Origin of the sequence: Dyella silvatica, assembly GCF_026283955.1 — a bacterium.
GTDB classification, from domain to species: Bacteria; Pseudomonadota; Gammaproteobacteria; order Xanthomonadales; family Rhodanobacteraceae; genus Dyella_C; species Dyella_C silvatica.
Genome location: NZ_JAPDPE010000005.1, coordinates 1 through 57,671, shown reverse-complemented (window position 1 = coordinate 57,671; position 57,671 = coordinate 1). Strand labels below are relative to the sequence as shown.

At 60.1% G+C, this 57,671-nt stretch carries 33 protein-coding genes, 2 tRNA genes and 3 pseudogenes (1 of these 38 running past the window's edge); 22 read left to right on the top strand and 16 right to left on the bottom strand.

Annotated features, from left to right (window positions below):
- Positions 1-179: the beginning of an excinuclease ABC subunit UvrA gene (gene uvrA / locus OUZ52_RS01960; protein ID WP_266156623.1), read on the bottom strand. 2,767 nt of this gene lie to the left of the window's left edge; the window shows 179 of its 2,946 coding nt (coding positions 1-179); it begins with the start codon at positions 177-179; its stop codon lies off the left edge, out of view.
- A 207-nt stretch (positions 180-386) separates the two neighbouring features.
- On the opposite strand from uvrA, the gene OUZ52_RS01955 reads away from it, so the two are divergent.
- From OUZ52_RS01955 to cgtA, 4 genes are all read left to right on the top strand, one after another.
- Positions 387-914: a DUF2059 domain-containing protein gene (locus OUZ52_RS01955; protein WP_266156622.1), complete on the top strand. Its 528-nt coding sequence runs from the start codon at positions 387-389 to the stop codon at positions 912-914.
- A gap of 156 nt (positions 915-1,070) precedes the next feature.
- Positions 1,071-1,385 (top strand): 50S ribosomal protein L21, encoded by a 315-nt coding sequence (gene rplU, locus OUZ52_RS01950; RefSeq protein WP_266156621.1) that lies wholly within the window; start codon positions 1,071-1,073, stop codon positions 1,383-1,385.
- Positions 1,386-1,404: 19 nt separating this feature from the next.
- Positions 1,405-1,662, top strand: coding sequence for a 50S ribosomal protein L27 (rpmA, locus tag OUZ52_RS01945; RefSeq protein WP_266156620.1), 258 nt, complete (start codon positions 1,405-1,407; stop codon positions 1,660-1,662).
- Between the two features lie 175 nt (positions 1,663-1,837).
- Complete coding sequence (gene cgtA, locus OUZ52_RS01940; RefSeq protein ID WP_266156619.1) at positions 1,838-2,917, top strand: Obg family GTPase CgtA; 1,080 nt, start codon at positions 1,838-1,840, stop codon at positions 2,915-2,917.
- 84 nt (positions 2,918-3,001) lie between these two features.
- Here the strand turns inward: cgtA and OUZ52_RS01935 are convergent, their stop codons facing one another.
- The 3 genes and pseudogenes from OUZ52_RS01935 to rpsT all read right to left on the bottom strand — a co-directional run bounded on the left by OUZ52_RS01935 (position 3,002) and on the right by rpsT (position 7,300).
- Positions 3,002-5,986: a TonB-dependent receptor gene (locus OUZ52_RS01935; RefSeq protein WP_266156618.1), complete on the bottom strand. Its 2,985-nt coding sequence runs from the start codon at positions 5,984-5,986 to the stop codon at positions 3,002-3,004.
- A gap of 449 nt (positions 5,987-6,435) precedes the next feature.
- Positions 6,436-6,540 (bottom strand): annotated as a pseudogene (locus OUZ52_RS01930) (family 20 glycosylhydrolase); the annotation flags it as partial.
- A gap of 496 nt (positions 6,541-7,036) precedes the next feature.
- Complete coding sequence (rpsT, locus tag OUZ52_RS01925) at positions 7,037-7,300, bottom strand: 30S ribosomal protein S20 (protein ID WP_266156617.1); 264 nt, start codon at positions 7,298-7,300, stop codon at positions 7,037-7,039.
- Between the two features lie 265 nt (positions 7,301-7,565).
- Between rpsT and murJ the strand changes: the two genes are divergently transcribed.
- The 5 genes and pseudogenes from murJ to ispH all read left to right on the top strand — a co-directional run bounded on the left by murJ (position 7,566) and on the right by ispH (position 14,787).
- Complete coding sequence (gene murJ / locus OUZ52_RS01920) at positions 7,566-9,173, top strand: murein biosynthesis integral membrane protein MurJ (protein WP_266156616.1); 1,608 nt, start codon at positions 7,566-7,568, stop codon at positions 9,171-9,173.
- 76 nt (positions 9,174-9,249) lie between these two features.
- Entirely contained in the window at positions 9,250-10,203 is a 954-nt protein-coding gene (locus tag OUZ52_RS01915; RefSeq protein WP_266156615.1) for a bifunctional riboflavin kinase/FAD synthetase, read from the top strand.
- Between the two features lie 86 nt (positions 10,204-10,289).
- Positions 10,290-13,175 carry an isoleucine--tRNA ligase gene (gene ileS, locus OUZ52_RS01910; RefSeq protein ID WP_266156614.1) on the top strand — a complete coding sequence of 962 codons (2,886 nt, stop codon included), beginning with the start codon at positions 10,290-10,292 and terminating at the stop codon, positions 13,173-13,175.
- Positions 13,176-13,320: 145 nt separating this feature from the next.
- Entirely contained in the window at positions 13,321-13,821 is a 501-nt protein-coding gene (gene lspA, locus OUZ52_RS01905) for a signal peptidase II (RefSeq protein WP_266156648.1), read from the top strand.
- Positions 13,822-13,898: 77 nt separating this feature from the next.
- Positions 13,899-14,787: pseudogene (gene ispH, locus OUZ52_RS01900) on the top strand (4-hydroxy-3-methylbut-2-enyl diphosphate reductase).
- Between the two features lie 363 nt (positions 14,788-15,150).
- Here ispH and OUZ52_RS01895 read toward each other — a convergent pair.
- Positions 15,151-15,226 (bottom strand) — tRNA-Thr (locus OUZ52_RS01895).
- A gap of 578 nt (positions 15,227-15,804) precedes the next feature.
- Between OUZ52_RS01895 and pilV the strand changes: the two genes are divergently transcribed.
- The 6 genes from pilV to OUZ52_RS01860 are packed head-to-tail and all read left to right on the top strand — an operon-like array spanning position 15,805 to position 23,041.
- Positions 15,805-16,335: a type IV pilus modification protein PilV gene (pilV, locus tag OUZ52_RS01890; RefSeq protein ID WP_266156613.1), complete on the top strand. Its 531-nt coding sequence runs from the start codon at positions 15,805-15,807 to the stop codon at positions 16,333-16,335.
- Entirely contained in the window at positions 16,332-17,630 is a 1,299-nt protein-coding gene (locus OUZ52_RS01885; protein ID WP_266156612.1) for a PilW family protein, read from the top strand. Before pilV ends, OUZ52_RS01885 begins: the two co-directional genes overlap by 4 nt.
- A 57-nt stretch (positions 17,631-17,687) precedes the next feature.
- Positions 17,688-18,290 (top strand): pilus assembly PilX family protein, encoded by a 603-nt coding sequence (locus OUZ52_RS01880; protein WP_266156611.1) that lies wholly within the window; start codon positions 17,688-17,690, stop codon positions 18,288-18,290.
- Positions 18,291-18,301: 11 nt separating this feature from the next.
- Positions 18,302-22,030: a pilus assembly protein gene (locus OUZ52_RS01875; protein WP_266156610.1), complete on the top strand. Its 3,729-nt coding sequence runs from the start codon at positions 18,302-18,304 to the stop codon at positions 22,028-22,030.
- 13 nt (positions 22,031-22,043) lie between these two features.
- Complete coding sequence (locus OUZ52_RS01865; RefSeq protein ID WP_323135307.1) at positions 22,044-22,442, top strand: type IV pilin protein; 399 nt, start codon at positions 22,044-22,046, stop codon at positions 22,440-22,442.
- Between the two features lie 5 nt (positions 22,443-22,447).
- A complete protein-coding gene (locus OUZ52_RS01860; protein ID WP_266156609.1) occupies positions 22,448-23,041 on the top strand; it encodes a GspH/FimT family pseudopilin in 594 nt (197 codons plus the stop codon).
- A gap of 66 nt (positions 23,042-23,107) precedes the next feature.
- Here the strand turns inward: OUZ52_RS01860 and recD are convergent, their stop codons facing one another.
- The 3 genes from recD to recC are packed head-to-tail and all read right to left on the bottom strand — an operon-like array spanning position 23,108 to position 32,272.
- Positions 23,108-25,042: an exodeoxyribonuclease V subunit alpha gene (gene recD, locus OUZ52_RS01855; protein WP_266156608.1), complete on the bottom strand. Its 1,935-nt coding sequence runs from the start codon at positions 25,040-25,042 to the stop codon at positions 23,108-23,110.
- Positions 25,032-28,739, bottom strand: coding sequence for an exodeoxyribonuclease V subunit beta (gene recB / locus OUZ52_RS01850; protein WP_266156607.1), 3,708 nt, complete (start codon positions 28,737-28,739; stop codon positions 25,032-25,034). The genes recD and recB overlap by 11 nt, the downstream gene beginning before the upstream one ends.
- Positions 28,736-32,272: an exodeoxyribonuclease V subunit gamma gene (gene recC, locus OUZ52_RS01845; RefSeq protein ID WP_266156606.1), complete on the bottom strand. Its 3,537-nt coding sequence runs from the start codon at positions 32,270-32,272 to the stop codon at positions 28,736-28,738. The genes recB and recC overlap by 4 nt, the downstream gene beginning before the upstream one ends.
- A 501-nt stretch (positions 32,273-32,773) precedes the next feature.
- Between recC and OUZ52_RS01840 the strand changes: the two genes are divergently transcribed.
- The 4 genes from OUZ52_RS01840 to OUZ52_RS01825 all read left to right on the top strand — a co-directional run bounded on the left by OUZ52_RS01840 (position 32,774) and on the right by OUZ52_RS01825 (position 39,990).
- Positions 32,774-33,247, top strand: a complete 474-nt coding sequence (locus OUZ52_RS01840) for a DUF3574 domain-containing protein (protein WP_266156605.1) — start codon at positions 32,774-32,776, stop codon at positions 33,245-33,247.
- 118 nt (positions 33,248-33,365) lie between these two features.
- Complete coding sequence (locus tag OUZ52_RS01835) at positions 33,366-34,952, top strand: SulP family inorganic anion transporter (RefSeq protein ID WP_266156604.1); 1,587 nt, start codon at positions 33,366-33,368, stop codon at positions 34,950-34,952.
- A gap of 285 nt (positions 34,953-35,237) precedes the next feature.
- Positions 35,238-35,663: an outer membrane protein assembly factor BamE gene (locus OUZ52_RS01830; RefSeq protein WP_266156603.1), complete on the top strand. Its 426-nt coding sequence runs from the start codon at positions 35,238-35,240 to the stop codon at positions 35,661-35,663.
- A gap of 1,210 nt (positions 35,664-36,873) precedes the next feature.
- Positions 36,874-39,990 (top strand): TonB-dependent receptor, encoded by a 3,117-nt coding sequence (locus OUZ52_RS01825; protein WP_266156602.1) that lies wholly within the window; start codon positions 36,874-36,876, stop codon positions 39,988-39,990.
- A 204-nt stretch (positions 39,991-40,194) separates the two neighbouring features.
- Here the strand turns inward: OUZ52_RS01825 and OUZ52_RS01820 are convergent, their stop codons facing one another.
- Together OUZ52_RS01820 and OUZ52_RS01815 are read right to left on the bottom strand one after the other, a co-directional pair.
- The gene (locus OUZ52_RS01820; RefSeq protein WP_266156601.1) at positions 40,195-41,739 is read right to left on the bottom strand and encodes a tetratricopeptide repeat-containing sulfotransferase family protein; all 1,545 of its coding nucleotides are present in this window, start codon (positions 41,737-41,739) and stop codon (positions 40,195-40,197) included.
- A 1,117-nt stretch (positions 41,740-42,856) separates the two neighbouring features.
- Positions 42,857-42,931: transfer RNA gene (locus tag OUZ52_RS01815), tRNA-Val, on the bottom strand.
- Between the two features lie 121 nt (positions 42,932-43,052).
- Between OUZ52_RS01815 and OUZ52_RS01810 the strand changes: the two genes are divergently transcribed.
- Positions 43,053-43,409 carry a lipid-A-disaccharide synthase N-terminal domain-containing protein gene (locus OUZ52_RS01810; protein ID WP_266156600.1) on the top strand — a complete coding sequence of 119 codons (357 nt, stop codon included), beginning with the start codon at positions 43,053-43,055 and terminating at the stop codon, positions 43,407-43,409.
- 61 nt (positions 43,410-43,470) lie between these two features.
- Here the strand turns inward: OUZ52_RS01810 and metH are convergent, their stop codons facing one another.
- From metH to OUZ52_RS01795, 3 genes are all read right to left on the bottom strand, one after another.
- A complete protein-coding gene (gene metH / locus OUZ52_RS01805) occupies positions 43,471-46,161 on the bottom strand; it encodes a methionine synthase (RefSeq protein ID WP_266156599.1) in 2,691 nt (896 codons plus the stop codon).
- 174 nt (positions 46,162-46,335) lie between these two features.
- A complete protein-coding gene (locus OUZ52_RS01800; RefSeq protein ID WP_266156598.1) occupies positions 46,336-47,415 on the bottom strand; it encodes a homocysteine S-methyltransferase family protein in 1,080 nt (359 codons plus the stop codon).
- Between the two features lie 10 nt (positions 47,416-47,425).
- The gene (locus tag OUZ52_RS01795) at positions 47,426-48,352 is read right to left on the bottom strand and encodes an ArsR/SmtB family transcription factor (protein WP_266156597.1); all 927 of its coding nucleotides are present in this window, start codon (positions 48,350-48,352) and stop codon (positions 47,426-47,428) included.
- 165 nt (positions 48,353-48,517) lie between these two features.
- Between OUZ52_RS01795 and OUZ52_RS01790 the strand changes: the two genes are divergently transcribed.
- Entirely contained in the window at positions 48,518-49,678 is a 1,161-nt protein-coding gene (locus tag OUZ52_RS01790) for an acyl-CoA dehydrogenase family protein (RefSeq protein ID WP_266156595.1), read from the top strand.
- Positions 49,679-49,736: 58 nt separating this feature from the next.
- On the opposite strand, the gene OUZ52_RS01785 is transcribed toward OUZ52_RS01790, so the two are convergent.
- The 3 genes from OUZ52_RS01785 to OUZ52_RS01775 all read right to left on the bottom strand — a co-directional run bounded on the left by OUZ52_RS01785 (position 49,737) and on the right by OUZ52_RS01775 (position 55,307).
- Positions 49,737-50,480, bottom strand: a complete 744-nt coding sequence (locus OUZ52_RS01785; RefSeq protein WP_266156594.1) for a MipA/OmpV family protein — start codon at positions 50,478-50,480, stop codon at positions 49,737-49,739.
- Positions 50,481-50,814: 334 nt separating this feature from the next.
- A complete protein-coding gene (locus OUZ52_RS01780) occupies positions 50,815-54,045 on the bottom strand; it encodes an efflux RND transporter permease subunit (RefSeq protein ID WP_266156592.1) in 3,231 nt (1,076 codons plus the stop codon).
- Positions 54,046-54,059: 14 nt separating this feature from the next.
- Entirely contained in the window at positions 54,060-55,307 is a 1,248-nt protein-coding gene (locus tag OUZ52_RS01775; RefSeq protein ID WP_266156591.1) for an efflux RND transporter periplasmic adaptor subunit, read from the bottom strand.
- Positions 55,308-56,071: 764 nt separating this feature from the next.
- Here OUZ52_RS01775 and OUZ52_RS01770 point away from each other — a divergent pair.
- Positions 56,072-57,671: pseudogene (locus tag OUZ52_RS01770) on the top strand (NAD-glutamate dehydrogenase domain-containing protein); the annotation flags it as partial.

Below are 57,671 nucleotides of genomic sequence, written 5' to 3'. Positions count from 1 at the left end.
TAGGCCGAAAGCGACTCGACGTAACGCCGCTGCCCTTCAGCATAAATAGTGTCGAAAGCCAATGACGACTTGCCAGAGCCCGACAGACCTGTAATGACGATCAGCCGGTCGCGAGGCAGGTCCAGATCGATATTTTTGAGGTTATGCGTGCGAGCGCCGCGAATGCGGATGGTGTCCATAGCGCCTGGGGACGGGGGGAAAAGTGAACTATACCAAACTAGACAGGTTACTTATTGCCCTCGTCGCCATGGATCGGGAAAGTTTTTGCCTGGGTCCATAGATGCTTTGATCTACTTCAACGTCTACGCCGAATAGGTCAGGGCATTCCCAAGTTATGGCCTAATAGCTCTCGCGGCCGCTTAGGCTGAAGTAACTGAAGGATAGTTATGACCATCCGCACATGGGCAAAGTACGGCGCCGGTCTGATGTTGGCCGTGTCTACGGGGCAGGCGCTGGCGGCACAACCTAGCGAGGAGCAGGTTCGCCAGCTAATGGACGTGGTCGGCATCGGCAAGATGCTGGGCCAGATGAACGGCCAGATGGCCAATATGATGCAGCAGACCTTGCCCTGCGTGCCCAGCAGTTACTGGCAGGGTTTTCTCGACGCCAACGGCACCCAGCAGTTGATCGGCCGCATGATTCCCATTTATCAGCGCAATTTCACCGCTGAGGATGTGGACGGATTGCTGAAGTTTTACCGTTCGCCGCTGGGCCAGAAGGTCATCGCCAAGATGCCCGAGACCATGGCCGAGGGGCTGCAAATCGGCAATCAGTGGGGCCAGGAGCGGGGCAAGGCGATGATTCAGCAACTGCAGCAGAACGGCACGCTGGGCGCCGATGGCCGTTGCCCGGCCAGTCCAGCGCCAGCCGATACCCAGTTGAAACCCGCGGCGCCGGCCAAGGGCAAGCATTAAGCTGCTGTTTCGTCGGGAGATCTGGCCAGGCTGGTGGTTTGCGGTAGTTGGTCAGGATTTGACCAGCTGCCGGGTGGGTCGCTATACTCCCGCGTTCGTTTTGGCCTGATGGGCTGAGCGAACCCCAAGAGAATAACGACAGAAGGGATATTCCCAATGAGCTATGCAGTCATTAAAACCGGCGGCAAGCAGTACCGCGTACAGCAGGGCGATGTCCTGCGCGTGGAGCTGCTCGAAGTCGAAGAAGGCGCCAACGTGAAGTTTGACCAGGTGTTGCTGGTCGGTTCCGGTGAGTCGATCACCGTGGGCGCACCCGTTGTAGCCGGTGCCACCGTCAGCGCCACTGTGCGCAAGCACGGCCGCGCCGATAAAATCCGCATCATCAAGTTCCGTCGCCGCAAGCACCACAAAAAGCAGCAGGGACATCGTCAGCACTTCACCGAAGTCGAGATCACAGGCATCAACGCCTGAGTAACTGGAGCAAACAGTCATGGCACATAAAAAAGGCGTAGGTTCCAGCCGCAACGGTCGCGATTCCAACCCGAAATACCTGGGCGTGAAGATTTACGGCGGCCAGGCTATCGAAGCCGGCAACATCATCGTGCGTCAGCGCGGCACCCAGTTCCATCCGGGTCCGGGCGTTGGCCTGGGTCGTGATCACACCTTGTTCGCGTTGGTCGACGGTACCGTCGAATTCAAGCGTCGCGGTGAGAAGAACCGTCGGTTCGTCAGCGTCGTCAAGGCTTAAGCCTGGTCGATGTTGTATCGAAGGCCCCGCTTCGGCGGGGCTTTTCGTTTGTTCGGAGCGGTGTGCTGCGTCGGTCGCTGAGCCCGGGTAAAACCCGCGCCCGCACTCCCGTACCATATCCGGGCTTATTGCCCTCCGATTTGCTATTCCCGATTCACTATGCCTGGCCTAAACCATGAAATTTGTCGATGAAGCCATCATCAAGGTACTCGCCGGCGACGGCGGTAACGGTTGCATCAGCTTCCGGCGCGAAAAATTTATCCCGTTCGGCGGTCCCGATGGTGGCGACGGCGGCGGTGGCGGCTCGGTATGGCTGATTGCCGACGAAGGCCTCAACACGCTGATCGATTTCCGTCACCAGCGCAGCTTCAAGGCGCAGCGCGGCCAGAACGGCATGGGCAGCCAGATGTACGGCAAGGGCGGCGATGACACGGTCATCCGGGTGCCGGTCGGCACGGTGGTGACCAATGTCGATACCGACGAGACCATCGGCGACCTCACCGTGCACGGTCAGCGCTTGCTGGTGGCGCTGGGCGGCAAGGGTGGGCTGGGCAATATCCACTTCAAGAGCTCGGTCAACCGAGCCCCGCGTAAGTCCACACCGGGTACGCCGGGCGAGGTGCGCGAGCTGCAGCTGGAGTTGAAATTGCTGGCCGACGTTGGCCTGCTGGGTTTCCCCAATGCGGGCAAATCGACTTTTATCCGTGCGGTATCGGCAGCGACTCCGCGGGTTGCCGATTATCCGTTCACTACGTTGCATCCGAATCTCGGCGTGGTCAGCCTGGGCACCGACCAGAGCTTTGTGATTGCCGATATCCCGGGCTTGATCGAAGGCGCTGCCGATGGGGCCGGGCTGGGCATCCAGTTTCTGCGCCACCTGGCTCGTACCAGCCTGTTGCTGCATCTGGTCGATGTGGCTCCCCTGGATGGTGCGGATGTGCCCGAGCAAGTGCGCGCCATTGAGCAAGAGCTGTCGAAGTTCGACGCCGAGCTGCTCGATCGCCCCCGCTGGCTGGTATTGAACAAGGCCGACGTATTGCCCGAGGAAGAACGCCAGGCGGTGGCCGAAGATATCGTCAAGCGCCTGGGTTGGACGCAGCCGTGGTTCCTCGTCTCGGCGATTGCCCGCGAGAACACCATGGAGGTTTGCCAGCAGGTGCAGCGCTTCTTCCAGGCGCAGCGCGCCGAGCATATCGGTCGCACCGAAATGCATCCGGGCGATGTGCGCATGCGTGGCGAAGACGGGCCCGCTTAAGCGCCGTCTTGATAGCCCTTTGAGGGGCTTTATCGATATGCAGCCCCTCCTCTGCGCGTCAGAGGAGGGGCTTTTGTTTTTCGATCAGTTGTACTGCCAGCGGAATACCAGCATCGACGAACGCGGTGCCTGGAACAGGCTGGGCGTCATATACGTGGGCGATGGGTTGGGGTCGCCGACATTGGCGTTATAGACCTGGTTTTTCTGGAGCACCGCGTTGCGATTAAACGCATTGGTTACCTTCAGATCCAGGCTGAAAGCGTTGTTGGCAAGCTTCCAGTCGTAGCCGACATCCAGGTCTAGCTGATCCCAGAAACTGGTCTTGCCGGCATGACCACGCGAGATCAACTGATTGCCGCAGTAGTAGCTGTCCTGCGAGTTACCGGCTGCGGGCAGACGGCCATCGTTGGGATAGGGATAGTTGCTATAGCAGCTGAGTGGGACGCCGGATGACGCAGTAAACATGCCGCCCAGGCGCAGGCCATACGAGAAGCGGTAGTAGCCGTTGATCTTGAGCGTGTTCTTGGCATCCGATTGCAAATTGCCGCCCGCGCCGTCGAGGAAGGCAGGTGCCTCCCAGCTCTGGTCATAGCCGTTGCTGAAGACATTGCTGTTTTGCGAGCCGGTGGCGTTGACCGCGCCAGTGGTGTTGCCGAACAAGTGGCGCCAGGTATACGAGACATCGAGGAACCAGGGCTCTTCGGCGGTGGCTGGATGATCGAGCGTAAAGGTCAGCTGGTAGGTTTTGCGCTCCGGGTGGGGCATGCCGAGATAGCTATTGGGAATGACGACCCGCTGTAAGGCACCACCTGGACCTGCCGGCAAGGTCAGGTCCAGAGACTTGCCCGGGTTGTAGAGAAAGCCCAGTCCGTCGCCTGGAATCTGATAGCTATAGCCATGGGCGGTCAGATAGTTATTCACCATCGTGGTGCCGTTCCAATATTCCATCAGATTGCGCAGCTTGCTCACGTAGAACGTGGCGCCGGCGGTCCAGCTGTTATTGAACTGCTGCAGGGCGTAGATCGACAGGCTGTCTTGGTAGCTGGGTTTGATGTTGTGCGAAACCTGGCCGTTGACGGTCGGTGGGATGTTGCCGACGACACCGGTCGGCGAGCCGGTTTGCTGCAGGTTTTGCGGGATATAGCCATTGTTGGCGCAATTCGCGCTGGCGCAGTTGTAGGTGTAGTAGTACGTCTGCGAGATATATGCCGCACCGGCCAAATCGTTGTAGTTGACGCCTAGCCCTTCCGCATAACGGCCCAGCGTGGCGCCGACCTTCAAGCTGCTATCGCCGTGCACGTCCCACGACACGCCAAAGCGCGGCGAGTTATAGGGCAGATGCAAATAGGTCTGGCCGGTGTCCAGCTTGGAGACATAGGTATCGTGCCGCAGGCCGGCGTACAGCAAGACGTTATTACTGACTTGCCAGGTGTCGTCGAGATAAAAACTCTTGTTGATATTGCGATCGGCGTCGTTCTGGTACGAAATGGCAGAGCTCACATAGGGCGTGCCGTTGGCTAGTACGCTGCCATTGGGTAGCGCGCAGCTGGCCTGGTCCGGCGGGCAGTGGTTGATGTTGTAAGCCCAGGCACCGTGAGGATTGGTCGCGGTGAGAATGGTTGCTACGTAGTTGTAGTGGTCAAGGCCAAAGCTCAGATGATGTTGCTCGACCGGATACCAGTCGAAGTCCAGCCGATAACCTTTTTTGTCGTAGACGAACGGCGAGTTGATCGTGGCGGGGCCGGTGCCGCCCGGTGGCACGACGATCTTCTGCGTGGCCGGATCGAAGTACGAGACCGAGGGCAGGCTGCCGCCTTGATCGTCGCTCAGGCTATGGGTGTAGTAACGCGTGCGCAGATAGCCGTACATCGCCGACACGCTTAGTGTGTCGGTGATTTTTCCGGTGTAGTTGAGCACGCTCAGCCATTCATTGTTGATGCCATGGCTGTAGTTGTACGGCGAGGTACTGGCGCTGCCCGGGTTGTAGGGCTCATTGACCGCGTACTGCGTGTGGCGGCTGTTGTCGTTTTCACGATAAAGCAGCCAGTCCACGGTTTGGTCCTTGTTGATATTCCAGGTCAGGTTGATCAACCCGCCATGCGAGGGGTTTTGATTGAAGATGTCTTTGGTGGTGCCGCTGTTCTGGTCGTAGGTGGTTTGGCGCGAGCCGCCTTTATTGGTGAACAAGGCGTAATAAAACAGCTTGTCCTGCAGAATCGGGCCGGAAGACCAGAGGTTGTTGGTGAGCTGGCTTTCGGTGTGCGTGGCCGAGCCGAAGATGTTGTACTTGGTCGCATCCGCGCTATTGCGCACATTGGGCGTATTCGGATTCAGCAGCGAAGAGGTCGGCGGCGTGAAATAAAGGCTGCCGCCCATCTTGAAGATATTGCTGCCCTGCTTGATCGTGCCCGAGGTAACGCCACCGGTGGTGCTACCGTATTGCACGCCATAGCCAGTGCTCTTGATTTGAATGGTGCTGATGGCCTCGTCCGGTACGCCGGTGGGCTGCAGCATGTTCGAGCCGTTGGTGGTGTCGAACTGGTTGACGTAATAGCGGTTTTCGTCGGGCGCGGCACCGTTGAACTGCACATAGCCACCCGAATAACCCTGTGCACTGCCCAGCTTGCCCGCGGCGCTTACATTCGATTGCAGGGTGGCGATGCCTTCGAGATTGCGTGCCGAGACGGGCAGGTTGTTGACGTCGCTGAGATTCCAGATCTGGGTGTTTTCCACGCTGCTGACGTCAATCGTATTCACCGATGTCGTCGTGCCGCTGACCGAAATCACGTCCAGGTTCTTGGCGTTGATCTCAGCTTCGGGAGTGTTCTTGGCCGTGGCTGCAAAAACCACTGGCGACGCCGCACCGGCGCGCACGCTGAGTGCTTGCTCATCGGCCGGATTGCCATTTTTTATCAGCTGCACGGTATAGGTGCCCGGGGCCAGGTTGCCGACGTTGTAGTAACCGGTCTTGTCGGGGGTCAGCGTGTTCTCATAGCCGGTGGCTGGGTTTTTCACCACCACGGTAACGCCTTGCACGTCCTTTAACTTTCCGTAGATGCCGCCAGTCATGGACTGCGCCCAAAGTGGGGAGGTGCACAGCAAGGAAAGCAGCACCAGGCTGATTCGGGTTTGACGGAATCTGCTTCGGCCTGATCGGCTATCGATGGATATGTTCGGCTTGGTGGTGTGTGTACGCATGGACCTTTCCGGCATTAAAAAGAGAAAAGATGAGAGCTTTGTTGTTGGAATATTGAGCGTTGGCCTGATGAATTCAGGCTTGTTTTTCTTGTTGTGCTGGCGTTGCATGGAGCGTGGTGTCGACGCACGAGAATCTCGTCGGCTAAGGTCCGGCTCTGGTGGTTATCGAAGGCTCCATAGCGCTGAGCCCATACCTGGATGAGGCGTGTGGCGATGGGGTGCTCGGCGTTGAATGTCACGCGATAAATGGGCGATGCGTTGTCCATGGCTGCGGGCTTCACCTCACTGGCGTATCGGCTGCCATCCGCCGCGTTGCGCTAAGCGCCCACCTCCGTGAGTTTGGGGTATCGCTTGATCTCGATGCGCCAGCCTTGATCCTCGGTGAGGTGCCGGCGAAAGGTGTTGAGCTTGTACTGCGTCAGCGTGATGCCGCTTTGCGCGCGAATGGCGGCGCGCAGAAAATCGGCAATCTCCTGGGTGCTCTGGTCGAGCACAAAGTGCCCTGGCTGTGGCTCAAGCTGCTGAGGGCGGGAAGTCATTGAAATTTGGGCATGCCCTGGGGCAACCGCCAGTAGCGCAAGTGCGCCTGGCAGCAATCGAAAATTTTTCAAAAACACCACCTCCCCGTGATGCCGGTGACGATATGGAACGATCTAATTAGATCGTTCCATATCCGTCAGCGCATCTTGCTAAGCAGCACGTAAGATGTTGCGGCGGCGGTATTTGCGGTGCGCCTTGGGCGAGCGGGCATCGTCACGCAGAGATGGCTCGGTTGCCTGGGTGCTGGGGCAGGGCGAGCGGTGCTAGCCGGTATGCCCAGGCAAACGCTGAGTCATCGACGGGCGGGTTGGCTTGCTTCAAAAAGCAGAAAAGCCGGCAAAGGCCGGCTTTTCTGTCAACCCGAATCGCGTAACAGCTGGCTTATGCCAGCTCGCGGATCTTCGCGTTGAGGCGGCTCTTATGGCGAGCGGCCTTGTTCTTGTGGATCAGGCCGCGGGCGGCGTAACGATCCATGATCGGCTGAGCGGCGGCAAAGGCTTCGACAGCAGCGGCCTTGTCCTTGACCTCAATGGCTTTGACGACCTTCTTGAGGGCGGTGCGCACCATGGAGCGGGCGCTTACGTTGCGCAGGCGGCGCTGCTCAGACTGGCGCGCACGCTTCTTCGCGGACTTAATGTTGGCCAAGGTAGAACTCCGAAATCGCTAGGGTTGGAAAAAGGCGGTGATTATGCGGCTAATGCGCCGTTGCGTCAACAGCTTAGCCGCGAATCGCAGGATCTGGGCTGGACGTCACGCAAGTATACGCTGCATGGGTGAATGCCGCTCTGTTGCCATATCGGCGCTGTCATATAGCCTTTACCGGCTGTCAAACTGGCTTACCTGCGCGAGCCGGTGCCAGTGGCGCCGTTTTCGCCGATCCCCGATTTTCAACCCTTATCCGGCATAAAGCATGAAGTCCCCCAGCATGTTCCGAGGGCTGCTTTCGTTTAGCAGCATGACCATGATTTCGCGCGTACTCGGTCTGGTCCGGGATATGTCGATCAACGCCGCCTTTGGCGCGAATGCGGCAACTGACGCATTTTGGGTGGCCTTTCGCATTCCCAATTTCATGCGCCGGTTGTTTGCCGAGGGCTCGTTTTCCACGGCCTTCGTGCCGGTGTTCACCGAGGTCAAGGAAACCCGTAGCCACGCCGAGCTGAAGAATTTGATGTCGCGTGTGTCAGGCACGCTGGGTGGCGTGTTGCTGTTGATTACCGCACTCGGGCTGATTTTCGCTCCGCAGGTCACCACCTTGTTTTCGCCGGGCGCGATCGATGCGCCGGAGAAATTCGATCTCACCGTGAACTTGCTACGGCTGACCTTTCCGTTTTTGCTGTTCGTTTCATTGACCGCGCTATCCGGTGGCGCGCTCAATAGCTTTCACCGTTTCGGCTTGCCCGCGCTGACGCCGGTCATTCTCAATCTCTGCATGATCGGCGGCGCCTTGTGGCTGGCGCCGCGACTGCATACGCCGATCATGGCGATGGGTTGGGCGATTCTGGTGGCGGGCATCTTGCAACTGTTGTTTCAGTTACCCGCGCTGCGCCAGCTCGATCTGCTGACCTTGCCGCGCTGGGGGTGGGGTCAGCCGGAAGTGCGCCGGATCATGAAGCTGATGGTGCCTACCCTGTTCGGCTCCTCGGTGGCGCAAATCAATCTCTTGCTGGACACGGTGATCGCCTCGCTGCTGATCGCCGGTTCGCAAAGCTGGCTGTCGCAGGCGGATCGTTTTCTGGAGTTACCGCTGGGGGTGTTCGGCGTGGCCTTGGGCACGGTGATTCTGCCCTCGCTATCGCGCCACCATGTGGCCACCGACCGTGCCGGCTTCTCGATGGCGTTGGATTGGGGCTTGCGTACCACGTTGCTGATTGCGGTACCGGCGATGTTCGGGCTGATGATTTTGGCCCAGCCGTTGGTCGCGACACTGTTTCAGCATGGCCAGTTCACGGCGCTGGATACCCGCATGGCCACGCTGTCGATTTCAGCACTGAGCTTCGGTTTGCCGGCGTTCGCCCTGGTCAAGGTGGTACTGCCCGCGTTCTACGCGCGACAAGACACCCGCACCCCGGTGCGCGCCGGCGTGGTTTCGCTGATTACCAACATGCTTTTGAACGTCATCTTTCTGGCCTTGTTGTTCTGGCTGTGGGCCCCGGCGGAGGTCAAGCAAGGCTCGTGGCTGCACGGCCTGTCGCAGGTCTATGGCCTGCACATGGCATTGGGCATGGCGAGCGCCTTGGCCAGCTATATCAACCTGGGCCTGCTCTGGCGGTGGCTGAAGCAGGCGGGCGTGTATCAGCGTCAGCCGGGCTGGGCCAGGCACATGCTGCGGCTGGCGTTGGCCTGCGCCGCGATGATTGCGGTCTTGTTGCTGGGCCTTTGGTGCTGGCCGGATTGGACCGATGTACCCAAATGGACCCGCGTCTGGCGCTTGGGCGTGCTGGTGGCGGCCGGCGGCGGCGCTTATCTGGCGACCCTGTTCGCCACCGGCTTTCGTCTACGCGAATTGCGCGGGGTTTGATGATCGCCTCGCGCAAGCTTGCTTCGAGCGAGATCTGGGCCGCTAAGAACGGCGATCCAGCCGTTATACTCGCGCGATGATGAGACTTTCCAGGGATGTCGCGGGCCCCCGTGTGGCCCCCGGCGGTAGCGTAGTGGCCATTGGTGCCTTCGATGGCCTGCATCGCGGGCACCAGGCGCTGTTGGCGCAGGTGCGCGAGCGGGCGCAGGTGCTCGGCTGTACACCGATCGTGGTCAGCTTCGAGCCATTGCCTCGCGCTTATTTTTCCAAAGAGCCGGTGCCGCGCTTGTCCAGCGTGCGCGAAAAGCTTTTGGGCTTTGCGGCGGCCGGCATGGAGCACACCTTGCTGCTTCGTTTCAATGCCGCATTGACGGCGATGCCGGCCGAGGCTTTTGTGCGGCAGGTGTTAGGCGAGCGATTGGCGGCGCGCGAGGTATGGGTCGGCGGTGATTTCCGCTTTGGCCACAAGCGCGGTGGCGATGTGGCCTTGTTGGAGCAGATGGGCCAGGCCCTGGGTTTCAGTGCGCGGACCATGCCGCCGGTGCTGCTCGATGGCGCCCGTGTCTCGGCGACCCGTGTGCGTCTGCTGCTGGCCGCTGGCGAATTCACCGGCGCCGCGCCGTTGCTGGGGCGGCCCTTTGTGATGGAGGGCAAGGTGGAATACGGCAATCAACTGGGTCGTACGCTGGGTTATCCCACGGCCAATATTCATTTACGCGATCGCGTGAGTCCGGTGCATGGCATTTTTGCGGTGCGCGTCGGCCTGGGCGAATGCGAATGCAGTTGGCCAGGCGTGGCCAGCCTGGGTGTGCGGCCGACCGTAAACGAGGTCAGCGAGCCGCTGCTCGAAGTGCATTTGTTCGACTTCGACGGCGATCTCTACGGCCAGCGCATGGCGGTAGAGTTTGTCGCCAAACTGCGTGACGAACAGAAGTTTGATGGACTGGATGCGCTCACCGAGCAAATGCATCGCGACGAGCGCATGGCGCGTGAGTTGCTAGGCATGAATCCACGTCTGCTCAATGCGTAAGCCCGTGGTACCCGGGCCTGCACTATCTAACCAAGGCAGACGGCCTCGTGCCGCCTGTTGACGAATAACTCGATGGCACTCAAGCAATGACCCAGGATTACAAGAGCACCCTCAATCTGCCGCAGACGGAGTTTCCGATGCGCGGCGACCTGCCCAAGCGTGAGCCCGATTGGCTGGCCGAGTGGGAGCGCGTTGGGCGCTATGCGCAGATTCAGGCCAAGACCGCGGGTCGGCCGATGTTCTTGCTGCATGACGGCCCGCCGTATGCCAACGGGGTGATTCACCTGGGTCATGCGATCAACAAAATCCTCAAGGACGTCGTAGTCAAGTCCAAGCTGCTGGCCGGCTTTCATTCGCCGTATGTGCCGGGCTGGGATTGCCATGGCATGCCGATCGAGATCCAGATCGAAAAGCAGTTCGGCAAAGGCTTGTCCGCCAGCGACGTGCAGAGCAAGGCGCGTGCCTACGCTACGGCGCAGATCGAGAAGCAGAAAGAAGACTTTAAGCGCCTGGGTGTCTTGGGGGAGTGGGATCGTCCCTATCTCACCATGAACTACGCGAACGAAGCGGGCGAAATCCGCGCGCTCGCCGAGATCCTGCGCAAGGGCTATATCTACCGCGGCCTCAAGCCGGTCAACTGGTGCTTCGACTGCGGCTCGGCGCTGGCCGAGGCCGAGGTGGAGTACGAGGACAAGACCGATATCGCGATCGACGTCGGCTTCGCCTTCGACGATCCGGCGGCCGTTGCCAAGGCGTTTGGCCTGGCCGAGCTGCCCAAGCCGAATGGCCAGATCGTGATCTGGACCACCACTCCGTGGACGATTCCCGCCAACCAGGCGCTGAACCTGCACCCGGAGTTCAGCTACAGCCTGGTCGATAGCGCCCGCGGTTTGCTAATCCTCGCTACTGAGCGCGTCGAGGAGTGCTTGAAGACGTATGGCGCCGAAGGCCATATCGTGGCGTCGGTGCCCGGCGAAGCCCTGGGCGAGTTGCGTTTCCGCCATCCCTTGTATGCGGTGGACCCAGGCTATGCGCGTACCGCGCCGGTGTATTTCGGCGACTACGTGACGCTGGATACCGGTACCGGTGTGGTGCATTCGTCGCCGGCCTATGGCGTGGAGGATTTTCTTTCCTGCAAAGCGCATGGCATGAACGATGCCGACATCATCAACCCGGTGATGGGCAATGGCGTCTATGCGACCTCGCTGCCATTGTTCGGCGGTCAATTCATTTGGAAGGCCAATCCGAAAATCGTCGAGGCGCTGGAGCAGGCCGGCTCGCTGCTGCATCAGAACAAGTACACGCACAGCTATATGCATTGCTGGCGGCATAAAACGCCGATCATCTATCGCGCGACCTCGCAGTGGTTTGCCGGTATGGACATCGTGCCGGTGGGCGGCGGCAAGACCTTGCGCGAGTCGGCGCTGGCCGGCATCGAAGCCACTCAGTTCTTTCCTGCCTGGGGCAAGCAGCGCCTGCACAGCATGATTGCCGAGCGCCCCGATTGGACGCTGTCGCGCCAACGCCAGTGGGGCGTGCCGATGGCCTTCTTCGTGCATCGCGAAACCGGTGCGCTGCATCCGCGTGCCGCCGAGCTGCTTGACCAGGTGGCTGATCGAGTGGAACAGGGTGGCATCGAGGCGTGGCAAAGCCTGGATCCGCGCGAGCTGCTCGGTGACGAAGCCGAGCAGTACGAAAAAAATCGCGACACCCTCGACGTATGGTTCGACTCCGGCACCACGCATTGGCATGTCTTGCGCGGTTCGCACGCCGATGTGTTGCGCTTCCCGGCCGATCTTTATCTCGAAGGTTCGGACCAGCACCGCGGCTGGTTCCACTCCTCGCTATTGACCGCTTGCATGCTCGACGGCCAGCCGCCGTACAAGCAGTTGCTTACCCATGGCTTCACGGTGGATGCGCAAGGCCGCAAGATGTCCAAGTCACTGGGCAACGGTATCGAGCCGCAGGACATCATGAATCGCATGGGCGCGGATATTCTGCGGCTATGGGTGGCCTCCACCGACTACCGCAACGAGATGTCGTTGTCGGAGGAAATTCTCAAGCGCGTGGCCGATACCTATCGGCGTATCCGCAATACCGCGCGCTTTCTGCTCAGCAATCTCGATGGCTTCGACCCTGCAAAGCACCTGCTTAGCGTGGAAGAAAGCTTGCCGCTCGATCAATGGGCGGTGCAGCAGGCCTATGACGTGCAGGCCGTGGTCAAGGCCGCCTATGAGCGCTACGACTTCCCCGAAATCGTCCAGCGCGTGCAGAACTACTGCACCAATGAACTGGGCGCGCAATACCTCGACATCACCAAGGATCGCCTCTACACCATGCCGACCGACAGCATCGGCCGACGCAGCGCGCAGAGTGCGATGTATCACATCCTCGAGGCGCTGGTGCGGTGGCTGGCACCGGTGCTGAGCTTTACCGCAGAAGAAATCTGGCAGCACATGCCAGGGCAGCGCGATGAGAGCGTACTGTTCGAAACCTGGTACGAAGGCTTGGTTGCAACCCAGGGTTCACCCGAGCAACGACGTTATTGGTCCGATCTGCTGACTATTCGCGATGCCGCCTCTCGCGTGCTCGAAGGCATGCGCAAGGCTGGCAAGATGGGGGCGGCGCTCGAAGCCAACGTGACGATTCACGCCGAACCATCGCTGGTTGAACGTTACGCGCCAGCGGCGGCGGAGCTGCGCTTCTTCTTCATCACCTCCGAGCTGCGTCTGGTGGAGGAAACCGGAGCCGTTGCCCCGCTGGTCGGCCTGGATGGTGTCAGTGAGCTGGTGCCCGCCGACAAATTGAACGGCAAGAATGCCTGGGTGGTCGCTGAAGTGAGTGAAGCCACCAAGTGCGTGCGCTGCTGGCATCGTCGCGATGACGTCGGCAGCCATGCCGGGCATCCCGAGCTGTGCGGCCGCTGCATCAGCAATGTGGACGGGGCGGGCGAAGCCCGGCAATGGTTCTAGCCGTCTAAAGCCCCTCCCCCTGCTCGTAGGGGGAGGTTGGGAGGGGGTGACGCCCTTGCGATAACCTCAAGCAAGAGCCTACCCACACCCCAGCCCTCCCTATAAACAGGGGGAGGGAGTTATGAATTCAACACAGAGTTTTGCAATGACCATCAAACCCAACGCCTTGCCCTGGCTATTGTTGTCCGCCGTAGTCATCGTGCTCGACCAGCTCAGCAAGTTCTGGGCGTTGGATGCATTGCAGCCAGCGGGGCTGGCGCATCCGGTGATTCCCGGCTGGCTGAACTGGACACTGGCTTTCAATACTGGCGCCGCCTTCAGTTTTCTCGCCGATAGTGCGGGCTGGCAGCGTTGGTTCTTTGTCTTGCTCGCCCTGGTGATCGGTGTCGTGCTGGTGGTGTGGCTGGCCCGCACTCCGCGGCGCGACTGGCGCACCGCCTTGCCGCTGTCCATGGTGGTGGGGGGCGCGGTGGGCAATGTGATCGATCGCCTGCATGCGGGCAAAGTCACTGATTTCATCCACGTGCATTACTACGATGCATGGAGCTACCCGGTTTTCAATCTGGCCGATTGCGCTATCAGCCTGGGTGCCGTGATGCTTATTGTGTTTGGCTTTTTCGCGGGTAAATCGACACCCAAGGCCTGAACGCGCCGGCATAACGTTCGTTTAAACGGCTCATGCGATAATTGCCGCGTTTTAAAGCTATCCAGCCCGGAGCCTTAGTGGACATCCTGCTCGCCAATCCCCGCGGATTTTGCGCCGGCGTAGATCGCGCCATCGCCATTGTCGAGCGCGCGCTCGAATCCTACGGTGCACCCATTTACGTGCGGCACGAAGTGGTGCACAACCGTTACGTCGTGGACAAATTGCGCGCCGACGGCGCTGTTTTCGTCGAAGAGTTGGATGAAGTCCCCGATGGCGCCACGGTTATTTTCAGCGCGCACGGCGTTTCCAAGGCAGTGCGTGAGGAGGCCGACAAACGTCAGCTCAATGTTTTCGATGCGACCTGCCCATTGGTCACCAAGGTGCATATGGAAGTGGCCAGGCTGGGCCGTATCGGTCGTAGCGTGGTATTGATCGGTCATGCCGGCCACCCCGAAGTCGAAGGCACCATGGGGCAGTGGAATGCATGAGCTGTCTTACGTCACCCAGACCACGCTGTCGGTCGATGACACCAAGGCCATCATCGCGGCGTTGCGCGACAAGTTTTCGGATATCGAAGGTCCGCGCAAAGACGACATCTGCTACGCCACGCAAAACCGCCAGGATGCCGTGCGCCGCCTGGCCGACGCTGTCGATCTGATGCTGGTGGTGGGGTCGGTCAACAGCTCCAACTCCAATCGCTTGCGTGAGTTGGGCGAGAAGCAGGGCGTGCCTGCTTACCTGATCGATGGCGCCGAGCATATCGAGCGCAGCTGGCTCGATGGCGTGACCCGTATCGGCCTGACCGCCGGCGCCTCTGCCCCCGAAAAGCTGGTACGTGACGTTATCGCCCGCCTGCAGTCCTGGGGCGCAGGCGACGTGCGCGAGCTGGATGGCGAGCCCGAGAACATTACCTTTGCGCTGCCCAAAGAGCTGCGCATCGTCGGTGGCTCAATGACTAATTTGTAGCCTTTGCGAAGCCCTGCAAACCTTTAAAGGCCCGCATCGTTGCGGGCTTTTGCCTATCTGCCGCTATGGGGTAGCAGAAGCCCCAAGAAGAAGGGCATGCGTCGCGCTAACCGGTAGATAGGGTAAGCCTGGGGTCGATTCAGGTGGGGGCGATTGATCATTTTCTCCGCGCAAAGATCTTGGCGGTGAGTACATGTCAATGCAGCTTCAGCTTCAGCTTATGGCGAAAGCCTCGATCAGCGTCTTTGCTATCTGGCTCGCGAATGCCTGGACACATGCGCATCCAGTGGGCACAAAAAACCCCGCCATTACGCGGGGTTGAATGTGTTCCTGGACATCCATGGATGCCTTTGGAACGGCATCTGGTGCCGGAAAGAGGAATCGAACCTCCGACCTACGCATTACGAATGCGCCGCTCTACCAACTGAGCTATTCCGGCGAAAGAGCCGAGGATTCTACGGTGCGATATGTCAGTGTGCAAGCTTGCGGGGCAAGCTCCTGGCCTTGTTAGGGGCGGCGAGTGAGCGGTCGAATTGCCAGGCAGGGTGAAGGGCTGCTGTAGGGGTTTGCAGCGTCGGGTGAGAAAGTTGACCGGATGCAGGGGAGGCGCGCGCTGGGAGAAATGGCAAAGCGTTAGCAGAGCCGGGGTCATGGCTACGAACCCATCGAGGTGTCTGGGGGCGTCGATTTCAGCCTGTCCTCTTACACCGGGCCGGAGATATCTCGGTAGCGATGGATTCTGTGACTGGGGTCAGTGGTGCGGTCAATGAGCTTTCCTGATGCATGTGCGGCATAGGCATGGCGAAGGCCGGACCCGGTCGTTGATGAAATCAGGCCTGCCTCCCTCCTTAAGCACGAAACAGCGAGCCTGGCGGCAAGCGCCATGTGACCCGCCGCAAGCTTTCCGCGCCCCCGAATACCGGTTATCGGGCAAATCCTACCGCTCATCACGCAAGATCTTGCCGTAAGAAGATACGAAAATAGAGTGCATGTACGGGTTTGCCCGAGGGGGATTCCATGCATGTCTTGTCGCGCCAGCGCGGCGTCTCGCTGATCGAGGTGCTGATGGCTGTGCTGATCTTCAGTATTGGCTTGATCGGATTGGCCGGGTTGCTGGTCATGGCCACACGCTCCAATCAGGCGGGCTATCTGCGCACTCAAGTGACGTTTCTCGCCAGCAATATGGCCGATCGCATGCGCTCCAACCCGGTGGGCCTGTGGAACGGCAACTACAACTCCACCGCTTATCCGACCACCGCCAAACAAAGCTGCGACATCAACGTGGCCTGCACAGCGCAGCAAGTCGCCGTACGCGATCAGTACTTGTGGAGCAGCATGCTGACCACCTCGCTGCCTGAAGCCACAGCGTCGATCCAGTGCAGCGATAAAAGCGCCGCTGGTTTTACGCCCTCGGCAGACCAAATCGGCATGCGTCCGCCTTATGGCGGCAACTGCGAAATGAAGATCAGTTGGAGTGAGCGCAGAGCGGGCGATAAAGAGCAACGCGATGCGAAACCGCAAACCTTTGTATGGGCGTTTCAGCCATGACGCGTTATCGCACGGCATCTTCGCGTCACGCAGGCGTGACCCTGGTCGAGTTGATGGTGGCGATGGTGCTTGGCCTGCTGGTGGCGGGCGGCATCGTCACGGTGTTTTTGTCGACCTCCAGCAGTAACCGTGTGCAAAACCAGATGGCGCGGTTGCAGGAAGAGGGGCGCTACGCCATCACTCGCCTTAGCGGGGATTTGCGCATGGCCAATGCGCAGTACTGCACCAGCACCGGGGGTGTGACCAGCAACGCGGGTGAGGTTTACTTGTCGCCGTTGCGCGCACCTACCGTACAGGCCTCAGGCCTGATCGATGCGCTGAGCGATGTCACCACGCCCTGGGGCAGCGGCTCGTATCCGCCCAAGCCGGCGACGGCTTATGACCTGCCTTCGTTCTTGTCGATGCGCGGCTATGACTGCGATAAAAACAAAAGCTGCAAGCCGGTCAATCCACCGATGCTGCCGGCCATCGGCACCACGGTCGGCAGTCGGGTCGTCGGCTCCAGCGTACTTACGCTGCGCTATATGGACTCATCCAGTGGCTGGGCGCTGGGCGGTAGCAGCAAGGTGACAGGGCGCGCCGATGGCACGGTGGACTTCATCAGCATCGTGCCCGGCCCGGGCGAGCCGAAGATCGCGGAGTACTACAAGCAAGGCGATCTGATGATGCTGGCCGATTGCTCCAACGCGCAGATATTCGCGGTGAGCCTGGATGGCAACGCGTTCAGTCCGTCGGGTAGGAACGAAAACCTGGCTGCTCCGATCGCTCAGCAGCCGTTGTCTGCGCCGAAGTTGTTCAACTTCAGCCGTGACTACAACACGGTCACCTACTATCTGAAAGTGGTCGATGGCGGCAACGGACAGACGACTGGCGCCCTGATGCGTCGGCTCAATGGCGGCAACGATAGCGAAGTAGTTCGCGGCGTCGAGCGCTTGGATTTTCTCTACGGCGTGGAAGATGCCAGCGGCAGCACCCGCTATCTCACCGCTAACGAAGTCGATACCGGTGCTATCCCATGCCCGCCGTCGACGCCGAGAAAATTGGGCAGCGATTACGGTTGCCTGTGGCGCGCCGTGAAAAATATCGAAGTCCACGTCTTGATGGCAGGGCAGCAGCCGGTTCGCAGCCTGACGGCCAGCGAGACCCATTATGTCTACAGCATCGATGGCGACAAGGCCCCGGCATCGCCGACGGCAAGCACACGTGGCGTGCAGCCCAAGGATCAAGGCTTCGACAACCTCATGCTGCGGCGCGAATTCAGCGTGCTGGTCTCGGTGCGCAACTACAACCCATGAACCACCTGGCTGCCCGCGCCAGGCGACTGTGCGCAAGGCCACGAAACGGAGCAACTCATGTCGATCTCAGGCAACCATCCATCGAGAGGGCAGATGCCGCGTGCGCAACGTGGTGTCGTGCTGGTGGTGGCGCTGGTGTTTCTTTTATTGCTGACGATGTTGGCAATCAGCGCCACCGGGAGGTCTTTATTGCAGGAGCGCATGGCCGGCGGCTTGCGCAATGCACAGATGGCCGAGATGGCGGCCGAGACCGCATTGCGTGGCGCCGAATGGCGCTTGTGGAAGGCGGGCAATAACGCATCCGTCAACTGCGGCAGCACCGTGATCACCGACTGTTATGTCTATGACGCCGCCAGGCCGATCGCCAGCGTCGAGAAATTTCGCAACAGCGCCGGTTGGGAGGTCGGCGGCGCCACCGAATACAAAGGGCACGACGGCGGCTACGACTACACCACGCTAAGCGGCAGCGGGATGACCGCCGATGAAAAAAAGCTCGCCGTGCTGGCGAAGAACCCGCACTACATCATTGAAGACATGGGGCCCGAATTACCGCCTGGCGTAGGCAAACCGCATGAATCAGGCGTTACCGCGCGAGCCACGGGTGGCAACTTGAATACGGTGCGCGTGCTGGAAAGCACGTTCGCCGCCAAAGGGGAGTGAGCATCAACGCCATGACTATGCACCGCACATCCATGTATCGCAGGCAGTCGACGGTTGCTTTCAGCGCGTTGCTCTCGACCTTGCTGGCGGGCATATCCGCCAGTTCGATGGCCGGCACCGTCGAGCTCAGCCCGGGCCCGCCGACAGCCACCACGTCGGTGGCCCCCAATCTGGTGCTGACCTTCGATGACTCGGGCTCGATGAATTGGCATCACATGCCCGATCAACGACCGTATACCGGCGCCGCCTGGAATACCGGTGCCGACACCAGTCAAACCGATGTCTCCAATCGCACCTATCCCTCGCGTGCAGCGCCTTTTCTGTGTGCGAGCGTGATTACTCCCGGGGTTTCCCCCGGTACGGTCGATCCGGCTGACGCGCGTACCTGGAGCATGAACGGGGTTTATTTCAACCCTGACAATAAATACGACCCACCGCTGAAAGCCGATGGCACGACCATGCCTAACGCATCGTTCGGCGATGCCTGGGACAACGGCATTCAATCCAATCGGCCCGGCGGCAGCGATAGCGCTACGCGCGATCTGAGCAGTTACGGTTTTTGCGGCAACCGTGGCGCGGGTTATTACCGCTACACCGGTAACAAGGCGAGTTTGCCGCTGGACAGCAACGGACAGCTGACGACCTCCGCTACCAGCAATCTCTACGCCAGCGCCAACTGGACCTGGGTTTCTTTGAGCACGAATGCGGATAAGCAGAATTTCGCCAATTGGTATGCGTACTACCGCACCCGCACGATGGCCGCAGTGACGGCCATTTCCCGGGCGTATTCGCCCTTTAAAGACAATGTGCGAGTCGCCTGGCAGAACATTAATTCAAATTTTCTCAGCAATAACACAGCCATCTACAAGTTTGTCGATGACAGCTCGACCAACAACGTACGCACGCGCTTTTATACCTGGTTGTTCAATATGTCGGCATCGGGCGGTACGCCGAATCGTACGGCGGCGATGCGCGTAGGCGACTATTTCAGCAATCGAACCGGTGCCGTCGATAGCAATCCCTATTGGGATAGCGATGTCCGCAAAGAACTGGTTTGCCGGCAAAACTTTCATATTCAGATGACCGACGGCATGTGGAATGGCGATACGCCATCACAGCCCACGCCGCATGATCGTAGTGGTATCTCGAGCTTGCCCGACGGCTTGCAGAGCTTTTCGGTCAGCGATCGCGAGAGCAAGGTGGTTTGGAACGAAAGCAGCAATAGCACGGCGACCATGGCCGACATCGCTTTCAAATATTGGGCCAGCGATCTGCAGGCCGGTGTTACCGGCAACAGTGCTTTTGCAAAAGCATCCAACCGCTTGAAGGTGCCGGCCAACTTGCCGGACCAATCGACTCCCCTGTTCAAAGTGCCTTTGACCGCCGGTGCAGACCCTCGCACAAACAAGGAAATTTACTGGAACCCCGCCAACGACCCGGCGAGCTGGCCGCATCTGGTGCAGTACATGATCGGCTTTGGTGCCTCCGGTACGCTGTCCAACAACAGCACCACCTATCAAAGCCTGCGTAGTGGCGATACCGCCTGGCCGGTGCCGTTGGTTGACACTGACGATGGCAAGAAGATCGACGACATGTGGCATGCGGCACTCAACAGTCGCGGCAAATTTTTCGCAGCCAGCAACCCGACCGCGCTGATTACAGCGTTGACCAACATCATCAGCAGCATCGTGTCGCGCAATACGACCTCGGTGGCCGGCAGCTTGAGCACGGCGGTGCTGGGCACGGCCACGGTGACATTCCAGGCGGGCTACGACACCAACGACTGGAGCGGTTCGATGCTGGCCAAGCCGGTGGGTACGGACGGCATCGTCGGCTCCGGGGTGTTGTGGAACGGCCGGGCCAAGCTGGATACACGCGCCGGTGCCGGCGACACGCGAGTGATTCTGACCAGCACGGGCATTGGTTCGGGGCACGGCGCGGCGTTCACCTGGGCGTCTGCAGCAACAGGGCTTAGAGCCAGCGACGCCAACTTCGACAAAGGCGGTATCGGTGCCAGCCGGCTGGCCTGGCTGCGCGGCGATAAGAGCAAAGAGGGCGCCAGCTTCCGCCAACGCAACTCGGTATTCGGCGCCGTCATCAATGGACAGGCGCTGTACTTGGCCGCGCCCACGGGCGGCTATCGCGATAGTTGGCCAAGCGGTTCGCCAGAATTGCTGGCCGCTAGCAAGGGCAAAAGTTACGAGCAGTTCCGCGCGGATCACCTCAAGCGTGCGCCGACCGTTTATGTCGCCGCCAATGACGGCATGTTGCATGCTTTCGATGCGACTACCGACAGCACCGATGCGAGCACGGTCGATATCGCGCCGGCGCCGGGTACGGAGCGCTGGGCCTATGTGCCGTATTCGGCCTATGGCAGGCTTAGCGGCTGGTCTTCATTGACTGACTTCAGTTTCATGCCATCGGTGGATGGCACGCCGGTCAGCCGCGATGTGTATTTCGACAATGGCACCCAGCAGGGTTGGCACACCATTCTGGCGGCTGGTCTGCGCCTGGGTGGTCGCGGCGTATACGCCCTGGACATCACCGAGGCTGCAGCGACCCAGGGCAGCACCTCAGGCAAAGTGATCGGCCCGGCGGACAAGGTATTGTGGGAGTTCAACAACAGCAGTGACGGCGGCGCCAACCTCGGCTACACCTTTGGACGTCCGAATATCGGGCGACTGGCCAGCGGCCAGTGGGTGGTCTTGGTGCCGGGGGGCTACTTTCCCAAAGACAGCACCGATCCGGCCATCAACAACACCTTCAGCTCACTCTTTGTGCTGGATGCGCAGTCGGGCAAATTACTGCGCGAGCTGAAGACGCCCACCTCAGTCGCCGGTGTGGGCACGGTAGAAAGCTATGGGCTGACCACACCGGTCATCGGCGATTACGATAGTGACCAGATCGACGACGTCGCTTTTGCTGGTGATTTGCAAGGCAATGTCTGGCGCTTCGATCTGACCAATCCAAGCCCCGACCAATGGGCCGCCGAGTTGTTCTTCAGCCCGAAAACGCCGGGTGAGCGCCCGATTACGGTGATGCCACGGCTTTTCCCCGATCCTACCTCCAGCGGTTTCATGGTGGTTTTCGGTAGCGGTAAATATCTCGGCGGCAGTGACAACACCATCGACGACAAGACCAAGACCCAGGCGGTCTACGGCATTCGCGATGCCGGGGTGGCGGGGCAGCCGGTGGTGATCGACGGCAATACGGCCACGCCGTTGGTACAGCAACTGCTGACCGAGGTGGGCAATATCCGCGGCCTGAGCAGTAAGCCGGTGCCGGCAAAAAATACCAATGGCACGGTGATTCGTGGCTGGTACTTCAATCTCGATGTGGCTACCGCCAAAGGTGAGCGTGTAGTGGTCGATGCCACGGCCTTGTTCGATACCAACCGCGCCATCATCACCACGCTGATTCCGCAAAACAACGACCCCTGCGATCCGGCACCCAAAGGCGCCTTGATGGTGATCGATGCGGCAACCGGAGCCGCCGGTGGCGGGGTGAACTTCGGCACGGTGGATAACTGGCCTGGCGGCTATGCGCAGGCCGGTGCGCGGGTCAGCAACCCACCGACCGGGGGATTCCTCTCTACCGGCGCCGGCATGGGCGGTGGTCGTCTCTATGTGCCGGGCGTGACCTTGGAGAAAAGCTCGGAAACCGACCCCAACAAAGCCTTTTCTTTTGGTGACGCCATTTGGCGGCGGCGCTCCTGGCGGGTATTGAACAATGACCAATAACCGGGGATATCTCATGGCACGTATGCGCGGCTTTACCTTGGTCGAGTTGATGGTGGTGGTGGCCATCGTAGCCATCCTCACGGCGATAGCCGTGCCCGCTTACGGCCGCTACGGCTATCGCGCGCGGCGCGTGGATGGACAAGAGTTGTTGCTACGTATCGCCAATGCGCAAGAGCGGTACTACGCCACCTACAACAAATACGGCACCTTGACCGACATCGGCTACACCAATACGGCTTCGGAAAAAGGCTATTACAACGCTAAGATCACCCCTGCCGCACCGGGGCAAAGCTATGAAGCCAGCGCTCAGCCACAGAGCGTGCAAGCCACGGACGCCTGCGCCAGTCTCACTATCGACAGCACCGGTAAAAAAGCCGCTACCGGTACCGCGTCGAACGGCAATTGCTGGTGATGCGCATGACACTTTGTGCCCAGCGTCATCGTGGTTTTACCCTGGTTGAGCTGATGGTCACCATCGCGATACTGGCGATCTTGTTAATGATTGCCGTGCCCGGCTTTCGTGACCTTACCCGGCGGCAGCAACTCAGTTCTGCCGGCTACGCCTTGTTGGCCGATCTTTCCTATGCACGTACCGAAGCGGCGATGCGGTCGGCGTTTGTATCGGTATGCCCCACGGCCGATGGTACAAGTTGCGTCACCAGCAAGGCCTATGCACCGGGCTGGTTGGTCTATGCCTATGCGGCGGGGGTGGCGGGGGCTGACCAGGCATACCAGAGTGGCTCGGCCGATTTCACCTTGCTGCGTTACACCACCAGCCAGAGCGGCGTTGCCATCACCGCCAAAGACGACAAGATCATCACCTACGGCCAGCAGGGGCAACTCAAGCGCGATACCAGCACGGCCCCGGTCGCTTTTGTGGCCTGTGCCTTGGGCAAGGACCGCAGCGCTGAAAATACCGCGGGCGTACCGGGCTCGGCATTAAGCGTGTCGGGCTCGGGCTCGGTAAAAAGTCTGCCGCTGAGCAGTGGTGCCGAATGCACGCCGACGTGAGTTGGTGTGGCTACGCGCTTTTACTGATCTTCAGATAGACGGCTAAATAGATTAAATCGGATGGATTCAATCGGCATATAAGCGGTCGGCCAGCCCCGAGTGTCGCCGGGTCAATCGGTTAGTGGCCAGCTCGATCACCTCTTGCCGCCCGATCAGGCTGAACCAGCGCCGTGCGCGGGTGATGCCGGTGTAAAGCAACTCGCGGCTCAGCACGCCGTGGGCTTGAGCAGGCAAGATCAAGGCGGTGTGGTCGAACTCCGAGCCCTGCGACTTATGCACCGTCATGGCGTAAACCGTATCGAGCTCGCTCAACCGCGATGGCAGGATGAAACGTATATCGGTGTCGTTGCCGCTGGTGACCTGAAAGGCAACCCGCAGGCGCAACTCGCCGTCTTCATCGGGCACACGCAAGCTGATGCCGATGTCACCATTCATGAGGCCCAGGCTGTAGTCGTTGCGAGTGATCAAGACCGGGCGGCCTTCGTACCAACCCTGGCTGGTCTCGATCAGCCCGGCATATTGCAGGATCTCAGCGATTTGCCGGTTCAGCCCATCGGTGCCGTAAGACCCTTGGCGCAATGCGCACAGCAACTGAAAGCGATTGAAGTCGGTGAGCACTTGCCGTGCCCAGTGCGCGTAGGTTTGAGCATCCGCTTGCAGGCTCGGGCGGTGCTGGCGCAGCTGTTCAAGGTAATAGCGATAGCCTTGCCGCTCGTCGTGGCTGTCCAGCACCAAGGCCGTGAGTTGCCGCGTATCGGCGTTGGCGTCGGTCCAGGCGATGCCGGCGGGCGGATGTTTCAGCAAGGCATTTACTTGAACGCCGTCGCCGGCATTCACCGCGCGCGCCAGTTGACCAATGCCGCTGCTGGCGCCAAAGCGATGGCTATAGCGCAGCATCGCCACTTGCTGGTCCAGCGCCTGCGAGCTGTGGTCTGTCCAGGCGCTGATGTCGTCACCGGTGACTTGCCGCAGCCAGCTGGCGGTGGCGCTGTTGTAGCGACCGGCCTCGGCATGACGGCAAAGGTCGCCGAGCACGGCACCGGCTTCCACCGAGGAAAGCTGATCTTTGTCGCCGAGCAGAATCAATCGTGCCTGCACCGGCAACGCCGCCAGCACGGCCGACATCAGCTCCAGGTCGATCATCGAGGCTTCGTCGATCACCAGTACATCCAGATGTAGTGGATTACCCGCATGGTGGCGAAAGCGCCGAGTATCCGGCTGCGCACCTAGTAGGCGGTGCAAGGTATCGACTTCGGCAGGGATGCTGGCGCGTACCTGGTCATCGACCTGCAGCAGGGCGAGCTGCGCTGCAATCGACGCATTCAAACGTGCCGCGGCCTTGCCGGTAGGCGCGGCCAGGCGAATTCGCAGCGGACGTGGCTGCTCGCGCAATTGCAAGGTTTGCAGCAGGCCGAGCAGGCGCACCACGGTGGTGGTCTTGCCGGTGCCCGGGCCGCCGGTGATAACGGTAAAAGCACCGCGGGCGGCCAGCGCGCAGGCGATACGCGGCCAGTCGGGCGCATCGCTGACACTGGCTGCCGGGAACAGCCGCGCCAGTTCGCTGGCGAGATGCGCCGGCAGGGCGAGCGAATGGTCCAGTCGCTGGCGCAAGGTGGTGGCGATGAATTGTTCGTGGTTCCAGTAGCGTCGAAGGTATAGACGCGTACCTTCCAGCACCAGCGGCGACGAGCTGTTCTCGGGGTTGCCATCGCTGATCAGTGGTGAGCTGAGCAAGCGTGGTTGCCAGTCAGCGGATGGAATGGTCAGCAGTGATTGCCGCCAATGCACCGGCCAGTCGTGCTGATCGGCCAGCTCGATCAGGGCGCTCAAATCCAGGCAAAGATGTCCGTCGGCGACCTGGCGGCTGACCAGTGCGCCGAGCAGTAGCAGGCTGGCGTCGGCTGGTGGATCGAGCGTGCCGAGAAAGCGCGCGAAGGCGACGTCCAGCGGACGCAGTCGCCCTTGTTGCATCGACATGTCGAGCAGGCTATCAAGCCGCATGAGCATGGCCCTCGCTGGCAAATAGCCGGTCCATCGCTTCAATCAGCGCATAGGGCAACCGTTCGCGATGTACGCCATGGCCGTCATCATCCACGCCGCGCAAGTACAGATAAATCGCCCCGCCCATATGCCGCTCATAGTGGTAATGCGGCAGGCGGGCGCGCAGTTGGCGATGCAGCGCCAGCGTGTAGATGGCGTATTGCAAGTCATAGCGCTCGCGCAGGATGGAATCGCGCATCGCTTCGGCGGTATAGGCCGAGGCATCGTCGCCAAGCCCGTTGGATTTGTAATCGACCACGTAGTAACGGCCCTGGTGCTCGAAGATCAGATCGATAAAGCCTTTCAACATGCCGTTGATCTGCTCTTGCAGCAAGGGCATACGCGGGCGGCCATCGAGGGTGTATTTGCTGACCAGCTTGTCCAGCTGCAGCGTGTCCACGTGCCTGGCCTCAATCCAGAATTCCATTTCGGCGCGGTACTGCCTGGTATCGGTTAGCGAGGCTAACGCCACTTTGTCGGCTGGGTTGGCGCCGGGCAGGCTTAGCGGTGTTTGCAGCAAGGCTGGCAACCATTGCAGCAGCGGCTTGATCCAGATTTGCCAACCCAATCGCTGGCAGCGTTGAGCAATCGGCTCTTCCAGCATGGCTGGGTTCGCGGCCAGGGTGGCAAAACCTTCCTCGGCGGCCCATTCGAACAAGCCATGCAAGAAGGTGCCGGGTTCCGCGCCGCGCGGAAACGCATGCATGCCGACAGCCGCCTGCATCGCGGGCAGGGTGAATGGCTCGCTCAGTTCGGCGCGGGTCTCCGCGAGCACATCTTGTGACGCGGTTTCCGGTGCCGTTTGTGCTTGCACAGATAGCGTGTCGGCGTATTTGAGCGCGCTGTAGCTGGCGATCCACCATCGCTCGGGAGCTACGCCGTGATAGTGGCGCGCCGATAGCAAGGTGGTTGAGTCATCGACTGGGCGATAGCGACTGTTATCGGATAGATCAGCAAGCGTGACGATATCGATGTCCGGGTGGCCGCTTTGCATGTCCAGCAGCCGTGGCATCAAGTCGGCAGGCTCGATCGCTTCGCCGCCTGCCAGCAGATAGCCGAAAGCTGATTTATGCAGGGCGGAAGCCTTGGCATTGCCGACGCGGTAGCAGGCGATGCCGAGCCAGCAGGTGTGGCGCGCTCGAGTGAGGGCGACATAGAGCAGGCGCAGATCTTCTTGCAAGCGCTCGCGATCAGCTTGGGCCAATGCGTTTGCATCGGCTTGTAAATCCATCCGTGGGACGCCGTTATCGTCGTGCCAAACCACGCTTTCATGGGCACGTGGCGGGCGCGCGCTGCAGACAAACGGCAGCAGCACCAGCGGATATTCCAGGCCCTTGGATTTATGGATGGTTACCACCTTGATCAGCGCATCCTCGCTCTCCAGCCGCACGATTTGTTCTTCGGCAGTATCCGCCTGGCTATCGTCGGACTGGCTGATCTGCACGGTGAGGTAGCGGATCAAGGCATGTTCGCCATCCAGCGCGGCGGCGGCCTGTTGCAGCAACTCGGCCAGGTGTAACAGGTTGGCCATGGCGCGCTCGCCGTCACGGCGTGCAAGCAGAGCGGCAGGGAGATCGAACAAGTGCAGCAGATCGTGCAGCATGGCCAGTACACCATGCTTCAACCAACTCTCGTGCAGCTGACGAAAGCGTTCTGCGCACTGCTCCCAATAACGTTCGTCGCGATTGAGACGGTCGAGCTGGTCGTAGTTCCAGCCCATGGTCGCGCTGGCCAGTGCGGCGCGCATGGCGCGGTCTGAAGCGGGCTCGGCGCAGGCGCGTAGCCAGAGCAGCAAATCGGCCGCTTCGGGTGAGGTATAAACCGAGTCGCGATCTGACAAGAAGACACTTTTCAAACTTCGCCGCTGCAAGGCAGCGCGGATCATCGCGGCCTCTTTGCCACTGCGCACCAGGATGGCGATATCGCCCGCACTAAGCGGCGTCAGCCTGCCATCGCTGGCAAAGCCACAGTGGCCCGATTGCGCCGCTTGCAGTAATTGCACCAGATACGTGGCGGCGTGCTCGGCCATGCTTTGTTGGTAAGTCGTGCTGCTGATTGCCTGCTCGCTGGCTTGTACCGCCCATTGCAGTGCAGGCAGCGGTTTGCCGTGCAGTAGCAGGCGCTCGGCGCGGCCGTGTGCGGCAACCGGATGAAAAGGCAGGCCGCGTGCACCATGGCCAAAACCAAAAGCGCCATCGGCATGGCGATCACCGAACTCGAAGACCTGGTTGACAGCGTTGACCAGCGCATCGGTGGAGCGGTAATTGGTGGCCAGCGTCCAGGTGGGCTCGCTCGCCGCATCGCGGGCATGCAGATAGGTATGGATGTCGGCACCGCGAAAACTGTAAATGGCCTGTTTCGGGTCGCCGATCAGCAGCAAGCCGTTACGCGCATGCGCGGCATCGTCTGGGCTGGCGTAACTGCGCTGAAAAATCCGCCACTGTAAGGGATCGGTGTCTTGAAACTCGTCGATCAAGGCCACCGGATACTGGCTGGCCAGCGTATGCGTCAAGCGCTCGCCGCTGACGCCATGCAGCGCGGCATCGAGGCGCTTGAGCATGTCGTCAAAGCCCAGCTGGGCGCGTTGGCGCTTGGCGTTGTCCAGTCGCTGGGCCACCCATGGCGCCGCATGCGCGAGAATCAGCGGACGCCAGCCCGAAAGCGAGTTTTGCAGCTCCAGCAGCTCGCCCATGGCGACAAAGGCGGGGTGCTCCGGCGGGCTGAATTTCTTCTTGGTCGCGCTGACCAACTTGGCCTGGGTATAGCGGGTCAGAATCGTCCCGTCGACTTCAGCGCCGCCGGCCCAGCGCCAGAGCGCGAGCAGATCGCTGCTGAAATTCGCTGGCCGCATCATGTTGGCATTGAAGGCGCCGGCGCTCATGCTGTCGGTCAGTTTGGTTTCGATGCCGTGGAAGTCATCGGTCCAATATTCGCGCGCTCGTGCCTGCGCTTGCTGCAGGGGCGCGAGCTGGGCGGCCAGCTCGGCTTGCAAGTCAGCGACGGGTAATAGCGGCTTGCCTTGCCATTGCAAACTTTCAGGTGACTGGCGTAGCAGTGGTCGCAGCGCTCTTTGTAAGTCGTCAGGGGTCTTCCAAAGCTTGTTGATCTGTGCCGCGCCATCGCGGCCGAGCACAAAAAACTGTTGCCGCCAGTAATCACGCACGGCTTCGGCCAGCAGCGCGCTTTCATCGGCTTCGGTGTCTTGCACGAAGGGATGCCCGCTATCGAAGGCGTGCTGGCCCAGCATGCGCTGGCACCAGCTATGAATGGTGTACACCGCCGCTTCGTCCATCCATTGCGCGGCAAGCTCCAACTGACGGGCTGCGCTGGAGCGAGCATCCGCATCGGAGTATTCGGCCATCAGGTCGTTGAGGAAATCATCGGCCTCGCCTTGGCCGCGAAAAGCGTTGGCCGCTTCGGTCAAGCGTGCGCGGATGCGCTCGCGCAACTCGGCAGTGGCAGCTTTGGTAAAGGTCAGTACCAGGATTTGCGCCGGCAGCAAGGGTTCGCTCGATGCGTGCTCGCCACCATGACCGAGCACCAGCCGCAAATACAGCGCGGCAATGGTCCAGGTTTTACCGGTGCCGGCGCTGGCTTCGATCAGGCGGATGCCGTGCAGCGGCAGGCGCAACGGATTCAGTGCCGCGAGTTGATTCATGCCTCGCCTCCGTTCAATACGGCGGCATCCACCAAACGCCGATAGGCTGCCAGGCAGTCGATGAAGCCTGCTTGCAGCAACGCGTCAAAACGTGGCCACGCACGCGCGAGGTAGGCATCTTCCTGCAGCTCGCCCTGACGATAGCCTGCGGCGTCGCCGTCATAGGCGAGCCGGGCTGCGGCGAGGGGATCTTCTTCATCGCGTTCGGCTTGCAGATAGGCAAACGCCGTCTTGCGAGCTAGCGGCAACGGTGCCGCCATGCCCTGATGCAGCGCGAGCAGCAGTTCATCGAGTGCGGCGCATGCGTCTGCGCGGCTGAGCTCACGTAGCAGGGGTTGTGCATCGACAGCGATGAGCTGGGTTTGCATGCGAATGCCCTGCGCATTGGCCAGCAAGTGGATAACCCAGGCGGAGGTCAATTTGTCGTAGCGAAGCTTGCCGTTCTGGCTGGCGCTGCCGCTGGCCAGCAGTTTGCCGTTAATCAATTCCAAGCGTAGATATTTGCCCGATGGATGCGCGTCGGGCGTGTGTTGAACCGGCTCATGCGCTGCTTGCCGCAGATCAGTCAGCCAGTCTTCGAGCTGCAATCCATGTGCGCTATGCCGCAGCTCGTATTTATCAGTGACAGGCGCTGACAGTTGGCCAATGGCGTGCCAGATGGCTGCAAGATCGCGCGTCTCGTTGGCGATTTCGGCCTGCGCCAGCTCGCCAAAGCCACCGGGCGGCAAGGCCCCCTGATTGCGTAGCCGGCGTGACGCATGCGCGATGGCGTCGCCGGTGTTGTCCGCGTCGATGGTGGTCAGCCAGACTTCTTGCCTGGCCTGATAACGTTGCAGGCCATCCAGTGCAAAAGGCTCTTCGTCGGCACTGGCGACATCGGCGTCGCTGAAATGCACTTTGAGCCGGTGATTGAAAAAGTAGCGTACCGGCTTGCTCAGAAAGCTTTGCAGTTGGCCCAGGTTGAGGGCAGTCTCGGCCTGCCATGGCGCCAGCGCGACCATCGCCGTGGGCGTCGGGGCACGATGCGCCAGCTGCCATTCGTTCGCATAGGTGAATACGCGGGCATCGTCGTCCATGCCGAAATAGCGCCGGCTGAAAGGTTGCAGCGGATATTCGGTGGTGAGTGCGGCGAGCAAGTCGCCAAGGGGCTTTTCGGCATGCCATCCGGCGGCCAGATAGTCGCGTAACTGGCCGACCAGGACCGATGGCGGCATGTCACTGTTATCGCGTGCGCTGTGGCCGACCCAGCTGATATGCAGGGCATCGCGTGCAGAGAGCAGGGCTTCGAGAAACAGATAGCGGTCGTCTTCGCGGCGTGAACGGTCACCGGGTCGGGCATGACCGGGCAGGGCCATCAGGTCGAAGTCGACCGGGGTTTGCCGGCGTGGGTAGTCGCCATCATTCATGCCTAGCAGGCAAACCACCCGAAAAGGAATGGCGCGCATCGGCATCAAGGTGCCGAAGCTTACGGCGCCACCCATGAAGCGCTGCGACAAACGGCTCTCGTCGATGGCCGCCAACCAATGATCGCGTACGGTGGCCAACGGGATCGCTTCGATAAAATCGGCCTGGTCACAGGCTTGCTGCCAGGCGTCGAGCGCATCGTGAAGGCGGTTCAACAGTTCGTCGTCTTCGCTCTCGCTGGCCTTGAAGTGATCGGCCAGCAAGGCGCGCAATCGCTCCGACCATTCCTTGGGCGAGGCCGGCGTACGCAGCAATTGCCAATAATGTTCGAGCTGTTCCAGCAGCAGGCTTAGCGGGCCGAGCATGGCGGCATCCAGCCCGCCGATTTCGCTATACGGAGCAATGTCGTGCCAGCCGGCATCTTGCGGCATGTCGCTGTCGCCGACGGCATAACCGAGCAGCATGCGTCGCAGTCCGGCAACCCAGCTGTTCTGTTCCAGCGCTGGCAATTGAAGACTTTCGATTTGCGCACCGTCAAAGCCCCAGCGAATGCCGGCGCCGTCGATCCAGCGGCGCAGGGTCGGCAAGTCGGTTTCCTTGACGCCAAAGCGCAGACGCAGGGCAGGCACATCGAGCAGGTCGAGAATCTCGCTGACGGCGAAGCGCGATTCCGGCAAGGCGAGCAGATGCTCCAGGGCGACGATCAACGGTGCCGCGCCGCGCGCAGGCTGATCGGCCACGGTATAGGGCAGATGGCGTGGATCGCCGGCTGACAGCCGACCGAATACTGCACGCACATGCGGCGCATAGCTGCGGATGTCCGGTACCATCACGATGACATCGCGTGGCGCCAGTGGGCGACCCTCGCGCGCGGCCTGCTCGAACAGCGCGAGCAGCTGGTCGTGCAGAATCTCCACTTCACGCTGCGGATTGTGGGCGATGTGAAAGCGCAGCGAGTCGTCGCCGCTATGCCATGCTTTTCGTTGCTCGGGTTCGGCCGGTAGCGGCTCCAGATCGAGAATGGCCTGCTGTACTTGCTGTAACAGCGTGCTTTCGCCGATATCGGTGAAGAGATCGATACTGCGGTTCAACGCAGTGAAACGCCGCCGGTAATGCTCGGGTTGATCGAAGGCGTCGAGCAGGCGGATATAGTCGCGTCCTTGTTTGCCCCAGGCGGCCAGCAGCGGATTGGCGTGCAGGTGTAGGTCTTCATAACGCGGTTCGGCGGGGAGTCCGGGCTTGCCGAGCTGGCGGCGTTGGCTGGCTTTGAGCAATTCGCGGTCTTCGATAATGTCGGCCCAGTAATGCCGGCAAGGGTTGGCCACGATCAGCAATATCTGGCTGAACTGAGCCAGTGCGGTCAACGCTTCCAGGGTTTGTTGCGGCAAGGAAGAAATACCGAACACCACAATACGCCGCGGCAGCGCGGCAGGCCGCGCGCTGATGGTTTGGATGCGTTGCAGAAACGCCTGGTGGATAGCCGCGCGATGGCTATGGCATTCCGCGGCGCCGACGTCGTCCAGCAACAAACGCCATAGCCGCACCTGCCAGCGTTGATCGTTGGGCAGTGGGGTGACGCGGTCACGTAGTTCGTCGCGCAAGACAAAACGCTGCGCCTGCCAATCCGCCAGCCAGTCGGCGCGATAGACCTGGTACTGGTCGAATAGATCGGCAATACGCTCGGCCAGCTGAAATTTTTTGTTCCAGTCTGGCGTCGTGCCGAGAAAATCCTTGAGCGGCACGAAATCGGCATCGTGCAGGTGCTGTGGAATCAGCCGTAACAGGCGCCAGGTCAGTCGTGACTTATCGAACGGCGAGGTGGGCGGTACGGTATCGCGACCAAGCACGGCGCGGTAGGCCGCCCACAAGAATCGGCCCGGCAGTTGCACATCGACCGCCGCGCTGATGCCAAGCCCACCGGCGTCGGGCGACCGCGCCAGGGCCAGCTTCAACCACTGCGCGATGCCGTTGCTTTGCACCAGCATCAGCTCGTTTTCCAGCGGATGCAGCGGTGCTCGCCCCAGCCAGGCCGTCAACAGGTCGCGTAAATCCTCCAGGCGATTGCCATGGACGATCATCAGGCCGGGTTCGATCGGCACCTCGAAGGGCAGCTCGAGGGAGGTGCTCACAGGTTTCGGAAGAGGCGTTCACTCATGCGGACATTGTCGCTGAAAGGCGAGGAGAAGAGCAGGCGGGGATGGGGATGAGGGGCTGAGAGCGGGGAACGGGGTTGGATCGGGCGATGGAGAGGTCGAGTGGTGATGATGCCGCGCCTCTTCCGATGTTTTTCGCTTTTTTGGGTTTTCTCTTGCTTTATGGCGCTTGCCTTTAATGCTCTTCCCCGTTCCCCGTTCCCCGTTCCCCGTTCCCCGTTCCCCGTTCCCCGTTCCCCGTTCCCCGTTCCTAAGTGGAGCGACGCTTAGCCGCGACAACATCGCCACGCAGCGTGGCTGCAGTACAGCGAGAGCAGTCGGTTGGCATCGATGTTCATGCGGCGAAGTCCCATGGGGATACGGTGTGTTGCTGGCAGTGGGCACGGCCCGCGGACGGGCTGGCGATGTATTTGTTGCATTGCGACGAAGTTGTTGTCAATACTTCGGTGCTCGCGGTCTATACGTATGGATGTCCAAATGTTCAAAGAACTACCGTTGACCAACCTTTTGGTTTCGACCATTTTCATGCTGTCGGTCGCGGGGTGTGCGGTGCAGCCTGCGGCGCCATCGATCACGGCCGGCGCCACGCTGCAGGGCGATGCCGCTCATCCGGGACAAGCCGTCGGCTGGGTGGATACCCGCTTGTACTTCGGTTTGGGTTTGCTCGATCAGCCTGGGCAGGGTGTTAGTGAGCAAAGCTGGCGCGATTTTCTGGATCGCGAAGTCACGCCGCGCTTTCCCGATGGGCTTAGCGTGCTCGATGTCTACGGCCAATGGCAGGGCAAGCAGCAGGCCACGCCTGAGCGCTTGCGCTCCAAATTGCTGGTGATCGATTACCCTGATACCGCTGAGAATCGCGCCAAGGTCGAGGCGATTCGCGCGGCGTGGAAGCAGCGTACGGGAGACCAATCGGTGTTGCGGGTAACCCAGGCGGCCGAGGTGTCGTTTTGATCGGTCGATGGTGGGTGAAGACTGGTCCGTTGTTCGATAGCCTTGCCATGCCAGCGCGGCGGAATACCCAGCGCATACTGCAGGCAGATGCCGTTCAAATCATGGGAAACCGCGCAGAGTGAATACTTCGACCCAACGCCGTTGGCTTACTTCGGGCGATCTCAATGGTTTTCTCGGCCTGGTGGTGGACAACTTGTCCATCATGGCTTTTCTGGCCACCGCGCTGACGGTGATTTTCAAGTTTCCCGCCGATGTGGTGTTTTTGCGCATGTTCCCCGGCACGGCGTTTGGCGTGTTGCTGGGCAATCTGGCCTATACCGCAATGGCTCGCCGCCTGGCGCGGCGCAGCGGGCGTGCCGATGTCACCGCGATGCCGTTGGGGCTGGATGCACCGACTAGCATCGGCATGGCCTTGCTGGTGCTGGGGCCGGCGTTTCTTGGCTTCAAGCAGGGCGGCATGGATGAGCATGCCGCGGCGATAGCTACCTGGCAGCTGGGCATGGCTGCGCTGGTGGTCATGGGCGTGCTGAAGTTTGTCTTGTCGTTCTTTGGCGCGATGGTGCAGCGGCATGTGCCGCGAGCTGGCTTGCTCGGCTCTATTGCGGGTATTGCGCTGGTGCTGATGGGCTTTCTGCCGCTGGTGGAGATTCTCAAGGTGCCGGTGGTGGGCTTGGCCGGGCTGGGCGTGGTGTTGTACGCGCTGGTGGCGCGTGGACGTCTGCCGTTCGGCTTGCCGGGGGTGTTGGTCGCCTTCATCGTGGGCGCTGTGCTGTATTACGTGCTTGGCCCGCTGGGCTGGCTGGGTACCGGCTATCACGCGCCGGTGGCCTGGCAATGGCGCTTCGCCTTGCCATTGCCGACGCTGCAATGGATGCAAGGGCTGGCTTATACCGTGCCGTACCTGCCGCTGATCCTGCCCTTTGGTTTGCTGATGGTGGTAGGCGGTATCAATGTCACCGAGAGCGCGCGTGCAGCAGGTGACGACTATTCCACCCGCGATATTCTGCTGGTCGAGGCGCTGGCGACGCTGGTGGCTGGTTTCTGCGGCGGCGTGGCGCAGACCACGCCGTATATCGGTCAGCCATCGTACAAGGCGATGGGCGCGCGTAGCGGCTATACCTTGATTACCGGGCTGGTGATTGGTCTGGGTGGTGTGCTGGGTTACTTGTCCAATCTGATCGAGCTGGTGCCGTTGTCGGTGCTGGCGCCGATTCTGGTGTTTGTCGCCATCGGCATCACGGTGCAGGCCTTCGAGGCGACCCCGATGCGTTACGCGGCCGCGGTGGTCTTCAGTTTTTTCCCGGCGATTGCGCGCAGGCTGACGATCAAGCTGAGCGACCCTACTTATGTATCGCCGGAGCATTTCGCGGGACTGTTCAACGACAGCGGCCACGGCATTTCCGAGCTGGCGGTGATTACTGTGCTTGGCAATGGCTTCATCATTACCTCGATGATCTGGGCCAGCTTTGTGGTGGCGCTGATCGATGGCCGCACCGCGCGCGCCGCATGGATCGTCTTGCTTGGTGCTGCGTTGAGCTTGTTTGGGGTGATTCATTCAGTGGAGCTGGCGGGCGGCGTGTATCTACCGTGGCTGCTGGACCCAGCTTCGCGCTCCTTGGTATGGCAGTTTGCCGGTGCCTATCTGGCGCTTGCCGCGGTGTTGCTGCTGCTTTCGCTGCAAGATTGTTCGATAGCGCGAGCCTAGCCTGGATACTCCCAGTCTTGATCATGTCGGCTAGCCACCGCCGGCGGCGGTGGCTAGCACTGCTGCGGTAGGGTGCTGTCGTCGTTAATACTTACGTGGTTGTGTTTATACGATGAGGTGAGAGCCAGGGCGTTGGCCAAGTCAGCGTTCGATTCCACGAAGACACTTCAGCGTGACCACGCTGCAGGAAAAATCCAGGTGTGCGTCTGGCAGCAATAAATCAGAGATTCCTTGATGACCGCCCCAGGAGTATGTTCGCTCCGGGCATGGTGTCCGCTAAGTTCTTTGGATATCTGGGAAGCTGGCGTTTCTTTTGACAAGGGTGTTGAAATGGAAAGCAAAAGCAAGATTCAAAGCCTGATGATTGCGGCAGTTCTGCTTGTGGGTTCGGCGGATGCGATGGCACAAGCTACTGACGCCATCAAATTTCCGAATCCTAATTATGCGAAGGTTCGACAAGCTTCATTGGTTGATGTCGATAAGCTTCGCCAGATCAAGCCAGGCCAGAACAAAAGCGAGGTGAGGAGTCTTTTGGGTACGCCTAATTTCGGCGAAGAATCAGTCGGTGGGCGTCAATGGGACTATATTTTCAATATTCGAACGGCTCTGGATCACTTGTTGGTGCCCTGTCAGTATCAGCTTCGCTTCGATGATCAGGGCCTCGTTACGGCGGCCTATTGGAATAGGCCTAAGTGCGCAAATTTGTTGTAGCAAGATGACCCTATGCCTGATCGTGGCGCATATGGCCAGGATATTTCTGATTTGTTCGATGGCGATGTCCTGGCTACGATTTTGATCAATCCGCCGATCAGCAAACCATTTCTGCCTTGGTGAGGACAGACGGCTGGCTAGGTGCGGTCTCATCTGGCCATTGCCCCGCGACATGGCAGCCTTAAAGCCATGCGGGAGGGTAAGCTCAAGTAGGTCCTGATGCTGTTCGCGCTCTCCCATCTTTGGATGGCGCGCAGTCGTTGCTCGTTTGAGCGGAGACATCCGTCCCTAACGCGGAAAACCGAATACATCGGATCTCGCCGGTGCCTGACCGGATAGGCTGCCCGCTGCAAAGTTACCTCTGGCCGCTGATGATTGGCCGTTTTGATGGATGACATGGGCATTCATATGAAAATCAGTAAATCAGAGATTGCCTAAGTAAGATAATCATCTTTGGCTTCATGATTGACCTGGTTATCAGGTCAATTTCAATGATTAGATGGTCTTTATTTGGTTAATGGGTGTCAGTGGTGATCCGAGCATCTCATACATTAGATTATGCTGGGTAAATGCAGTGCTGGATAAGCGATAGCTTGCAGCGCAAATTTCTATCGATGACGGATTGTCCACGCTAAACCGAGCTGAGCGGGCGACGAAGCCTGCTTTTGCCCCCGCTGGATGCCTCTTGGTGACGATGTGGGTGTAAAGCACATCAGGTTTGAACGCTGGGGCCATCTGCTGCCGGTATGCATGTGCCATGCGCGACGCAAGAGTGAGGTGTGAAAGTTATGCCGATGGCCTAGTGCTGATGATTGATCGTATTGATCTGATCCGGATGATGATGGGTGGATATGTTTTAAATTTTGATTGCGATTTTATTTATTTAATTAAATTTAATTGATTTGAATAAAGTTTCATTGGTAACTTATGGCTTCGAAAAATAATGCGATGCCGGGTTATTTCACTATTTCTTGCCGTAATTACTTGCCGTTGACTTTTTGTTATGGCAGCACTTAGTGTGCAAACGCCATCTGGTTGTAAATGACGTGTCAAAGGCACGTTAATGCGGTTTATAACAATGTAGCTGGCAGCTGGATGTGGGGAGCTGTTGTCACTGTCCATGGGCGCGCATGTCTGCGCGAACGTAGGTCTGTGGCCGCAAATCGGTTGCCAATTGGGTCACTTTCTACGGTTGGGGAATATCATTTCGATGAACAAGATCAAGCAGACTAAGCCTGTATCTCATGGCTTGTTGGCACGTCGCTCTAAGCTGGCCCTCGCGGTCGCTTTAGGGTTCGGGTTGTCGGGGCAGGTGCTTGCACAGTCCACGACGGGTACGATTTTCGGTCAGGCCCCTGTGGCAGCCGGCGAGACCGTGCAGATCACCGGTGGTTCGGGCTTTAACCGAACCGTGCCGGTGGACAGCACGGGGCGCTACTCCATTACGGTGCCGGTCGGCACGTATGACGTGACCTTGTTGCAGGGTGGTACGGCCATCCAGACGCGCAAAGGCGTCACGCCCCAGGTTGCTGGTGCGACAGCGGTCGATTTCGTGTCTTCGGCAGCCGCCACTGCGCAGAACCTGTCCAGCGTGACGGTGACGGCCAATGCGCTTCCCGCCATCGACGTGACCTCGACCAACGAGAGCACGGTGATTACGGCTGAGCAATTGAAGCATCTGCCGTTGGCGCGCACGGGCGCGGCCATTGCGCTACTGGCGCCGGGTACGGTGCAGGGTGCAGGCCTGCTCGGTAACGGTCCGACTCGCGAGCCGCTGGTCTCCTTCGGCGGTGCGTCGGTTGCCGAGAACGCTTACTACATCAACGGCTTCAACACCTCCGATCCGCTCGGCAATGCAGGCGGCATCACGCTGCCGTATGGCTCGATTTCGCAGCAGCAGACCTTGACCAGCGGCTACGGTGCCCAATACGGCCGTTCTGCCGGCGGTGTTATCAGCCAGGTCGGCATGAGCGGTACCAATGAGTTCCATGCGGGCGGCCAGGTGCTTTGGCGGCCGATGTTTGCGCAGGGTACCGAGGCCAACTGGCATTACTCGAATCCGTTGTCGCAGACGCCGGGTCGTGAGCTAGGCAATATTTATACCTATCGCAATACCAATACCCAGTGGAATACGGTGTATGACGGCTACCTCAGCGGTCCGCTGATCAAGGACAAACTGTTCCTGTTTGTCTCGGCCGAGGCGTCCAAGTCCGATGTCAACTCTGTCCAGTCGATCGGCGCAAGCAAGATCTACTACCAGAAGTACGACGATCCCAAGTACTACGCCAAGTTGGATTGGAATATCACCGACAGCAATACGTTGTCGTTGACTGGCGTGAAGAATTCCGATGCGTATTCGGCCACGATCAATAACTACAACTACGCCAATCACTCCGTTGGCGCGTTCAGCAGTTACGATCAGTCGTACAAGAATTCGTTCGGTCTGTGGATTGCCAAGTACACCTCGTACATCACCGATGACCTGACTTTGAATGTCATGTACGGCAAGATGAACGGAACCTACTACACCAATCAGCCGGTCTATCCAGGTTACGATCCCACGCTGCCCAACATTCTTGGTTCCAGCCAGCAGAATCCAGCCTATACGGCTGGCTCTCCCGGCGGCATCACCAATACCAATACCAATTCCGGTGAGGCCAATCCCTCGCATAAGTCGAGTGTGACGAACCTGCGTGTAGACCTCGAGTGGAAGCGGGGCGATCACGATGTTCAGTTCGGTATCGACAACGATACGACACGGGATATCAACGACGGCCAGATCATGACCGGGCCGGGTTATGCCTGGGCCTATTCGCAGGCGCCTGACTCGGTGACGCCGATTGTTGGCAGTATCCCTTCGCTTGCGCCCTATGTCGGTCCGACCGGGCCTTATCCGGGTGGCGCGCAAGGCTATAACGTCTCCAAGTATATTTTCGTGACGTCCGCGACCGTGCAGGTGACCCAGCGCGCGCAATACATTCAAGACAACTGGCAGGTCACCCCGCGCTTGCTGTTGAACCTGGGCTTGCGTAACGACCAGTTCACCAACTACAACCAGCATCAAGTGCCTTATCTGCGCCTGACCAGTCCGCAATGGGCGCCGCGCGTCGGCTTTAGCTGGGACGTCAATGGCGACTCCAGCCTGAAGATCTTCGGCAATGCCGGGCGTTATTATCTGGCTATGCCTGCGGGCGTCGCCTTGCGTGAGGCTGCCGGATCGCTATACACGCAGCAGTATTACACCTACACCGGTATCGACCCGAACGGCATCCCGCTCAATCTCACGCCGATCGCCTCGAATCCGAATGGCGGTGTGTCGAACAATAACGAGTACGGTCAGCCGCTCGATCCCAAGACGGTGGCATCGAAGAATCTGAAGGCTGAGTATCAGGACGAATACGTTCTTGGTATGCAGCAGCAGATCAATTCGTCGTGGGTCTATGGCGTGACCGGCATGGTGCGCCGATTGGGGCGGATCATTGACGATACCGCCGATACGCAGACTATTTACAACGCGATGATCGCCCAGGGTGCTAATCCCGCCACGCTAAAGCTCAGCGACATCAACGGCAGCATTCTGATCAACCCGGGCTCGAGCAATACCATTACCGCCAAGAATGAAGCAGGCGGATACAACACGGCTGTCGTATCGCCTGCCAATTTTGGCTTCCCGCCGGCGACCCGCCGTTACTATGCGCTTGAGGGGTTCTTGGAGCATCCGTGGGACGGCACCTGGACCGGCAAGCTCGACTACGTGTTCTCGCGTAGCTACGGCACCACCGAGGGGCCGGTGCAATCGAATATCGGTCAGGGTTCGAGCTCGGTTTCCGCCACGACGCAGTGGGATTTCGGTTCGCTGATGCAGAATTCGAATGGCCGTCAGGCGAATGATCGCAGGCACGTGCTAAAAGCCTATGGCACCTACCAGGTGGCCCCGGAGTGGACGGTCAGCGGTGTGCTGACGCTTGCTTCAGGTACGCCGATCAGCTGCTTGGGCTTCTTTGGTCCGGGTGAGACCGATCCGACCGGCTATGGTGCCAACGCGGGCGGCGCTTATCACTGGTGCGGCGGCAAGCCTGCCTCGCCGGGTTCGACCGGCTTCACACCGTGGATCCATACGTTGAATCTGAGTGCCGAATACCGGCCGCAGTGGGCGGACAAGAAACTGGGCTTCCAGGTGTTGGTGAACAACGTGTTCAACGAGCAAAAGGTCACCCAGGTGCAGCCGTACTATGGTTCAAGCACCAACCCGAGCCCGCTGTATTTGCGGCCGGCCGCGATGGAGATTCCACGCTACGTGCAGATGAGCGTGAGCTACGACTGGTAATAGCGGAATTGGCTTAGCGTAAACATCGAGGCACCTGCTCTTGCAGGTGCCTCTTTCGTTATACAGGTCTTGAAGACGGCGTCGCGGTGAATGGATGGCTATTTGCCTGGTCGTCAGCCTGCTGACAAGTTGTCATCGCGACGATGAACTTGCGTCGTCCGTTGAATCGATTGCTACAAGGTGGCGAAGGCCTGTAGGCAGGGTTTAACGCAAGCCCATTCCCTGAAGACGCGCGCGCAGCGGATCCAGCTTTTCGGCGTAGCGTGCGCTGTATGAGGTCTCCGCGCGCAAAGGCTGGCGCACCTGGGCCGCACTGGCGGTGCTGAGCACGGTGCGCGATGTCTGATGCGGTGTGAGGCAGGCTGGGTCGAAGTCGAGGCCACAGAAATCCAGTAAGCGGCGAATCTGCGCTTCGGTATCGGCAAGCAGCGCTTCGTAGGAGTGGTCCAGAACCTGTTTTGGCATTTGCTGCTGCCAGTAGCGACTCAGGCGATCGTAATCCTGGTAGTGACGTGCCATGTCGTCCAGGTCGTAGCTAAAGTGCGCGCTGTTGCTGAATAGCTGGCGATAGCAGGCGCAGCAGGTCTCCAGCGCGTCGCGGCGCGAGTTCACCACGCGGGCGCCGGGCAGCATGCGCAGCGCGGCGCCTACCAGTTGCCAGTTGACCAGGTTTTTGTCGGTAAAGCGTGGGCGCTGTTGCCGCCAGCGTGCCGTGCGTGCGAGATAGTCTCGGCCCAGGCGCGCCCAGTCTTCTGGTGTTGCCGCATTTACCCATTGGGGGAAAGGCAGCCCGCGGCGTTTCGACTCGTCATCGATGACTTGCGGCAGGTCAGTTATTTCGTTGGCGCCTTCGACCTGTGGGTGCGAGGCCAGGATCTGTTCGGTCAGGGTGGAGCCGGAGCGGGGCAGGCTTACGATGAGAATGACCTCCTGGCCCAGTGTGGCGTCCACGGGCTCGGGCGCTTGCCCAGCGAACGCCTGCATGATGGCGTCCACCCTGGCTTGTTCCGCCGCGGCATCCCAATTCACCTGGCGGCGCTTGAGTGCATTGGCTTCGCGCAGCGCCTCGAAAGCCGTCGGGTAGTCGTGTTGGTCTTCCAGCGCCTTGGCCAAGGCAAAGCCGAGCGAGATACGCGCATCGGGGCTGGCTCCTGGCTGCCGAAAGGCTTGCCGCAGTCGCTTTGCGTCTTCGGCGCTCAAGCGCTCTGTCTTTAGATTGGCCAATGCATGCCAGGCATCCGGGTTCTCTGGCTGTCGTCGCAGAATTTCGCGGTAGTGGGCAATCGCCGCAGGGATGTCGCCCATGCTCGTCTGGGCGTCAGCCAAGGCGATACGCGCCAGGATATGCGCCGGATCCATGGCCAGCGCTTGCTTCAGGGCGCGACTGGCTTCTTCGGTCTGCACCTGCAGCTTGAGCGCCTTGCCCAGGTTGTACCAGGGGGCGGCGATCTGCGGCGCCAGTGCGCAGGCGCGACGCAGGTGGGACAGCGCGTCATCGGTGGCACCTAAGTCATAGAGTGCACTGCCAAGATTCATATGGATCATGGCGTCGTCCGGACAGTGGGCGAGCGCTCGGCCTAAGAAGTCGACAGCTCGCTGGTGGTCCGCACGCATCAGACATGCAATGCCCATCAGGCGGTTGGCATCGGCAGAGTCGGGGACCAGTGCCAGCACTCCCGTCAGTGCGCGTTCGGCGTCGTCGGGCCGTATGCGGCTCAAGGCCTGGCCAGCTTCGGCAAGCATCCGCATGGCTGATGCCGGCAACGGAGCCGTGCGATCTTGCGTTGGAGGCTGAGGTCGATTTTCCGCCATGGTCCAGTATCTCGATGCTGTGTGAAGTGGCTATGCCGAGAAAGCGTACATCAGCCATTACGGCCGCCATAGTTTCGCTACTGAAAGGGCGTGGGCGGGTTTGATCGCCTACGTCACCGCGGTTTTCAACGACTCGTCAAACAGCCCGGATGTCTGGTTGAAGCGGCACTGGGGCGCAGCGGTGTTTCGGGTGGGCGCCAGTGAGTGCGGCAGTTATTGGAGCGGTACGCGCCGACATAAGCATGCTTTGCTATTCGCGGGGGCCTGCTGCTGAGCTATTCGAAATTTATAGTTGGATTATTAATGGCGCTGATATGGGTTGCGGTCGAATAGGTATTTTCTTGAGGCTGATGCACTTCGCGTGGTTTTAGCGTTGCATTGACGCCAATAAAAGAATCCAACGCCATATTGCGAATCTAGCGGGGACGGCACAAGGATCGCGCTTGTGGCACAGAGGGCGTAAAGGTCCGCTGCTACACGCACGCTCGGTCGGTGGGGCAGAACGAAAAAGGCCGCTCAACAGAGCAGCCTTTTCGCAAATCTTTAGTGGTGGGCGGTAGAAGGATCGAACGTGTGACACCTGCCGTGTGAAGGTTCGCTGCTACACGCACGCTCGGTCGGTGGCTCAGAACGAAAAAGGCCGCTCCATGGAGCAGCCTTTTCGCAAATCTTAGTGGTGGGCGGTACAAGGATCGAACGTGTGACACCTGCCGTGTGAAGGTTCGCTGCTACACGCACGCTTTGCCGGAGGCCAGGAACGAAAAAGGCCGCACCATGGAACAGCCTTATCGTGAATCTTAGTGGTGGGCGGTACAAGGATCGAACTTGTGACACCTGTCGGGTAAAGGTTCGCTGCTACACGCACGCTTCGCGGGAGGCCAGGAACGAAAAAGGCCGCTCGTTGAGCAGCCTTCTCGCGAATCTTGATGGTGGGCGGTACAAGGATCGAACTTGTGACACCTGCCGTGTGAAGGTTCGCTGCTACACGCACGCTCCATCGGACGCTCAGAACGAAAAAGGCCGCTCCATGGAGCAGCCTTTTCGCAAATCTTGATGGTGGGCGGTACAAGGATCGAACTTGTGACACCTGCCGTGTGAAGGCAGTGCTCTACCGCTGAGCTAACCGCCCGCCGAGAGCGCGCAACTATACGGAATGCCCGGGGGCAGGTCAATGCCTGGGGCTAAGCTTTGTTAACCGCTCATGCCGCTTTATGGCCCTGCCGGTTGCTAAAATCGCCGGTTCTCAAGCAATGGCCAAGCTCATGGACTTCCTGCAGCACGAATTCAATCACATCCTCGAGGCCTTGCATCGGTTTGAGCTGACCCCGTGGAAGGCGGTGGGCTATCTCGGCTCGGTCATGTTTACCAGCCGCTGGTTTGTGCAGTTGTACTACACGCGCAAGCTGGGACGCGTGGTGATGCCATTGTCGTTCTGGTGGCTGTCGGTGTGCGGCAGTGTGCTGCTGCTGGCTTATTTCATCATCGGCAAGAACGACTCGGTGGGCATTCTTTCCAACTTTTTTCCGACCTTTGTCTCGGTCTACAACCTGGTCGTACATATGCGTGAAGTAAAGCGCCGGCGCGGCTTGGTCGAGAGCGAGGTGTAACCGCGGTGGCGCGCGCTCCCTCAGCGTGAATGCGGCTGAGGGAGGCGGGGTTGTTGCAAGCTCAGTCCGGGTCGTAGTCCAGATTGGGGGCCAGCCAACGCTCGGCCTGTTCACGGCTCCAGCCCTTGCGCTTGGCATAGTCATCGATTTGTTCGCGGGTAAGCCGGCCGACAACGAAGTACTGGCTGCCGGGGTGCGAGAAGTACCAGCCCGATACCGCCGCGGTGGGGAACATGGCGAAGCTGTCGGTCAGTTCGATGCCGGTGTTTGCGGTGGCATCGAGCAGTCGGAACAAGGTGGCTTTCTCGGTATGGTCGGGGCAGGCCGGATAACCCGGCGCAGGGCGAATACCTTGGTATTTTTCGTCGATCAGTGCGACGTTATCCAGGGTTTCGTCGGGGACATACCCCCAGAATTCCCGCCGCACGCGCTGGTGCATGCGTTCGGCGAAGGCCTCGGCAAGGCGGTCGGCCAGGGCCTTGAGCAGAATCGATGAGTAGTCGTCGTGGTCGGCTTCAAAGCGGGCGATATGCTCATCGATGCCGATGCCCGCAGTAACGGCAAAGCCGCCGACCCAGTCTTGCTTAGCGCTGTTTTTGGGGGCGATAAAGTCGGCCAGGCAGAAATCGGGGCGCTCGACCGGCTTGTCTACTTGCTGGCGCAGGTGATGCAGTACAGCGATTTTTTCACCGCTGGGCGAATACACCTCGGTGTCATCGCCGGATTGGGCTGCGGGCCACAGGCCGATCACGCCGCGTGCAGTGAGCCAGCGTTCGGCGATGATTTTGTCCAGCATGACTTGTGCATCGGCAAACAGTTCGCTGGCCTGCTTGCCGACGATCTCGTCGTCGAGGATGGCCGGGTAATGGCCGGCCAGCTCCCAGGCGTTGAAGAACGGCGACCAGTCGATATAGCTACGCAGTTCGGCCAGATCGTAAGATTCAAAAACGGTGATGCCGGGCTGGTTCGGTTGCGCTGGGGTGTAGTCGTCCCAGTCGCAGGTCCAGCGTTGCGCGCGGGCTTTCTCGATCGACACGAGTTGCTTGCCGGGGCCGCGGTTGCGATGGCGCTCGCGCACTTCGGCGTACTCGGCGCGGATCTTGATCATGAAGTTGTCGACCAGATCCTTGCTGACCAGCGACTGCGCTACGCCCACCGCGCGCGAGGCGTCTTTGACCCAGACCGTCGGCGATTTGTAGTGCGGCTCGATCTTCAAGGCCGTATGCGCACGCGAGGTGGTGGCACCACCGATCAGCAGCGGGATGTGAAAATCCTGCCGCTGCATTTCGCGGGCTACCTGGCTCATTTCTTCCAGCGAAGGGGTAATCAGGCCAGACAAGCCGATGATGTCGGCGTTGTGCTCGCGTGCGGTGTCGAGAATTTTCTGCGCGGGCACCATCACGCCGAGATCGATGACCTCGAAGTTATTACAGCGCAGCACGACGCCGACGATGTTCTTGCCGATGTCGTGCACATCGCCTTTCACCGTGGCCATCACGATGACGCCGTTGTTTTTGCCAGCGTCGCCGGTGCGCAGCTTTTCTTCTTCGATAAAAGGCAGCAGATAAGCCACCGCCTTTTTCATGACGCGGGCGGATTTCACCACCTGAGGCAGAAACATCTTGCCGGCACCAAACAAGTCGCCGACCACGTTCATGCCATCCATCAAGGGGCCTTCGATGACATCCAGCGGCCGGGTGGAAAGCTGGCGCGCTTCTTCGGTGTCTTCGTTGACGTATTGGTCGATGCCGTGCACCAGCGCGTGGCTAAGCCGCGACTGCACCGATTTCTCGCGCCAGGCGAGGGTTTCGACAACGACTTCGCCTTTCTTGGTGTTGAATTTCTCGGCGATCTCCAGCAGGCGCTCGGTCGCGTCGGCACGGCGGTTCATGACGACGTCTTCGACGCGCTCGCGCAGCTCCTGCGGCACATCGTCATAAATCATCAAGCCACCGGCGTTGACGATGCCCATGTCCATGCCGGCCTTGATGGCGTGGTACAGAAAGACCGAGTGGATCGCTTCGCGCACGGTGTTGTTGCCGCGAAACGAGAACGATACGTTGGATACACCGCCGGAAATATGGCTGTTGGGGAAGCGACGCTTTAGTTCGCGCGTGGCTTCGATGAAGTCGACGGCATAATTGTTGTGTTCTTCGATGCCGGTGGCGATGGCGAAAATATTCGGATCGAAGATGATGTCTTCGGGTAAAAAGTCCAGCTCGTCGATCAGCAGCTTGTAGGCGCGCGAACAGATCTCGACTTTGCGTTCGCAGGTGTCGGCCTGGCCTTGCTCATCGAAGGCCATGACGACCACGGCGGCGCCGTACTGCTGCACCTTGCGCGCGTGTTCTAGAAAGATTGCCTCGCCTTCTTTCATCGAGATCGAGTTGACGATGCCTTTGCCCTGCAGGCAGCGCAGACCGGCTTCGATCACGCTCCATTTGGAGGAGTCGATCATCACCGGCACGCGCGCAATATCCGGCTCGGCAGCGATCAGATTGACGAAGCGGGTCATCGCCGCTTCGGAGTCGATCAAGCCTTCGTCCATATTGATGTCGATGATTTGCGCGCCATTTTCTACTTGCTGGCGTGCAACCTCGACCGCTTCTTCGTAGCGGTTTTCCTTGATCAGTTTCTTGAACTGCGCCGAGCCGGTGACATTGGTGCGCTCGCCGACATTGATGAACAACAGGTCAGGTGTAATGACCAGCGGTTCGAGGCCGGAAAGGCGGGTGTGGCGTACGACGTTCATGCCCGGCAACACTCCAAGTTACAGCTTTTCTCTTTTCTGGCAGCGAAGCTGTCCAGGGCGAGCGTGGATAGATGAAAGACCTCCCGGGTGTGTCTGTGCGGCGCCATGGGGGATGTCTTCATAGGTCGATTCTTCATAGGTATGGGTAGGCCGGTAAGTACGTGGCGCAACGGGTTATGCCGCGTTTTCCGCCAGCGACGGCAGGGCCCGCGGGGCACATTCACGCACCGCTTCGGCAATCGCCTTGATATGCGCGGGGGTGGTGCCGCAGCAGCCGCCGACCAGGTTGAGCAGGCCGTCGCGAGCGAAGCCGCCGATCACGCTGGCCATCTGCTCGGGGGTTTCGTCGTACTCGCCAAAGGCATTCGGCAGGCCGGCGTTGGGATGCGTGCTGACGAAGCAGTGGGCGATATTGGCCAGGGTTTGCACGTGCGGGCGCAGATCCGCCGCGCCGAGCGCGCAGTTCAGCCCGACGGACAACGGACGTGCATGGCGTACCGAGTAGAAAAACGCTTCGGCGGTCTGGCCGGAAAGGGTGCGGCCGGAGCGGTCGGTGATCGTGCCGGAAATCATCACCGGCAATCGTGCGCGCGTTTGGTGGAATAGCTCGCTCAATGCAAATAGCGCGGCCTTGGCGTTGAGCGTATCGAAAATCGTCTCGACCATGATGACGTCGGCACCGCCGTCGATCAGCCCTTGGGCGGCCTCGGTGTAGTTGGTGGCGAGTTCTTCAAAGGTGACGTTGCGAAAGCCGGGGTCATTGACGTCGGGCGACAGCGAGGCAGTGCGGCTGGTAGGGCCGAGCACACCGATAACAAAGCGCGGGCGCTCGGGTGTCTTGGCCTCGATCTCGTCACACGCGGCGCGGGCCAGCCGGGCACCTTCCCGGTTCAGCTCGTAAGCCAGATGCTCAAGGTGATAGTCGGCCTGGCTGATGCGGGTGGAGTTGAAGGTGTTGGTTTCGACCAGGTCGGCGCCGGCTTCGAGATACGCCGTATGTACGCCGCGGATGATCTCCGGCTTGGTCAGCGTAAGCAGGTCGTTATTGCCTTTCAGGTCACAGCTGCCGGGGTGATCGTGCTCGTGCGAGCTGTCGTGCCCATGCTCAAAACGCTGGCCACGGAAACCGGCCTCGTCCAGCTGGTGACCTTGCAGCATGGTACCCATGCCGCCGTCGAGGATAAGAATGCGCTCGCTCAATGCAGATTCGAGTAGCGCTACGCGTTCGGGGTGAAGCCAGGGCAAGGTGCTCATAGAAGGGTTCTCACGATTTACGGGCGAGCAGGCTGATAACTTCGAAATGTGGGGCTTTCCGTTCACGGCTCAAACGCGTGCAACTGAGTACGTCCAGCTTGGCGCTCTTGGCGAAGCCACTGAGTTCATCGCTGGAAAAGCCCAGGTTGCGGTGATCGAAGGGCTCGACCACGGCGCGGTGGTCATGCTTGCCCAGGGTCACCGCCAGCAGGCGGCCACCGCTACGCAGCAGGCGGGCTGCTTCGGCGACAGCTTTCGCTGGATACTCGGCGTAGGTCAGCGCATGCAGCATCAGGACCAGATCAAAGCGGCGCTCGCCCAGCTCCAGTGCATGCATGTCGCCTTGGCGCACTTCCACGTTGCTGAAGGATTGCAAGCGCTTTGCGGCGGCGTCGACGACGCGGTCGCTGCTATCCACGCAGACAATCGAGCGGGCGTGCGGGGCTAGCAGTTCGGCGGTGATGCCGTCGCCGGAGGCGATATCCAGCACATCGCCGGTTTCCAGCAGTTGCAGCAAGGCGCGGGCCACGGTTTCCCAGGTGCGGCCGGGTGAATAGTGGCGCTCCATGTCGCCTGCCACGGTGTCAGCCCAGCCCTGTTCCCTGGCGCGTTGTGCCAGCACGCCGGGGAGGCGCGCGGCGTCTTCCCGCAGCAAGGCGTCGTCGATGCTTTCGCGTAGGGACTTGACCAGATCATGCTGGTGATCGTCCCCCTCGTTGTTGGCGCGGTAATAGGCCGAGACGCCAGCGCGACGGTCGCGAACCAGCTCGGCTTCTTTGAGCTTGGCCAGGTGGGTCGATACGCGTGGTTGCGCCAGATGCAGCACGGCAGCCAACTCCGCCACGGTCAATTCCTCGTGTTCGAGCAGGGCCAGCAGGCGTACACGGGTAGGGTCCGCGAGCAGGCGCAGCACGCTGGAGGCAGTGGCAAGATCCATTGCGCATCCTTTTATCGCGATAAAGAGATGCATAAGGCTAGGCGCGTGCCTGGGGGGAGTCAATAGACCCGGTGCAGGGGCGGCGGCAGGAGCCGCCTGAAAATGGCGGCAAGCCTGGCCGCGAACGGCTAAAATGCCCGGCTAAGTCACGCTTTGGAGTAGTTCATGGATTTCCGTTTTACCGAAGACCAGCTGGCAATCCAGTCGATGGCCCGCGATTTTGCGCAAAAGCGCATTGCGCCGGTAGCGGCTGAACTGGATGCCAAAGGCGAGTTTCCGTTGGACAACATCCGCGAGATGGGCAAGCTCGGCCTGATGGGCATCGAGGTGCCGGAAGCGTATGGCGGTGCCGGTATGGACCCGATCGCCTATGTGCTGGCGATGATTGAGATCGCTGCCGCAGACGCCGCTACCTCGACCATCATGTCGGTGAACAACTCGCTGTTCTGCAACGGCATCCTCAAGCATGGCAACGAAGAACAAAAGCAGAAATATGTGCGTGCGATTGCCCAGGGCGAAGGCATTGGCGCTTACGCGCTGACCGAGCCGCAGTCGGGCTCGGATGCGTCGGCCATGCATACCCGCGCCACCAAGAACGCCGATGGCGATTGGGTGATCAACGGCAAGAAGAGCTGGATCACCTCCGGCCCGGTCGCACGCTATATCGTGCTGTTTGCGATCACCACGCCGGGTATCGGCGCCAAGGGCGTGTCGGCTTTCATCATCGATACCGCGCTGCCGGGTTTCCACGCCGGCAAGACCGAGCCGAAGCTGGGTATTCGCGCCTCGGCCACTTGCGAAATCGAATTCAGCGATTACGTCTGCTCGAAGAACGATTTGCTGGGCGAGGAAGGCAAGGGTTTCTCGATCGCCATGGGCGTGCTCGACGCTGGCCGTATCGGTATCGCTTCGCAATCGGTGGGCATTGCCCGTGCGGCTTATGAGGCCACCTTGCAGTGGTCGCGCGATCGAAAGGCGTTTGGCCATCCGATCGGTACCTTCCAGATGACCCAGGCCAAGATCGCCGACATGAAGTGCAAGCTCGATGCGGCAACCTTGCTGACGTTGCGTGCCGCCTGGGCCAAGGGCGAGACGGAAAAGCACGGCGGTCGTTTTGGCACCGAGGCATCGGTGGCCAAGCTGGTGGCATCCGAGGCGGCCATGTGGATTGCCCATCAGGCGGTGCAGATTCACGGCGGCATGGGTTATTCGAAAGAAATGCCGCTGGAGCGTTACTTCCGCGATGCGAAGATCACCGAGATCTATGAGGGCACCAGCGAAATTCAGCGCATGGTGATTGCGCGCGCCGAGACCGGATTGCGCTAAGCCCCGCGGCAAGGGCCCTTTCGCCGAGTGCATGGCGCTCGGCGAAAGGCTTGCTTGCTTAGAACCGATGCACGACGCCGATCAGGTAACTGGTCATCCCCGTTTTGTCGACCATCGGGCTGTCCTTGATCTCATTGTTGAGATGGGTATAGCGGACTTGCGCAAAGGCGCTCCAGCTCGGCGTAAAGGCGTAGCCGGCGTCGATGCTGAAGAACGGCGTCACGCCACTGTCTGCCCGGTAATAAGCCAGGCCGCTGCGAGCAGCCTCGCGCTGGCTGACGCCGTAGTAGTAGTTATTTAGCTTCTGGCTATTCCAGCTGCCGCCGATACGCGGGGTCAGGGTGAGTTTGCCGGTGGTGATCGGATAGCCGTAGGTGGCTTCCGCATATTGTCCTTTGCTGTTGCCGCTGACGTCAGTGGCCACCCGCGCGCCGACTACGCCCCAGTCGGCACGATACTGATAGCTAAACCCGGCCATGATCGACAGCTTGCGATTGCTGAGCTGTTTCATGCGTGGATCGTTACTGTCGGAGGGGCGGTAATAATTCGGCGATAACCCCAGATCAACGGTGAGGCTGGAGTTCTTGTCGCGCAGCAGATAGTAGCCGGCGCCCAATCCGCGGAAATAGAAACTGCTGCCCTCGTACCCGATAAGAGGGATCGGCCAAATGTTGCGATCGTACTTGCGATACGGGCTTGGACTCGACGCGACGCCCAGGCCGAGTGACCAGGGGGTCGAACTATTGTTGCTCGTTGCGCCATCTGGCGGTGTCGCCGATTGTGCCTTAGCCGAACCTGCCATCAAGACAAGCATGCTGCTGAAAAGTGTGGCGAATGTTGTATTTGTCCGTGTCATAGCGCGATGGTTTCCGAAGGGGGAGACGGGGGAGGGGAACGACAGACGCGGTACTAACCTCGGCGCGTAGTACCGGGGTACTCCGTGGATGTGCTGAGGGTGCCGAAACAGGCGGCAACCTAGATTAGCGGCAAGATTTTACGGATACATCATATGCAGGGACTATCCCGTGGTGCTCAGCCAGCGGGCCTTCATGTAGATAAAAAAAATAAAAAACCCGGCGAGGAATCTCGCCGGGTTTGCTTGAAGCAATGCAGGCCGAAGCGATCTCGGCTTGATGTTATGCGCCGCGTCGCGGATCCGAATCGAACGGCTGCATGCCGTGCGAATCGTCAGCGGGGCCACCGTGGCCGCCGGCATCACCGCCGTGATGCGGCATCTTGTGCGAAGGCTCGTCCAGCTTGTCGCCAAGCAGGCCGCGCACCGACACATAGAACACCGGAATCAACAGCAGGCCGAGGAACGTGGCAAACAACATGCCGCCGATCACGCCGGTGCCGATCGCGTGGCGTGAGTTGGCGCCGGCACCGGTCGAGATGGCCAGCGGGAACACACCCAGGATGAACGCCATCGAGGTCATCAGAATCGGCCGCAGTCGCAAGCGGGCCGCGGTGACCACCGACTGGAACAAGGTGTGGCCTTGCAGCTGCTGCTCGACGGCGAACTCCACGATCAGAATCGCATTCTTTGCGGCCAAACCCATGACCGTAATCATGCCGATCTTGAAGTACATGTCGTTGGGCAGGCCGCGCATCATCGAGAACAACACCGTGCCCAGCAAGCCAAGCGGCACCACCAGCAGCACGGCGACCGGAATCGACCAGCTCTCGTACAGGGCGGACAAGCACAAGAACACGATGACGATCGACAGCACCATCAACAGGGTGGCCGAGTTACCTGCCAGGATTTCCTGGTAGGACTGGCCGGTCCAGTCCGCGCCATAACCCTTGGGCAGGTCGCCATCGACGATGCCTTGCAAGGCAGCCATTGCCTGGCCGGTCGAAAAGCCCGGCGCTTCATTGCCGACGATTTCCACCGCGGCATAACCGTTGTAACGGGTCAGTGCCGGTGAGCCTGTGCCCCAGCTGGTATTCACTACGCTGGAAATAGGGATCATGTTGTACGGATTGGTGGTCGAGGTGTTCTTCAGGCTGCTCGGCGAGAACAGGTGCTGTAGCGCATTCGGCCCCATGCGGAACGGTTGGTCGGCTTGCAGGTAGACACGCTTGACGCGGCCGCTGTAGACGAAGTCGTTGACATACACCGGCGCCAGCGCGAGCTGAACGGCGGTATAGACGTCGCTTACGGAAAGGCCCATGGATTGCGCCTGCACGCGATCCACCTTCATGTTCCACTGCGGTGCATCGGGCAACAGGTTGGGGCGCACGCCGAACAAGGCATGATTGCCGCCGGCCTTGCCGACCACCGTACCCATGGCCTGCATCAATTCGCCATGGGTCTGACCGGCTCGCGCCTGCAGATACATGTCGATGCCGCCGAACTGGCTGAGGCCGCGGATGGTTGGCAGATTGACCACGAAGATCTGTGCGTCACGGATGCCATGCAGCACGCCGTTGGCCTTCATGATCAGCTCATCCGCGGTGATCGAACGCTCGCTCCAGTCCTTGAGCTTGATAAAGGCCATGCCGGTGCTTTCGCTGTTACCGACAAAGCTGAAGCCGCTGATCTGATACATGCCGACGATCGAGTCGTTCAAGGGACTCTTTGCTATCCGTTCGCGCATCTCAGTCATCACCTGTTCGGTGCGCTGCAAGGTGGCGCCCGGTGGCAGACTGACGATGGCCAGGGCAAAGCCCTGGTCTTCGCTGGGCACGAAGCTGGTCGGCAGCTTGGTGTACAGGAAGCCCGCCAGCACCGAGACCATCGCGAACACCAGCATCCAGCGTGGTGCATGGCGCGCCGCGCTGCCGATGTGGCCGCTATAGATATGCGTGACTTTGTCGAAAAGCGTGTTGAAGCTGCGATAGACGATGTTTTTCTTTTCGTGGTGCGTCGACTTCAACATGGTCGCGCACAACGCCGGCGTGAACGACAGCGCCAGGAAGGCTGAGAAGCCCATCGATACGGCAATGGTCAAGGCGAACTGCTTGTAGATCACGCCCGATGCACCGCTCTGCAGCGCAGAGGGCACGAACACCGCCGCCAGCACCACGGTAATCGCCACCACCGCGCCGGTAATCTGGCCCATGGCTTTGCGCGTGGCTTCCTTCGGCGGCAGATGCTCCTCGGTCATGATGCGTTCGACGTTCTCGATCACCACGATCGCGTCATCCACCACGATACCGATGGCCAGCACCATGCCGAACAGGGTCAACTGATTGATAGTGAAGCCAAGCGCCAGCAGGCCGATAAAGGTACCCAGCAAGGCCACCGGAATCACCAGCGTCGGGATGATCGTGGCGCGGAAATTCTGCAGGAAGATCAGCATCACCAGGAACACCAGGATGATGGCTTCGATCAGCGTTTGCACCACTTCCTTGATCGATACGGTAACGAACGGGGTCGTATCGTAAGGAGCAAACCAGGTCACGCCCTGCGGAAAGTCCTTGGCCAGATCGTCCATCTTGGCGCGAACGGCGGTTGCCACGTCCAGTGCGTTGGCACCCGGCAACAGCTGCACGCCCAGGCCGCCGACCGGCTGACCATTCCAGGTGGAGGTCAGGCCATACGATTGCGGACCGAAAGAAATACGGGCCACGTCGCTGAGCTTGACCACCGTGCCGTCGTTATTGGCGCGCAGGATGATTTTGCCGAACTCTTCCGGCGAGGAGAAACGTCCCTCGGCGGAAACCGTCGCGGTGAAACCTTGCTCCTTCGGAGCCGGGTCGGCGCCCAGCGAACCGGCGGCAAATTGCACGTTCTGAGAGGCGACCGCCGCTTGCACGGTGCTGGCAGAGAGGCCATAGCCCTGCAGTTTGTCCGGGTTCAACCAGATGCGTACCGCGTATTCGGCACCGATCACGCGGGTGCTACCGACACCAGGAAGGCGACCGACCTGGTCCGCCACCTGTGACGCGATGATGTCGGACAGGCGGTTGCCATCGATGTCGGGGTTGGTCGAGACCAGCGAAACGAACATCAAGAAGTCAGGGTTGTTTTTCGCAACCACCACACCCTGCTGGGTGACCGCCGTCGGCAAGCGTGGCTGAGCCAGCGAGACCTTGTTCTGCACCTGCACCTGGGCGATATCCGCATTGGTGCCGGTTTCGAAGGTCAGGGTGACGGTGGCCGAACCGTTGGCGCTGGACGACGAGCTGAAGTAGAGCAGGTGATCGATACCGGTGAGCTGCTGCTCGATCACCTGGGTAACGTTTTTCTCCATGGTGTCGGCACTGGCGCCGGGATAGTTCGCCGATACCACCACCTGCGGTGGCGCAATATTGGGATAGGACTCAATACCCATGTTCAGCATCGCAATGACGCCGACCATGGTTATGAGAATGGCTACCACCCAGGCAAAAATCGGGCGGTCAATGAAGAAACTCGGCATGTTGGTCGACTCCCTTACTGCTTGCCGCTAGCGACTTTGGCGCCGCCAGCGGCAGCACCCGCCGCGCCACCTGCCGGACCACCGGGGGTGCTGCCTGGCTGCCACGGTTTCGCTACGGCGGGCTTGCCCGGCTGCACGGTTTGCAGTCCCGATACGATGACTTGGTCGCCAGCACTCAAGCCGCTGGTGACGATCCAGTTGCCGCCACTCAAGTTGTCGGCAACAACGTCTTTGCGTACGACGGCGGTATTGTTGTCTTTGTCCTTGTCTTTGCTTACCACCAGTGCATAGGCACCAGCCACGTCACGGGCAATCGCACCTTGGGGAATCAGGAACACATTGTTCTGCTGGCCGAGGTTGGCGTTGAGCGAGACATAGGTGCCGGGCATCAGGCGATGCTGCGGGTTCGGCAGCAGCGCGCGCAAATTGATCGTGCCAGTGGTCGGGTCAACCGCGGAGTCGGAGAAATCCAGGGTACCTGGCTGATCGTATTTGCTGCCGTCCGGCAGGGTGATCTGTACGGTGGTCTTGTTCTGATCGGATAGCTCCACGCTGCCGCGGGTCTGTGCCGAGCGCAGCCGGTCCAGGTCAGCCGAGCCGACGGTGAAGTTGACGTACAGCGGATCCAGTTGTTCGACCGTGGTAAGCAGGGTGGAGCCGGCGCCGCCATCGGCATTGCCATTGCCTACGATGGTGCCTTCGGTGACCTGCTGCTGGCCGGCGCGGCCGTCGATCGGCGAGACCACGCGAGTGAAGCCAAGGTTGACGCGGGCGCTATCCACGGCGGCCTGGAACTGCTTGACCGAGGCGGCGGAGGAGCGCTCGTTGGCTTCGGCGGTGTCCAGGTCGGACTGCGAGACAAAACCCTGGGGGCGCAGTTGGCGAAAGCGTTCGGCTGCCTTGTGATTGTTGACATAGGTGGCTTGGGCGGACGCCAGGTTGGCCGCGCTCGAATTGACCGAAGCCTGGTACACGGCCGGGTCGATCTCGAACATCACCTGGCCCTGTTTGACGTCGGTGCCTTCTTTATAGACACGCTTGAGCAGTACACCGGAGACGCGGGCGCGCACATCGGCGCTGCGGAAGGCCGACAAACGGCCGACCAAGTCCTTGGTCAAGGGGGTGCTCTGCGGCTGAGCGTTGATGACCCCCACTTCCGGCGGCGGCATCTGCGGCGGACCTTGCTCTTTCTTGCCGCCACAGGCGGTCAGGGCGAGCAGGCCAAGGCACAACATGGGTGTGCGCAGTGACGAGGACTTCATGGGGACTCCATTCTTAATGTGATCGAAGTGGGTAAACGCAGACTGCATCAGTAGGCGGAGCATAAAGACCTTACTGTTTAAGGATGTAGTGCCGCAGTGTCTTGTGCCATTCGTCTTTGTTATTGGCAGGTGCAGGATAAGTGAACTCACGACCATAACGGCACGCAGTATCAACGCCGCGTGATGACAGGAGATACGGCTGGCTTGGGACCTGGGGGTGACTATACCGGTCAGTTTACAATTTATTGACGGAGAAGATCTAGCCCCAAATTGGCACGTGACAAATGGCTGCGACTAGTAACAGCTTTTGGCTGGCCGGGCTGATGGTGCACGGGTCGGTAGGGGCTTGGCGGCATGGAGCTAGCCAGCAGATGTTCGGCGGCAGATGTATCCCGGACGGTTCATGGCGTCAATGGATATGCGACGGTTGCGGCGATCATGGCGACTCGCCTGCGCGACCTGCGCACAGGTATGGGAGGGGCAGGTTGAACACGCGTCGGTGTACCGCTCATCGGCATGCGAATGGGTGATTTCTGAAAGCGGACGAAGTTCGCCTCACCGCGAATCTTATAACTGCATGGTCATCGTGGGGTTCGCGATGATGGGCGAGGGACGAATGTCGGCTCGCGACAGATGAAACGGCAGCTGTCGAAGCATGCCGCAAAGTGAAGTTTGGCGGCGCTAACGGTGGATTAGCCTGCATGCCCGGCGTATCCTTCCAGAGCTTTGTGTGCCACTTCCGTTTCCACTGACTAGTAGATGCCATGAATGCAATTCGTGCGGCCAATGACGGCTCAATCCAAACTGTCATTTCTGAAGAACTGAAGAAAACCGGTTTTTCGTCCATGCGCCTTGAAGAGGCGCAAATTTTTATCGACGCGTTCTTCGCGCGGATCCCCCGCGGCGACCTCAACTTGCATTCCACGGCCGAATGGGCCTCCGCGGTTGTCGGCCTGCTTGATTTCATGCAGCAGCGTCAGCCTGGCCGCGCCTCGGTGCGTGTGATAAGTCAGGAGACCGGGCATACCGGCCGTAGCCTGATCCAGGTGGTCACCGACGACATGCCGTTCCTGGTCGATACCGTGACGATGATCGTGGCGGCCCAGCGGCAGATTCATGCGGTGATCCACCCGGTGATCAAGGTAGTTCGCGATGCTTCCGGAAAATTGCAACGCTTGGGCGACGAGGCTGGCGCGCCGGAGTCGGTCATGCATTTCGAGCTTGACCTTGTCGCGAGCGACGCCGAGCAGGCTCAACTGAAGGCGCAGCTTGAGTTTGCGCTGGACGATGTGCGCATGTCGGTCAATGTCTGGCCAAACATGCGCGAGAAAGCATTGGCCATTGCCAATGAGTTGCCGCAGCGCAAGCTGCCGCTGGACCAGGCCTCGGTGCATGAGGCCAGCGAATTTCTGCGCTGGTTGGCCGATGACAATTTCACCTTCCTGGGCTATCGCGAATACGAAGTCGCCGACGCCGATGGCGAACAGGTGTTGCGTGCCAATGAGGCTTCGGGTCAGGGCATCCTGCAAAAAGGCGAACGCTCGGTAGCGCCGCGCTCGCTGCGCAGCTTGATTGCCAATGACCTGCCGCAGTCGGGTGCCGAAGACGCGATCATTCTGACCAAGACCAATGCGCGCTCGGTGGTGCATCGCCCGGGCTATATGGATTACGTCGGCGTGTTGAAGTTCGACGCCAACGGTCGGCCGATTGCCGAGCAGCGTTTTCTTGGTTTGTTCTCTTCCAACGCTTATATGGCGCGTCCGCAAGACGTGCCGATGGTGCGCAAGAAAGTCGAAACCGTATTGGACCGCTCCGGCCTCAAGCGCGATTCGTATTCGGGTAAATCGCTGCGCCATATCCTTGAGTCGTTGCCGCGCGATGAGCTGTTTCAGAGCAGCGAAGATGAACTCGAGGCAGTCGCCACCGGCATCCTTGAGTTGCGCCAGCGCGCGCGCACCCGTTTGTTTGTACGCCGTGGCCGCTATGGCCGTTTCTTTGCCTGCATTGTGTTCGTGCCGCGCGAGCGTTTGAACACCACGGTGCGCGAACGCATCGTCAGTCATTTGCGCGAAACCCTGCACGCCGAGCACGTCGATTCCGAAGTGCTGATGGGCGAAACCGCCTTGGCGCGCTTGTACGTGGTGCTGCGTCCCAAGGTAAATGACTACGTCGAGTTCGACGCACAGGCACTGGAGCAGCAGGTTGCCGCGATCGCTCGCAATTGGCACGACGATTTGCGCGATGCCCTGGTGCAGACGCGTGGCGATCAAGACGGTGTGGTGCTGGCCAATCGTTACGGCAAGGCCTTGCCCGCCGGCTATATCGATGAAGTGTCGCCGGCCACGGCGGCGCATGACGTCTATC

Excerpts from the sequence above, each read along its gene's own strand:
- lspA (WP_266156648.1), top strand. The coding sequence starts at position 13,321 with ATGACCATCAAACCCAACGCCTTGCCCTGGCTATTGTTGTCCGCCGTA.
- OUZ52_RS01935 (WP_266156618.1), bottom strand. The coding sequence starts at position 5,986 with ATGACTGGCGGCATCTACGGAAAGTTAAAGGACGTGCAAGGCGTTACC.
- OUZ52_RS01860 (WP_266156609.1), top strand. The coding sequence starts at position 22,448 with ATGACACTTTGTGCCCAGCGTCATCGTGGTTTTACCCTGGTTGAGCTG.
- OUZ52_RS01780 (WP_266156592.1), bottom strand. The coding sequence starts at position 54,045 with ATGCCGAGTTTCTTCATTGACCGCCCGATTTTTGCCTGGGTGGTAGCC.
- OUZ52_RS01790 (WP_266156595.1), top strand. The coding sequence starts at position 48,518 with ATGGATTTCCGTTTTACCGAAGACCAGCTGGCAATCCAGTCGATGGCC.
- OUZ52_RS01915 (WP_266156615.1), top strand. The coding sequence starts at position 9,250 with ATGATGAGACTTTCCAGGGATGTCGCGGGCCCCCGTGTGGCCCCCGGC.
- OUZ52_RS01810 (WP_266156600.1), top strand. The coding sequence starts at position 43,053 with ATGGCCAAGCTCATGGACTTCCTGCAGCACGAATTCAATCACATCCTC.
- OUZ52_RS01875 (WP_266156610.1), top strand. The coding sequence starts at position 18,302 with ATGACTATGCACCGCACATCCATGTATCGCAGGCAGTCGACGGTTGCT.
- OUZ52_RS01785 (WP_266156594.1), bottom strand. The coding sequence starts at position 50,480 with ATGGCAGGTTCGGCTAAGGCACAATCGGCGACACCGCCAGATGGCGCA.
- OUZ52_RS01840 (WP_266156605.1), top strand. The coding sequence starts at position 32,774 with ATGTTCAAAGAACTACCGTTGACCAACCTTTTGGTTTCGACCATTTTC.
- ileS (WP_266156614.1), top strand. The coding sequence starts at position 10,290 with ATGACCCAGGATTACAAGAGCACCCTCAATCTGCCGCAGACGGAGTTT.
- metH (WP_266156599.1), bottom strand. The coding sequence starts at position 46,161 with ATGAACGTCGTACGCCACACCCGCCTTTCCGGCCTCGAACCGCTGGTC.
- OUZ52_RS01865 (WP_323135307.1), top strand. The coding sequence starts at position 22,044 with ATGGCACGTATGCGCGGCTTTACCTTGGTCGAGTTGATGGTGGTGGTG.
- OUZ52_RS01800 (WP_266156598.1), bottom strand. The coding sequence starts at position 47,415 with ATGAGCACCTTGCCCTGGCTTCACCCCGAACGCGTAGCGCTACTCGAA.
- pilV (WP_266156613.1), top strand. The coding sequence starts at position 15,805 with ATGCATGTCTTGTCGCGCCAGCGCGGCGTCTCGCTGATCGAGGTGCTG.
- recD (WP_266156608.1), bottom strand. The coding sequence starts at position 25,042 with ATGCGGCTTGATAGCCTGCTCGACATGTCGATGCAACAAGGGCGACTG.
- OUZ52_RS01820 (WP_266156601.1), bottom strand. The coding sequence starts at position 41,739 with ATGCGGATGCTTGCCGAAGCTGGCCAGGCCTTGAGCCGCATACGGCCC.
- OUZ52_RS01825 (WP_266156602.1), top strand. The coding sequence starts at position 36,874 with ATGAACAAGATCAAGCAGACTAAGCCTGTATCTCATGGCTTGTTGGCA.
- murJ (WP_266156616.1), top strand. The coding sequence starts at position 7,566 with ATGAAGTCCCCCAGCATGTTCCGAGGGCTGCTTTCGTTTAGCAGCATG.
- rplU (WP_266156621.1), top strand. The coding sequence starts at position 1,071 with ATGAGCTATGCAGTCATTAAAACCGGCGGCAAGCAGTACCGCGTACAG.
- OUZ52_RS01775 (WP_266156591.1), bottom strand. The coding sequence starts at position 55,307 with ATGAAGTCCTCGTCACTGCGCACACCCATGTTGTGCCTTGGCCTGCTC.
- OUZ52_RS01880 (WP_266156611.1), top strand. The coding sequence starts at position 17,688 with ATGTCGATCTCAGGCAACCATCCATCGAGAGGGCAGATGCCGCGTGCG.
- rpmA (WP_266156620.1), top strand. The coding sequence starts at position 1,405 with ATGGCACATAAAAAAGGCGTAGGTTCCAGCCGCAACGGTCGCGATTCC.
- recB (WP_266156607.1), bottom strand. The coding sequence starts at position 28,739 with ATGAATCAACTCGCGGCACTGAATCCGTTGCGCCTGCCGCTGCACGGC.
- OUZ52_RS01885 (WP_266156612.1), top strand. The coding sequence starts at position 16,332 with ATGACGCGTTATCGCACGGCATCTTCGCGTCACGCAGGCGTGACCCTG.
- OUZ52_RS01795 (WP_266156597.1), bottom strand. The coding sequence starts at position 48,352 with ATGGATCTTGCCACTGCCTCCAGCGTGCTGCGCCTGCTCGCGGACCCT.
- cgtA (WP_266156619.1), top strand. The coding sequence starts at position 1,838 with ATGAAATTTGTCGATGAAGCCATCATCAAGGTACTCGCCGGCGACGGC.
- OUZ52_RS01955 (WP_266156622.1), top strand. The coding sequence starts at position 387 with ATGACCATCCGCACATGGGCAAAGTACGGCGCCGGTCTGATGTTGGCC.